General features: G+C 59.9%; 57 protein-coding genes and 3 tRNA genes (1 of these 60 running past the window's edge). 31 read left to right on the top strand and 29 right to left on the bottom strand.

Annotation, left to right across the window (positions count from 1 at the left end):
- Positions 1-88: 88 nt before the first annotated feature.
- The 7 genes from glmU to pcsA all read right to left on the bottom strand — a co-directional run bounded on the left by glmU (position 89) and on the right by pcsA (position 8,220).
- A complete protein-coding gene (gene glmU, locus JZX88_RS04570; RefSeq protein WP_206912706.1) occupies positions 89-1,450 on the bottom strand; it encodes a bifunctional UDP-N-acetylglucosamine diphosphorylase/glucosamine-1-phosphate N-acetyltransferase GlmU in 1,362 nt (453 codons plus the stop codon).
- A gap of 208 nt (positions 1,451-1,658) precedes the next feature.
- Entirely contained in the window at positions 1,659-2,396 is a 738-nt protein-coding gene (locus JZX88_RS04565) for a FadR/GntR family transcriptional regulator (protein WP_065115905.1), read from the bottom strand.
- A gap of 213 nt (positions 2,397-2,609) precedes the next feature.
- On the bottom strand, positions 2,610-3,683 hold the full coding sequence (locus tag JZX88_RS04560; protein ID WP_206912703.1) for a BMP family ABC transporter substrate-binding protein: 1,074 nt from the start codon (positions 3,681-3,683) through the stop codon (positions 2,610-2,612).
- Positions 3,684-3,721: 38 nt separating this feature from the next.
- Positions 3,722-4,642: an ABC transporter permease gene (locus JZX88_RS04555; RefSeq protein ID WP_052819852.1), complete on the bottom strand. Its 921-nt coding sequence runs from the start codon at positions 4,640-4,642 to the stop codon at positions 3,722-3,724.
- Positions 4,642-5,733, bottom strand: coding sequence for an ABC transporter permease (locus JZX88_RS04550; protein WP_142859232.1), 1,092 nt, complete (start codon positions 5,731-5,733; stop codon positions 4,642-4,644). The genes JZX88_RS04555 and JZX88_RS04550 overlap by 1 nt, the downstream gene beginning before the upstream one ends.
- Positions 5,723-7,282, bottom strand: coding sequence for an ABC transporter ATP-binding protein (locus tag JZX88_RS04545; RefSeq protein ID WP_065115909.1), 1,560 nt, complete (start codon positions 7,280-7,282; stop codon positions 5,723-5,725). The genes JZX88_RS04550 and JZX88_RS04545 overlap by 11 nt, the downstream gene beginning before the upstream one ends.
- Positions 7,283-7,494: 212 nt before the next feature.
- A complete protein-coding gene (pcsA, locus tag JZX88_RS04540; protein WP_065116232.1) occupies positions 7,495-8,220 on the bottom strand; it encodes a phosphatidylcholine synthase in 726 nt (241 codons plus the stop codon).
- Positions 8,221-8,429: 209 nt separating this feature from the next.
- Here pcsA and JZX88_RS04535 point away from each other — a divergent pair, with 209 nt between their 5' ends.
- Entirely contained in the window at positions 8,430-9,638 is a 1,209-nt protein-coding gene (locus JZX88_RS04535; RefSeq protein WP_206912702.1) for a UbiH/UbiF family hydroxylase, read from the top strand.
- Here the strand turns inward: JZX88_RS04535 and JZX88_RS04530 are convergent.
- Both JZX88_RS04530 and JZX88_RS04525 read right to left on the bottom strand, forming a co-directional pair.
- A complete protein-coding gene (locus tag JZX88_RS04530; protein ID WP_206912700.1) occupies positions 9,622-10,560 on the bottom strand; it encodes an AEC family transporter in 939 nt (312 codons plus the stop codon). The genes JZX88_RS04535 and JZX88_RS04530 overlap by 17 nt on opposite strands.
- A gap of 34 nt (positions 10,561-10,594) precedes the next feature.
- Positions 10,595-11,341: a cytochrome c biogenesis CcdA family protein gene (locus JZX88_RS04525; RefSeq protein WP_206912699.1), complete on the bottom strand. Its 747-nt coding sequence runs from the start codon at positions 11,339-11,341 to the stop codon at positions 10,595-10,597.
- A 281-nt stretch (positions 11,342-11,622) separates the two neighbouring features.
- On the opposite strand from JZX88_RS04525, the gene JZX88_RS04520 reads away from it, so the two are divergent.
- Positions 11,623-11,698: transfer RNA gene (locus JZX88_RS04520), tRNA-Lys, on the top strand.
- Between the two features lie 276 nt (positions 11,699-11,974).
- Here the strand turns inward: JZX88_RS04520 and JZX88_RS04515 are convergent.
- Positions 11,975-12,358 carry a helix-turn-helix domain-containing protein gene (locus JZX88_RS04515; protein ID WP_065115912.1) on the bottom strand — a complete coding sequence of 128 codons (384 nt, stop codon included), beginning with the start codon at positions 12,356-12,358 and terminating at the stop codon, positions 11,975-11,977.
- Between the two features lie 90 nt (positions 12,359-12,448).
- Here JZX88_RS04515 and JZX88_RS04510 point away from each other — a divergent pair, with 90 nt between their 5' ends.
- Positions 12,449-13,177, top strand: coding sequence for an SDR family oxidoreductase (locus tag JZX88_RS04510; RefSeq protein WP_206912696.1), 729 nt, complete (start codon positions 12,449-12,451; stop codon positions 13,175-13,177).
- A gap of 142 nt (positions 13,178-13,319) precedes the next feature.
- Here JZX88_RS04510 and JZX88_RS04505 read toward each other — a convergent pair whose 3' ends face one another.
- From JZX88_RS04505 to JZX88_RS04495, 3 genes are all read right to left on the bottom strand, one after another.
- Positions 13,320-14,063: a glycosyltransferase family 25 protein gene (locus JZX88_RS04505; RefSeq protein WP_206912694.1), complete on the bottom strand. Its 744-nt coding sequence runs from the start codon at positions 14,061-14,063 to the stop codon at positions 13,320-13,322.
- 177 nt (positions 14,064-14,240) lie between these two features.
- Positions 14,241-15,476, bottom strand: coding sequence for a YcbK family protein (locus tag JZX88_RS04500; RefSeq protein ID WP_206912693.1), 1,236 nt, complete (start codon positions 15,474-15,476; stop codon positions 14,241-14,243).
- A gap of 158 nt (positions 15,477-15,634) precedes the next feature.
- Positions 15,635-16,075: a VOC family protein gene (locus JZX88_RS04495; RefSeq protein WP_110756978.1), complete on the bottom strand. Its 441-nt coding sequence runs from the start codon at positions 16,073-16,075 to the stop codon at positions 15,635-15,637.
- 192 nt (positions 16,076-16,267) lie between these two features.
- Between JZX88_RS04495 and JZX88_RS04490 the strand changes: the two genes are divergently transcribed.
- Both JZX88_RS04490 and JZX88_RS04485 read left to right on the top strand, forming a co-directional pair.
- On the top strand, positions 16,268-16,846 hold the full coding sequence (locus tag JZX88_RS04490; RefSeq protein ID WP_065115918.1) for a cold-shock protein: 579 nt from the start codon (positions 16,268-16,270) through the stop codon (positions 16,844-16,846).
- Entirely contained in the window at positions 16,846-17,328 is a 483-nt protein-coding gene (locus JZX88_RS04485) for a DUF192 domain-containing protein (RefSeq protein ID WP_181423909.1), read from the top strand. Before JZX88_RS04490 ends, JZX88_RS04485 begins: the two co-directional genes overlap by 1 nt.
- Positions 17,329-17,387: 59 nt before the next feature.
- Here the strand turns inward: JZX88_RS04485 and JZX88_RS04480 are convergent, their stop codons facing one another.
- A complete protein-coding gene (locus JZX88_RS04480; protein ID WP_003522642.1) occupies positions 17,388-17,636 on the bottom strand; it encodes a BON domain-containing protein in 249 nt (82 codons plus the stop codon).
- A gap of 213 nt (positions 17,637-17,849) precedes the next feature.
- Here JZX88_RS04480 and JZX88_RS04475 point away from each other — a divergent pair, with 213 nt between their 5' ends.
- Both JZX88_RS04475 and JZX88_RS04470 read left to right on the top strand, forming a co-directional pair.
- The gene (locus tag JZX88_RS04475) at positions 17,850-18,119 is read left to right on the top strand and encodes a DUF982 domain-containing protein (RefSeq protein WP_035242407.1); all 270 of its coding nucleotides are present in this window, start codon (positions 17,850-17,852) and stop codon (positions 18,117-18,119) included.
- Between the two features lie 219 nt (positions 18,120-18,338).
- Complete coding sequence (locus JZX88_RS04470; RefSeq protein WP_206913140.1) at positions 18,339-19,481, top strand: ceramide glucosyltransferase; 1,143 nt, start codon at positions 18,339-18,341, stop codon at positions 19,479-19,481.
- Between the two features lie 53 nt (positions 19,482-19,534).
- On the opposite strand, the gene JZX88_RS04465 is transcribed toward JZX88_RS04470, so the two are convergent.
- A tRNA-Pro gene (locus tag JZX88_RS04465) sits at positions 19,535-19,611 on the bottom strand.
- A gap of 267 nt (positions 19,612-19,878) precedes the next feature.
- Between JZX88_RS04465 and JZX88_RS04460 the strand changes: the two genes are divergently transcribed.
- Positions 19,879-20,184, top strand: coding sequence for an ETC complex I subunit (locus JZX88_RS04460; protein ID WP_110756977.1), 306 nt, complete (start codon positions 19,879-19,881; stop codon positions 20,182-20,184).
- Positions 20,185-20,232: 48 nt separating this feature from the next.
- Positions 20,233-20,309 (top strand) — tRNA-Arg (locus tag JZX88_RS04455).
- Between the two features lie 54 nt (positions 20,310-20,363).
- Here JZX88_RS04455 and JZX88_RS04450 read toward each other — a convergent pair.
- Positions 20,364-20,582 (bottom strand): hypothetical protein, encoded by a 219-nt coding sequence (locus tag JZX88_RS04450; protein WP_142840093.1) that lies wholly within the window; start codon positions 20,580-20,582, stop codon positions 20,364-20,366.
- A 145-nt stretch (positions 20,583-20,727) separates the two neighbouring features.
- On the opposite strand from JZX88_RS04450, the gene JZX88_RS04445 reads away from it, so the two are divergent.
- Positions 20,728-21,390, top strand: a complete 663-nt coding sequence (locus JZX88_RS04445) for a class I SAM-dependent methyltransferase (RefSeq protein WP_371741082.1) — start codon at positions 20,728-20,730, stop codon at positions 21,388-21,390.
- Positions 21,391-21,766: 376 nt separating this feature from the next.
- Here the strand turns inward: JZX88_RS04445 and JZX88_RS04440 are convergent, their stop codons facing one another.
- A complete protein-coding gene (locus JZX88_RS04440) occupies positions 21,767-21,922 on the bottom strand; it encodes a hypothetical protein (protein ID WP_077767584.1) in 156 nt (51 codons plus the stop codon).
- A 237-nt stretch (positions 21,923-22,159) separates the two neighbouring features.
- On the opposite strand from JZX88_RS04440, the gene JZX88_RS04435 reads away from it, so the two are divergent.
- Genes JZX88_RS04435 through JZX88_RS04425 form a run of 3 tightly spaced genes read left to right on the top strand, consistent with a single transcriptional unit; the run spans position 22,160 to position 25,389 of the window.
- The gene (locus JZX88_RS04435; protein ID WP_065115922.1) at positions 22,160-23,458 is read left to right on the top strand and encodes an efflux RND transporter periplasmic adaptor subunit; all 1,299 of its coding nucleotides are present in this window, start codon (positions 22,160-22,162) and stop codon (positions 23,456-23,458) included.
- 13 nt (positions 23,459-23,471) lie between these two features.
- Complete coding sequence (locus tag JZX88_RS04430; RefSeq protein ID WP_065115923.1) at positions 23,472-24,191, top strand: ABC transporter ATP-binding protein; 720 nt, start codon at positions 23,472-23,474, stop codon at positions 24,189-24,191.
- A complete protein-coding gene (locus JZX88_RS04425; protein ID WP_065115924.1) occupies positions 24,181-25,389 on the top strand; it encodes an ABC transporter permease in 1,209 nt (402 codons plus the stop codon). The genes JZX88_RS04430 and JZX88_RS04425 overlap by 11 nt, the downstream gene beginning before the upstream one ends.
- A gap of 109 nt (positions 25,390-25,498) precedes the next feature.
- On the opposite strand, the gene JZX88_RS04420 is transcribed toward JZX88_RS04425, so the two are convergent.
- Both JZX88_RS04420 and JZX88_RS04415 read right to left on the bottom strand, forming a co-directional pair.
- Entirely contained in the window at positions 25,499-26,002 is a 504-nt protein-coding gene (locus JZX88_RS04420; RefSeq protein WP_206912692.1) for a DUF6714 family protein, read from the bottom strand.
- Positions 25,971-26,204 carry a hypothetical protein gene (locus JZX88_RS04415; protein ID WP_174032006.1) on the bottom strand — a complete coding sequence of 78 codons (234 nt, stop codon included), beginning with the start codon at positions 26,202-26,204 and terminating at the stop codon, positions 25,971-25,973. Before JZX88_RS04415 ends, JZX88_RS04420 begins: the two co-directional genes overlap by 32 nt.
- A gap of 171 nt (positions 26,205-26,375) precedes the next feature.
- On the opposite strand from JZX88_RS04415, the gene JZX88_RS04410 reads away from it, so the two are divergent.
- Positions 26,376-26,666: a hypothetical protein gene (locus JZX88_RS04410; protein WP_110756970.1), complete on the top strand. Its 291-nt coding sequence runs from the start codon at positions 26,376-26,378 to the stop codon at positions 26,664-26,666.
- A gap of 204 nt (positions 26,667-26,870) precedes the next feature.
- Here the strand turns inward: JZX88_RS04410 and sufA are convergent, their stop codons facing one another.
- From sufA to JZX88_RS04375, 7 genes are all read right to left on the bottom strand, one after another.
- Positions 26,871-27,260: a Fe-S cluster assembly scaffold SufA gene (gene sufA, locus JZX88_RS04405; protein ID WP_059760334.1), complete on the bottom strand. Its 390-nt coding sequence runs from the start codon at positions 27,258-27,260 to the stop codon at positions 26,871-26,873.
- A gap of 105 nt (positions 27,261-27,365) precedes the next feature.
- Positions 27,366-27,749: an SUF system Fe-S cluster assembly protein gene (locus JZX88_RS04400; protein WP_110756968.1), complete on the bottom strand. Its 384-nt coding sequence runs from the start codon at positions 27,747-27,749 to the stop codon at positions 27,366-27,368.
- A gap of 38 nt (positions 27,750-27,787) precedes the next feature.
- Positions 27,788-29,038, bottom strand: a complete 1,251-nt coding sequence (locus JZX88_RS04395; protein WP_206912690.1) for a cysteine desulfurase — start codon at positions 29,036-29,038, stop codon at positions 27,788-27,790.
- On the bottom strand, positions 29,031-30,302 hold the full coding sequence (gene sufD / locus JZX88_RS04390) for a Fe-S cluster assembly protein SufD (RefSeq protein WP_206912688.1): 1,272 nt from the start codon (positions 30,300-30,302) through the stop codon (positions 29,031-29,033). The genes JZX88_RS04395 and sufD overlap by 8 nt, the downstream gene beginning before the upstream one ends.
- Before the next feature lie 24 nt (positions 30,303-30,326).
- On the bottom strand, positions 30,327-31,082 hold the full coding sequence (sufC, locus tag JZX88_RS04385) for a Fe-S cluster assembly ATPase SufC (RefSeq protein ID WP_003522658.1): 756 nt from the start codon (positions 31,080-31,082) through the stop codon (positions 30,327-30,329).
- A gap of 182 nt (positions 31,083-31,264) precedes the next feature.
- Positions 31,265-32,734, bottom strand: a complete 1,470-nt coding sequence (gene sufB, locus JZX88_RS04380; RefSeq protein WP_020809911.1) for a Fe-S cluster assembly protein SufB — start codon at positions 32,732-32,734, stop codon at positions 31,265-31,267.
- A gap of 199 nt (positions 32,735-32,933) precedes the next feature.
- Positions 32,934-34,103, bottom strand: coding sequence for a cysteine desulfurase family protein (locus tag JZX88_RS04375; protein ID WP_206912686.1), 1,170 nt, complete (start codon positions 34,101-34,103; stop codon positions 32,934-32,936).
- Positions 34,104-34,315: 212 nt separating this feature from the next.
- Here JZX88_RS04375 and JZX88_RS04370 point away from each other — a divergent pair, with 212 nt between their 5' ends.
- Entirely contained in the window at positions 34,316-34,993 is a 678-nt protein-coding gene (locus JZX88_RS04370; protein WP_035263309.1) for an alpha/beta hydrolase, read from the top strand.
- Between the two features lie 241 nt (positions 34,994-35,234).
- Here the strand turns inward: JZX88_RS04370 and JZX88_RS04365 are convergent, their stop codons facing one another.
- On the bottom strand, positions 35,235-36,356 hold the full coding sequence (locus tag JZX88_RS04365) for an anhydro-N-acetylmuramic acid kinase (protein WP_206912684.1): 1,122 nt from the start codon (positions 36,354-36,356) through the stop codon (positions 35,235-35,237).
- Positions 36,357-36,504: 148 nt separating this feature from the next.
- Here JZX88_RS04365 and tyrS point away from each other — a divergent pair, with 148 nt between their 5' ends.
- Positions 36,505-37,758 carry a tyrosine--tRNA ligase gene (gene tyrS, locus JZX88_RS04360; RefSeq protein ID WP_206912682.1) on the top strand — a complete coding sequence of 418 codons (1,254 nt, stop codon included), beginning with the start codon at positions 36,505-36,507 and terminating at the stop codon, positions 37,756-37,758.
- Positions 37,759-37,996: 238 nt separating this feature from the next.
- Here the strand turns inward: tyrS and JZX88_RS04355 are convergent, their stop codons facing one another.
- Positions 37,997-41,380 (bottom strand): DUF3971 domain-containing protein, encoded by a 3,384-nt coding sequence (locus JZX88_RS04355; protein WP_206912681.1) that lies wholly within the window; start codon positions 41,378-41,380, stop codon positions 37,997-37,999.
- A gap of 235 nt (positions 41,381-41,615) precedes the next feature.
- On the opposite strand from JZX88_RS04355, the gene JZX88_RS04350 reads away from it, so the two are divergent.
- The 14 genes from JZX88_RS04350 (at position 41,616) to JZX88_RS04285 (ending at position 54,277) form a co-directional block, all read left to right on the top strand.
- Positions 41,616-42,083, top strand: coding sequence for a peroxiredoxin (locus JZX88_RS04350; protein WP_065115935.1), 468 nt, complete (start codon positions 41,616-41,618; stop codon positions 42,081-42,083).
- A gap of 14 nt (positions 42,084-42,097) precedes the next feature.
- Positions 42,098-42,925 (top strand): ferritin-like domain-containing protein, encoded by an 828-nt coding sequence (locus JZX88_RS04345; protein WP_110756957.1) that lies wholly within the window; start codon positions 42,098-42,100, stop codon positions 42,923-42,925.
- A gap of 110 nt (positions 42,926-43,035) precedes the next feature.
- Complete coding sequence (locus JZX88_RS04340; RefSeq protein ID WP_110756956.1) at positions 43,036-44,334, top strand: M23 family metallopeptidase; 1,299 nt, start codon at positions 43,036-43,038, stop codon at positions 44,332-44,334.
- A gap of 219 nt (positions 44,335-44,553) precedes the next feature.
- A complete protein-coding gene (locus JZX88_RS04335) occupies positions 44,554-46,050 on the top strand; it encodes a DEAD/DEAH box helicase (RefSeq protein WP_206912678.1) in 1,497 nt (498 codons plus the stop codon).
- A 13-nt stretch (positions 46,051-46,063) separates the two neighbouring features.
- Positions 46,064-46,489, top strand: a complete 426-nt coding sequence (locus JZX88_RS04330) for an NUDIX domain-containing protein (RefSeq protein ID WP_174029645.1) — start codon at positions 46,064-46,066, stop codon at positions 46,487-46,489.
- A gap of 877 nt (positions 46,490-47,366) precedes the next feature.
- A complete protein-coding gene (locus tag JZX88_RS04325; RefSeq protein WP_206912676.1) occupies positions 47,367-48,446 on the top strand; it encodes an ABC transporter substrate-binding protein in 1,080 nt (359 codons plus the stop codon).
- Positions 48,447-48,577: 131 nt separating this feature from the next.
- Complete coding sequence (gene rpe / locus JZX88_RS04320; RefSeq protein WP_206912674.1) at positions 48,578-49,255, top strand: ribulose-phosphate 3-epimerase; 678 nt, start codon at positions 48,578-48,580, stop codon at positions 49,253-49,255.
- A 55-nt stretch (positions 49,256-49,310) separates the two neighbouring features.
- On the top strand, positions 49,311-49,829 hold the full coding sequence (locus JZX88_RS04315; RefSeq protein WP_110756952.1) for a hypothetical protein: 519 nt from the start codon (positions 49,311-49,313) through the stop codon (positions 49,827-49,829).
- Positions 49,830-49,907: 78 nt separating this feature from the next.
- A complete protein-coding gene (gene purB / locus JZX88_RS04310; RefSeq protein WP_065115943.1) occupies positions 49,908-51,215 on the top strand; it encodes an adenylosuccinate lyase in 1,308 nt (435 codons plus the stop codon).
- A gap of 68 nt (positions 51,216-51,283) precedes the next feature.
- On the top strand, positions 51,284-51,847 hold the full coding sequence (locus JZX88_RS04305) for an alpha/beta hydrolase (RefSeq protein ID WP_065115944.1): 564 nt from the start codon (positions 51,284-51,286) through the stop codon (positions 51,845-51,847).
- Between the two features lie 193 nt (positions 51,848-52,040).
- On the top strand, positions 52,041-52,805 hold the full coding sequence (gene purC, locus JZX88_RS04300; RefSeq protein WP_003507919.1) for a phosphoribosylaminoimidazolesuccinocarboxamide synthase: 765 nt from the start codon (positions 52,041-52,043) through the stop codon (positions 52,803-52,805).
- 54 nt (positions 52,806-52,859) lie between these two features.
- Complete coding sequence (gene purS / locus JZX88_RS04295) at positions 52,860-53,102, top strand: phosphoribosylformylglycinamidine synthase subunit PurS (protein WP_003507918.1); 243 nt, start codon at positions 52,860-52,862, stop codon at positions 53,100-53,102.
- A gap of 20 nt (positions 53,103-53,122) precedes the next feature.
- Positions 53,123-53,794: a phosphoribosylformylglycinamidine synthase subunit PurQ gene (purQ, locus tag JZX88_RS04290; RefSeq protein WP_065115945.1), complete on the top strand. Its 672-nt coding sequence runs from the start codon at positions 53,123-53,125 to the stop codon at positions 53,792-53,794.
- 78 nt (positions 53,795-53,872) lie between these two features.
- On the top strand, positions 53,873-54,277 hold the full coding sequence (locus tag JZX88_RS04285) for a hypothetical protein (RefSeq protein WP_065115946.1): 405 nt from the start codon (positions 53,873-53,875) through the stop codon (positions 54,275-54,277).
- A gap of 240 nt (positions 54,278-54,517) precedes the next feature.
- Here JZX88_RS04285 and JZX88_RS04280 read toward each other — a convergent pair whose 3' ends face one another.
- Positions 54,518-54,823, bottom strand: coding sequence for a DUF1127 domain-containing protein (locus JZX88_RS04280; protein WP_206912672.1), 306 nt, complete (start codon positions 54,821-54,823; stop codon positions 54,518-54,520).
- 93 nt (positions 54,824-54,916) lie between these two features.
- Between JZX88_RS04280 and JZX88_RS04275 the strand changes: the two genes are divergently transcribed.
- Positions 54,917-56,187: the 5' portion of a PLP-dependent aminotransferase family protein gene (locus tag JZX88_RS04275; RefSeq protein WP_110756948.1), read on the top strand. It continues 148 nt past the right edge of the window; only the first 1,271 of its 1,419 coding nucleotides appear in the window; it begins with the start codon at positions 54,917-54,919; its stop codon lies beyond the right edge, outside the window.

The raw sequence follows: 56,187 nt of genomic DNA, 5'->3' as shown, positions 1-56,187 counted from the left end.
GCACAGCTTTACCGGAAATGCTTTATCCGTTTCCCGGAAATCGGCAATTGTGCCGCCGGTCACTTTCAGTATCGTTTGGTAACGTCTCTCAGGACGATTTTTTCTTGGCTTCCTTCAGCGCCTTCGCCCGCTCACGCACCACGGTCGCCCGGCCCGGTTTCACCTCCTGGCGCGCCCGCCCGAAAGCCAGCGCATCATCGGGCACGTCATCGGTGATCACGCTGCCGGAAGCGATATAGGCGCTTTCGCCAATCGTCACGGGCGCAACCAGCGACGAATTCGAGCCAATGAAGCTGTTCGCACCAATCCGCGTTTCAGCCTTGTTGTAACCGTCATAATTGCAGGTGATGGTGCCAGCACCGATATTGCTGCCGGCGCCGATGAAGGCATCACCGATATAGGTCAGATGGTTGACCTTGGCGCCCTCGCCGATCTCGGCCTTCTTGACCTCGCAGAAATTGCCGACCTTGGCATTGGCATGCAGGTTCGCGCCCGGACGCAGCCGCGCATAGGGGCCGACAGTGGCACCTCCGGCGACATGCGCCCCTTCCAGATGCGAAAAGGCATGGATGACGGCGCCGGACTCGATCGCCACACCGGGACCAAAAACGACATTGGGTTCGATCAGGGCGTCCTGCCCGATCTTTGTATCGTAGGAAAGGAACACCGTCTCGGGCGCGATCATCGATACGCCATCGACCATCAGTTCGTAACGGCGGCGCTCCTGCCACAACTTCTCGATAAAAGCCAGTTCGGCACGGTTGTTGCAGCCGACCAGCTCGGTTTCCGGCGCATCGATGGCAACGGCGCGACGGCCGAGCGAACGGGCGATCTCGACGATGTCGGTCAGATAATATTCGCCCTTTACATTGGCATTGCCGATCCGGTCGAGCAGGTCCAGCGCGCTGCGGCCGTTAATCGCCATCAGACCGCTGTTGCACCAGGTCACCTTGCGCTCTTCGTCGGTGGCGTCCTTTTCCTCGCGGATCGCCACCAGCTCACCATTCTCGACCAGCAACCGGCCATAACCGGTGGGGCGCTCGGTATGGAAACCGATCACGGCGACATCGGCGCCGGCGGCAATGGCTTCCCGCGCCCGGTCAAGCGTGGCGGAGCTGATGAGCGGCACATCGCCATAAGCGACGATGAGATCGTCAAAGCCGCGTTCGATGGCTGCGCGGGCGGCGAGAACGGCATGGCCGGTGCCCTTGCGTTCCTTCTGCAGAAAAGCCTCGACCTGAAGGCCCGGCAGGCTTGCGGCCGCAGCGACATTGTCGGCATCGCGCCCGACGACGAGTGCAACCGAGCCGACTCCCGATCCAGCCACCGCCTCCACCACATGCGCAATCATCGGACGCCCGGCGACCGCGTGCAGCACCTTGGACTTTGATGACTTCATGCGCGTGCTGTCGCCCGCAGCGAGAATAACGGCTAGAGAGCTGCGCTCCATAAGACCTCCAATACCCCGTTACCGGCCGCAGGGCAGCCGGGACAGCGGCATATGTTTGACTTTACGCCAGCCGGTTGAACAGACAGGCGCTTCGGTAATTGCGTTCCGGCATTGCTATAATGGCGGCCCGCTTAAGAAACCATGCAAATCCGAACCAAAATTCCGCACCGATTTTCATCAAACGTGATCGGCGGCCGGATGACGTGATCTATCGGCGAGGATTGCGGGCGGTGAATTGCAATATCTGCTGACGGCCATTTTCAATCAGCCGCTCCATTTCACGCCGGGCCGCAGCCTCGTCGCGCAGGCGAAACGCTTCGACGAGCCTCAGATGGGAGGCGGAAACATCGGAAATCTCGGCGGGATCGGCTTCAGGATTGCTCATCCGGAAAATGCCCGCCAGCGCCGCCTTTATCAGCGAACCAACGGTGCGCATGAACGGATTGCCGGACATTTCGGTGATGAGAACGTGGAAATTCATATCCGCGAGCGCCCGCTTTTCCTTGGAATAGGCCGTATTGCCCATCTCGTTGGCGTAGGCGGCAAGCCTTGCAATATCGGCATCCTTTGCCCTGATGGCGGCAAGCCCCGCGCCATAGGGCTCAAAAGCCTGACGGATATCATAGAGATGCAGCAGGAATTCGTCGCTGACACCCGCCTCGAAGTGCCACAGCAGCACCTCGCTGTCGAACATGTTCCAGCTTTCGCGCTCCGTCACCCTTGTGCCGATGCGCGCCTTGGGGGAAATCATGCCCTTGGCGGTCAGCGTCTTCATCGCCTCGCGCAGCACCGTGCGCGATACTTTCAGCCGCTCCATCAGCTCGGCATCACCAGGCAATATCTCACCCGTCTTGAAAGTGCCGGAGACGATATCGAGACCGAGCTTGTGAACGACCTGTGCATGATTTGTCCGCAGCTTTCGAAAACCAATCGCCGCATCGAGCATTCCGCGCTGCAAGTGCCATGTCCTTCCGTTCGGTTGGCGATCTTGAAAAAAATCGCGCCAGACGTGTGTATCTCAAGTCAGATTATAGTGAAAAACATCAAGTCGCGTGAAAAGCAAAGGCAAACTGCATCCACGCGGTAAAACGCATGAAAATAAGCAAGGCCGCACATGACACATGTGCGGCCTTGCTTCAGTAGCGATGGATAATCCGCATTATTGCGGCAGCTTGTCGTCCACGCCGGCAACGTAGAAGTTAAGGCCGAGCAGAACCTTGTCCTCAGCCTTTTCGCCAGCCTTCAGCCATTCCGAGCCGTCCTGCTTCTTCACCGGGCCGGTGAAGGGATGCAGCTCGCCCGACTTGATCTTGGCTTCGGTGTCCTCGGCCATCTTCTTCACGTCGTCAGGCATGTTGGTGTAGGGCGCCATGGTCAGGATGCCGTCCTTGAGGCCGTCCCAGACGGATTCGGACTTCCAGGTGCCCTCGAGAAGCGCCTGCGTGCGCTTGATGTAATAGGCGCCCCAGGTGTCCTTGATGGCGGTGAGCTGCGTCTGCGGACCGGCCGCGATCATGTCGGAAGCCTGACCGAAGGCCTTGATGCCACGCTCAGCTGCAACCTGCATCGGTGCCGTCGTGTCGGTGTGCTGCGTCAGGATATCGACGCCCTGGTCGATTAGCGCCTTGGCGGCATCGGCTTCCTTGCCGGGGTCGAACCAGGTATTGGCCCAGACGACCTTGAGCTTGAAGTCCGGGTTGACCGACTGTGCGCCGAGCACGAAGGCGTCGATGCCCATCACCACTTCCGGGATCGGGAAGGAGGCGATGTAACCGGCGAGACCCTTCTTGGACATCTTCGCGGCGATCTGGCCCTGAATGTAACGGCCTTCATAGAAGCGCGAATTGTAGGTCGCGACGTTTTCAGCGGTCTTGAAGCCCGTGGCGTGCTCGAACTTCACCTTGGGGAACTTCTGGGCAACCTTGATGGTGGCGTCCATGAAGCCGAAGGAGGTGGTGAACACCAGCTCACAGCCCGAGCGGGCCATGCGCTCGATGGCGCGTTCGGCATCCGGGCCTTCCGGAACGCTTTCGAGGAACGGCGTTTCGATCTTGTCGCCGAAGTGCTTCTGCAGCTCTTCGCGACCGATTTCATGCGCCTGTGTCCAGCCGCCATCGGTGCGGCTGCCGACATAGATGAAGCAGACCTTCTTGGCGTCGGCGGCTTCCGCCGAGGAAACGACGCCGCCGAGCGCCGCGACGGAAGCGGCAAGTGCGATGACCAGTTTTTTCATTTTTACCCCTGTTGGTTTGGAGACTTGAGGATTCTTCTTCACCTGTCCGGCACGAAGGATTTGCCCAAAGATGCCGGTGTGTTGATCAAGGTCGTGCGGCGATTATGCGAGATGATGACCAGCACGACAATAGTTGCGAGATAAGGCATCGCCGAAAGCAGCTGCGACGGCACGCCGATGCCGAAGGCCTGCGCATGCAACTGGCCGATGGTGACGGCGCCGAACAGATAACCGCCCGCCAGCAGGCGCCACGGACGCCAGGAGGCGAAGACAACGAGCGCCAGCGCAATCCAGCCACGCCCGGCCGACATGTTTTCCACCCATTGCGGCGTATAGACCAGCGACAGCTGTGCGCCCGCAAGGCCGGCGCAGGCGCCACCGAACATGACCGCCAGATACCGTGTGCGGATGACATTGATGCCAAGCGCATGGGCCGAAGCGTGATTGTCACCGATGGCGCGGATTTTCAGACCCGTGCGGCTTTTGAACAGGAACCAGCTGATGCCGAACACCAGCGCGATGGACATGTAGAAGATGAGGTCCTGCCGGAACAGCAGCGGACCAAAAAACGGAATCTCCGACAAGACAGGAAAGACGATCGGCTGCAGCTTGATACCAGGCAGGCCGACGAAACTCTCGCCCAGCATGCCGGAGACGCCGAGGCCGAGAATGGTGAGCGCAAGACCCGTCGCCACCTGGTTGGTGACAAGCGTCAGCGTCAGGAAGCCGAACAGCAGCGAAAACACCGCGCCCGAAGCAATGCCGGCCAGAATGCCAAGATAGGGCGAACCCGTCATATGCGTCGCGGCGAAGGCGCAGACCGCGCCCATGATCATCATGCCCTCAACGCCGAGATTGAGCACGCCTGAACGTTCCGCCACAAGCTCGCCCGAAGCGGCAATGACAAGTGGCGTGGCAGCGGTGATGACGGTGAGAAGAATGGCCTGAAGCATATCCATCATGCCGCTCCTTCTTTACGATGTGTCCTGCCGGCAAAGACCACCCGGATGCGATAGAAGATCAGCGTATCGCAGGACAATACGAAGAACAGCATCAGCCCCTGAAATACCCGTGTCACCTTGTCGGAGACGCCGATCGAAAGCTGCGCCGCCTCGCCACCGAGATAGGTCAGCGCCAGCACCAGCCCGGAAAGGATGATGCCAAGCGGATTGAGGCGGCCGAGAAAGGCGACGATGATGGCGGTGAAACCATAACCCGGCGAAATGCTGGGCTGCAGATGGCCGATGGAACCGGAAGCTTCCGAAATGCCCGCAAGCCCGGCCAGCGCGCCCGATAGCAGCAAAGAAAACCACACCATGCGGCTGGAGGAAAAACCGGCAAAGCGCCCTGCCCGCGCCGACTGGCCAAGTACGGTAACTTCAAAGCCCTTGAGCATGTAGCGCATCATGAACCACAGCGCGATGGCTGCGACAATGGCGAATACGAAACCCCAATGCGCCCGGCCCGAGGCCAGCATTTCCGGCAAAACCGCGCTGTCGTTGAAGGGCTTGGTCTGCGGGAAATTGTAGCCGCCGGGATCGCGCCAGATGCCGCGCGTCAGCCAGTCGAGGAAAAGCTGCGCGACGTAGACCAGCATCAGGCTGACGAGGATTTCATTGGTATTGAACTTCGTTTTCAACAGCGCCGGAATACCGGCATAAAGCGCACCGCCGACAGCGCCCATCACCATCATCAGCGGGAGGATGAGCGGCGAATGCCAGTCCGGATAAAGCACCGGCAGGATGGAACCGGTAATCGCGCCGATGGTGAATTGCCCTTCCGCGCCGATATTCCAGTTATTGGAGCGATAACAGATCGACAGGCCGACGCCGATCAGGATCAGCGGCGCAGCCTTGATCGCCAGCTCATGCAGCGACCAGACCTCCAGCAACGGCTCGACGAAAAAAGCGTAAAGCGCATGGGCCGGATTTTTGCCGAGCATGGCGAACATGACAGCGCCGACGAGCAGCGTCAGCACCAGCGCCAGAAGCGGCGAAAGCAGGGTGAAGAGCTTCGAGACCCCTGCGCGTTTTTCAAGCTCAATGCGCATGCTGGGCGGCTCCCGAATGTGACGTGTGAATGCCGCCCATCAAAAGGCCGATCTTTTCAAGCGTCATCTCCTCCACCGGATGGGCATCGGAGAGCTTGCCGTCGGAAATGACCGCGATATTGGTGGCGACCTCGAAGATTTCATCGAGATCCTGGCTGATGACGATGACGGCCGAGCCAGCCTTGGCAAGATCGACCAGCGCCTGGCGGATACGGCTGGCCGCCCCTGCATCCACGCCCCAGGTCGGCTGATTGACCACCAGCACCGCCGGCTGACGGTCAAGCTCGCGCCCGACGATGAACTTCTGCAAGTTGCCGCCGGAAAGCGAGCCCGCCAGCGGATCGGCACCGCTCTTGCGCACATCCATGGTTTCCGAAATGCGCCGCGCTGCCGCCCTGATGGCCGAGCCGCGGATGATACGCAGGAATCCGCCGGTCAGAAACGCCTTGCGGTCGGAACGTGCCCGCGCCAGCAGCAGATTGTCGGAAAGGCTCATGCCGGGAACCGCAGCGTGACCGTGGCGCTCCTCCGGCACGAAACCGGCACCCATCAGCCGCCGGCCATTGATGCCGATGCGGCCGACCGGCTTGCCCCGCAGATGGATGGCGTCATTATTATAGACGGGATATTCGCCCGAAAGTGCATCGAACAGTTCGCCCTGCCCGTTGCCGGCCACACCGGCAATCGCCAGCACTTCACCGGCACGCACATTCATTGAAATCGATTTCAACGCCACGGCAAAAGGCGTGCGCGGCGCAACCGAAAGCGCCATGACCTCGATCTGCGGCGCGCCGAGCGCTTCCCCCGTTGCCCGCGAAACGCTTGCGACATCGCTGCCGACCATCATGCGCGCCAGGGACGCCGGCGTTTCCTTGCGCGGATCGCACGCACCCGTCACCTTGCCGTGACGTAGGACGGTGGCGCGATCACAGATGCGCTGCACCTCTTCCAGACGATGGCTGATATAAAGCACCGAACGCCCTTCGGCCTTCAGCTTCTCCAGCGTCTCGAACAGTTTGTCAGCCTCCTGCGGTGTCAGCACCGAGGTCGGCTCGTCGAGAATGATGAGGCGTGGGTTCTGCAACAAAGCGCGGACGATTTCGATGCGCTGGCGCTCGCCGACCGAAAGATCGGCCACATGCGCGTTGGGGTCGAGCGGCAGGCCATAGGCACGGGAGAGCGTCTCCGCTTGCCCGGCGATTTCCTTCAATGAAATTTTCGGATCGAGCGACAGGGCGATGTTTTCAGCAACCGTCAGCGCCTCGAACAGGGAAAAATGCTGGAACACCATGCCGATACCGAGCCTGCGGGCCTCGCTTGGCGAGCCCACCGAAACCGGCTGGCCCTGCCAGACAATATCGCCCTCGGTCGGTGCGAGAACGCCGAACAGCATCTTGACGAGCGTGGATTTGCCAGCGCCGTTTTCCCCCAGAAGCGCATGGATTTCGCCAGGGGCAATATCGAGATCGATGCCGTTGCAGGCGGCGAAATTACCGAACAGCTTGGTCAGCTTGCGAACGGACAGGAGAGGCACGGCCTCCGGCGCCAAAGTTCCAGTCACGAGTTCCCTCTTTCACCAACCGCCCATGCCTTCTTCGAGGCGTTTCAAACGGTCGCGGTCATTGTTCCCAATCCCGCATCAAAAAGTATGCAATGACACGCGATCAGAACTTATTGATAACGGTTTTGCTGCTGCGCACAACTGAAAAAGAAGCTGCTTAAATGCAATTTGCACAAGCAATAAACGGCTTTACCTTTTTCCTATTTCGCACCGAGCGAGGGGAAAAACTGCAATATTCCACCGATGCAATAAAGATAGATGCCGCTCGCCACGAATGCGACCACCGCCCATGTCGGCGTTTCGAAATGCATCAGCAGCGAATAACCGCCAAGCGCGCACCAGATGAACACGACAGCGAGATTGAGCGGTCGCAATCGCTTCACCCGCACCGGATGCAGGAAGTTGATCGGCAGGAATGTCAGGAACACCGAGATGGTGACGACGGTCATGGCCGTGGTCGCGCTCGCATCCATGACGAACAGGGTAAACACCACCATGTTCCACACCACCGGAAAGCCGGAGAAGAAATATTCATCCGTCTTCATCCCCATGTCGGCATAATAGATGGCGCTCGACACCACGATCATGCCGGCCGCCACGAAGGATAACGGCTCGCCGATCATGCCCTTTTGATAAAGCGCAAAGGCGGGCAGCAGCACATAGGTGACATAGTCGATGATATTGTCGAGCGTATCGCCGGACCAGTTGGGCAGCACTTCCTTCACCCGCACCTTGCGGGCGATGGGTCCATCGATGCCATCCACCAGAAGCGCAAGCCCGAGCCACCAGAACATGTCGACGAAGCGGTGTTCGGAAGCGGCAACGACGCCGAGAAAAGCCAGGAACGATCCCGACGCAGTCAAAATATGAACGGAAAAGGCGCGAATTTCCGCGTAGGGAACACGCTTGTAGTTGAAGATTTTCATGGTCAGCGTCTGCGCCCCGCTTTTCATCCGCCCTGTTCATTCCGGTATGCGGCCATTCACCACGCTTTGCAACCGGCTCAATCCGCTTATCCTAAGACTAATATAGTGGCGCAACCAACGAATGTATGTGGCCGGATGTTCCGGCGTCCAAGTGGATTTACCTGCGCAAAGCCTTTATGATGCTCTGGAAATAACAACGGATCAGGACCATGAGACACTTCGATATCGCCATCACCGGTGCGGGACTTGCGGGCCAGATTGCCGCCATCGCGCTGGCGCGGGCCGGCCGCCATGTGGCGCTCGTCGCACCGTCCAGCGAAAAGAAGGACCAGCGCACCACCGCACTCATGGACCAGTCGATCCGCTTCATGGACCGTCTCGGCCTGTGGTCACGCATCGCACCGTCGGCCGCCCGTCTTTCCACCATGCAGATCATCGACGGCACCGACCGGCTGTTGCGCGCGCCGACGGTGCAGTTCCGCTCCTCCGAAATCGGGCTTGATGCTTTCGGCTGGAATATTCCCAATGAGGCACTGCTCGGTGTTCTCTCAGAAGCAGTCGAGCAGGAACACAATATTACCCGTCTCGACACTTTCGCCGAAACGATCGACATCGGTAATGATCGCATAACGGTGACGCTGGCGAATGGCGAAACGCTATCGGCCGATTTTCTGATCGGCGCGGATGGCAGGAAATCGATGGTGCGGGACGCGGCCGGTATCGGCGTCAAATCCTGGTCATACCCGCAGACCGCCATTGTCCTGAACTTTGGCCACGGCAGGCCGCATGGCAATGTCTCGACGGAATTCCACACCCCCACCGGGCCCTTCACCCAGGTTCCCCTGCCCGGCAACCGCTCCAGCCTCGTCTGGGTCGTCACGCCGGAGCAGGCCAAGGAGCTGACGGCCTTGCCGCTGGAAGCGCTGAGCCTGAAGGTCGAGGAACGCATGCAATCCATGCTCGGCGCGGTTACCGTCGAAGACAGCGTACAGGCATGGCCGCTGTCTTCCATGACGGCGCACCGCTTCGGCAAGGGCCGCGTGGCCCTGATCGGCGAAGCCGCGCATGGTTTCCCGCCCATCGGCGCGCAGGGACTGAACCTCAGCCTGCGCGACATCATCGTGCTGACGGAACTGCTGGGCGCCGTCTCCGACCGGCCGATCGCGGCGGACGCCGGCAGCAGCTTCGACCGCAGGCGGCGGGCGGATGTCTATAGCCGCACACTCAGCGTCGATCTCCTGAACCGCTCGCTGCTTTCCGATTTTTTACCGGTGCAGATGGCGCGTGCCGCCGGCCTGCATGTGCTCTCCGGCATCGGCACGCTCAGAAGCATGGTCATGCGCGAAGGCATCGAGCCGGGCCGCGGGCTGAAGGCCCTGCCCTCGCTGCTGTTCGGCAGCTTCAAAAAGGCTGGATGAAATACACCACGCCCGTCAGCGTGAAGACCGACAGCACCGTCGAGATCAGGATCGTTGCCGAAGCCCGCTCCTGCCAGACATGATATTGCTGGCCGATGACGAAGACATTCGTCGCGGTCGGCAGCGCGGCGAGCAGCACGGCGGAATAGATCCACACCGGCTCGAACCGCCCGAGCGCCGAGAGCACAAGATAAGCGGCGAGCGGATGCAGGATCAGCTTTGCCGGCACGATATAGCTGATTTCCACCGGCACCCGTTTCATGGGCCTGAGCGCCAACGTCACGCCCATGGCAAACAGCGCGCAGGGTGCCGCCGATTGCGCCAGATAATCCACCAGCCGCTGCACCGCCTCCGGCGGTTGCCAGGATAATGAGGCGGCCAGAAATCCGGCGATGACGGACACGATGAAGGGATGGGTGATGACCTTGCGCGCCACATCCAGCGCAAGCCTTGGCGGGGAGCGTTTGTCGCCGCCCGCCACCGCCATCATCGCCGGCGCGACGATGAAGTGCGCGGCGTTTTCAAGGCAGACGATCAGCGCCACCGGCACCGCCGCCTTTTCGCCAAGCGCCAGAAGCGCAAGCCCCGGCCCCATGTAACCGATATTGCCGTAACTTGCCGCGAAACTCTGGATCGTGGTTTCGGCGAGGCTGTTCTTGCGGATAAACCGGCCGATCAGGAACACCAGCAGAAAAATGCCATAGGTGCAGGCAAGGCTGGCGGCGACGAAATCCATGCGCGCCAGCTCTTCCACCGGCGTCTTTGAAACAAGCTTGAAAAACAGGGCCGGCAGCGCGGCATAGATGATGAAGGTATTCAACCAGCCCATCGCCTCGACCGGCTGCTTCGTTATGCGCGCTGCGCCATAACCGATGAAGATCAGGCCGAAAAACGGCAACAGCAGTCCGACGATACCCGTCACTATGTTTCCCCCGCAAGCAACTCCAGCGGGAGGCTTAGCCGATTTTCATCAGGATCGGAAAGGTCTCCTGGAACCAGATCGCCACATTGGTGATAAAACCGGACATGAAAGCGAGACCGGTGAGCACCAGCAATATGCCAAGCAGCTTCTCCACGAGACCGAGATGGCGGCGGAAACGGACGAGGAAACGCATGAAGGAACCGGAAAACGCCGCCGCGATCCAGAACGGCACGGCAAGGCCCAGCGAATAGACCGCAAGCAGCACCGCACCGTCACCAACCGTATCCCGCGAAGCGGCAACACCGAGGATCGCCCCCAGAACCGGGCCGATGCAGGGCGTCCAGCCGAAAGCGAAGGCGAGACCCATGACATAGGCCCCGGAAAGCGTGGCCGGCTTGCCCGCCCCCTGGAACCGCGCCTCGCGCGAAAACAGGCCAATACGGAAGACGCCGAGGAAATTCAGACCCATGAGGATAATGATGAAACCGCCGATCTTGGCGAGAATATCGAGATTCTGGCGCAAAAGCGTGCCGATCGTCGAGGCCCCGGCCCCAAGCGCCACGAAAACGGTGGCGAAACCGAGCGTGAAGAAGAAAGCCGAAAACATCACGGCCCTGCGGATCTCCGGCCGCGGCGCGGTCTCCTCCGTCTTGAACTGCTCGACCGAGACACCCGCCATATAACAGAGATAAGGCGGCACCAGCGGCAGCACACAGGGCGACAGAAACGAAAGAGCGCCGGCCAGAAGCGCGCTGAACAGGGAAATATCGGCAATCGACAAGAGGAACTCCGCATCCCGCAAAGCGACCACGATTTTGAAGATTCGCCGGCACTTCACGCTTCATTTTCATGCATGTCATTGCTGCAAAAGGATTTCACCCGTCTGGCCGACATGTCTGAAGCCGGTTTTATCCCCAGCTGCCCCCTCTCTCCAATCACCTTTTCGGGGGTGCGACAAAAAAAACCGGATTGATTGTAGAAAGCGCTTTTTTTGGGTTGACCGAACGGATCGCTCTACATATGTTCCGCGCACTTCCGAAGGGCAAATCAGCCCCGACACGGGAGAGCGTAGCTCAGCCGGTAGAGCAACTGACTTTTAATCAGTAGGTCCAGGGTTCGAATCCCTGCGCTCTCACCAATAAAATCAAGCACTTACCGTTGCCCGCTGAAGTAAGCAGGAATCATCCTCCGCAGCCTGAGAGATGAAATGATTTCGCCTAGCGACAACCGGGGCGGCAAATTCCGGCGGTTATCTGACCGCCACGCTCAGCGCAATTGTCAACGGCCATAAGCAGAGGCAGATCGGCAAGCTCTTGTCGTGGAATTGTCCCGTCGCGTAGCGCCTGCCCAGCAATCGTATTCAGCCCAAAGCAGCCTGCACGCAGCATTCCTGTACGCAACCGTCCAAAGCGCGCTAATCCACCGAGCTGTCGGCCGCCTTCGAACGGTTGCGCTCAACCTCGGCGATATTCTGCAGAACCCACGCGGTAAGCTGCGTGAGAGGTTCGGCGAGAGACTTACCAAGGGTGGTCAAGCTGTATTCCACCTGCGGGGGGATCGTGGGGTAGACCCTTCTCGAAACGAGGCCGTCATTCTCCAGGGCGCGGAGCGTTCTCGTCAGCATTTGCTGGCTGATGCCCCCGATAGCCCTGCGCAGCTCATTGAACCGTTTTGGGCCGTCGAGCAGCATTGTAATCGTCATGATGGTCCACTTGTCACCGATGCGGCCAAGCATCTGGCTGATGGGGCGGCAATCCGCGCTCGTTCCCGGTTGTTGCGGTGGGGTGGGTAAATCCATGTGACCAGGCCCTAAAATTATGCGTTCTTGTGCTTTTGCCAGTCTAACAGACATATCTAGTCACGAAAACATACCATCATAGGAGATGTCATGACTGACAGGAAAACAATTGCAATCTTCGGAGCAGGGACCGGGCTTGGCGCGTCCGTCGCAAGACGTTACGGCAAGGCTGGATTCCGCGTCGCCCTTGTCGCCCGCAATGCCCAATCACTCGGCCAAAGGATAGCCGAGCTATCGGCGCAGGGTGTGGATGCCACGGCCTTCCCAGCCGACCTCAATGAGATTGATGCAATCCCGGCCCTGACCCGCGAGATTGAACAGAAGTCAGGTCCTATCCACACCGCAATCTTTGCGCCTCTCGGCAACTTCCGCATGCTTCCAGCGGTCGACCTGACAGCAGCTTCACTCAAGGAACTCGTCAACATTCTGACCCTGGCTCCGGTTGAGGTTGTTCGGGCCGTGCTGCCGGGGATGCTCGCTCGCGGCGATGGAGCGATCATCGTCGCGGATGGTCTTTCGGCCGTGACGCCAATGCCGGGGATGAGCGGCCCAGGTCCCGCATTTGCCGCCACGCGCAACTACATTCTGGGTCTTCACGAGGAGATCAAGGGGCACGGCGTATTCGCCGGAATGCTCCACATTGGTGCGATGATCGACAACTCCACGGGCCTTCGTGTAGCAGCGGCCAATGGCCTGCCAGTCGATGACCCGCGCTTCGCTACCATCAATCCCGACGTGCTTGCCGAGGAAATCTGGTCGCTTGCAACCGGGCGCTCCCGTGCCGAGTCGATCCTGCCTGCCGAACATGCCGCGCATTGAGCAATATCATCATTGAAAGGGGCAGCGGTATCACCGCTACCCCTTTTTCAAAAGGGCTCTGCTATTCACCATCATGCTGGTCGGGCAATACTGCGATCAGGAGCCACAACAAAACCGGGGAAGGCGCAGGAACACCCCGCCCCTAGCGATAGGCATAAACATACCGCGCGATATTGTCGTAAAAGCTCGAAAGATAGGCCGGAATCCGTTTGAAACGGGCGAACTTGCTGCCGCGATATTCGGCCCGCGTGCCGATCAGCGTGTCCGGGTCGCCGAACGGCAGGAAATCCCTGTCGGTGACATAGACTTCCGTGCCGTAACCCCAGCCGCAATCCAGAGCGCGGTCGAAAGGCAGCGTCATCACCCTTGCCGCTTTGAGAAACTGCTCCGCTCCGCCACGCGAAATGATGTAGCAGGCCGATGATCCCTGCGGACCGTAGATGCAGCGGCCGAGCGTATCGCCAAGCGCGCTGGTTTTCCGGCCCTTGAAACCGCTGCGGCGGTGGTTGGTCAATTTCACGATCGCATTTTCCGGCATCACCGCAACCATGGCCCTGACCCGCTCGGAAAATTCCGGCGTGAAGGCAACGTCGTCTTCAACGATCACCGCCACCGGCGCATCGGTGGCAAGGAATATCTCCAGCGCCTTTATATGGCTGGCATAGCATCCATATTCACCGGCAAGCGCATGGCGGCCATTGCGCAACTCGAAACCGCGCCGGTCGAAATCCGTCCAGTCGGCGGGCGCAACAGCCTTGCCGTCGACGCCCTCCACCGGGCGCAGATCCAGCCCGAGACCGGCGGCGCCATCCAGCATCTTTTCAAGCCTTGCCCGCGCCCGGGCAATGGAAATGATGTAGATGGGGAAAGTCGGGATCGGCAGCATTCGCAAAACACCATGCACGTGAAGACGGGAAACCGTCTCCTACAGCAAGGTGCAAGCGCCGTCCATTCGGACACCCGAAAGACGCGGCTCCATCAGCTCTGCGTGAATGGATTTCCGGGCGGGCGGCCCAAGCTTTGGAACGCCCCGGTTTGATCGCTCACAGCACGCGGCGGGAGATTATTTGCGGGCTGCGGTGCGGCGGCAGCGCCAGTTCCAGTCTCTCGGTTCACCCGTGTCCATGTGGACCGATTCGGTGTGGCAATAGGTGCCGACGCCACCACGGTCAGGCAGGGAGCGCAGATAGGTGGCAAGCTCCCATTTGGAGACACCCTTGATCTGGATGTCGGCGGCATCGCAGGTATAGTGCTTGGAACCCTGCCTTACGCGCTTGGGCGGGCGATAGCCCGAGGTGACGATCGCGGGGCTGTTATAGTGACGCTCGACATCCTTGATCATCCGGATCAGGTCGGGCTTGAAACAACCCACTTCGACACGGTCCGTCTGCAGGAGAAGCCCGTTCGGGGCAACGCGGGTCAGACCGGAAAGCGAGGCCAGCTTCATAAGGCCGGTCGGCTCGTTATCCTCGTCATCGAGATGGGCGTCATCAAATTCGTCCGACATCATCGAGCGGCCGGAAAGCGCAATGCCCATCGTCCTGTCCGCCGCGCCGGGCAGCGCCGCCACCTCGGTATTCACGGCAGCGCCGTTTTCGATCATTTTCGGAAGCCGCTTCTTGGCGGCTCCGGCGAAAAATGCCGCAAGCGTTACGCCAGTGCCCTCGCCTTCCTGTTTTTCGCCCCCGGACACCGTGTTTGCGGCAGGTTGAGCAGCAGCGGCCGCAAGCTGCTGCGGCGCGGGGACCGGAACGGGCTCGCGGTTCTCACTGTGCTGTTCCGCCACCGCCGCCGCAACCGGTGCGGATGCTGGCTGGAGCTGCGCCGGCGCCGAATAAACGCTGCTGACGGCGGGAACGATTTTCTGCGACGGCGTGGCGCCGGCAGCGGCGGCATCTGCCGCTGCGGAAGGCACTGCCGCACGGGCGGTGGAATAGATGCTGGAGGTACCGGCGGAAATTGCCGTCGGTTGCGTCGTCAGGCCGCCAATATCGGCCGCAGCGCCATATACCTGCGCCGGGCCGCCCGGTGTCTGCTGCTGGGCCGGCATGGCCCCACCGGAGGCGGACGCCACGGCAGGGTCGACATAATGCCCCGGCTGAGCGCCGGCCGCAGGTGCGGCGACGGCCGCCGCGGCCGTCTGCGGCTTCTGCTGTGCCGTAATTTCCGGCTTCTTGGCATTGGTCGCCATCTCGTCATCCGTCACCGCCGAAACGCAGCCGGCAAGTCCGAGCAGCGAAACCGCAACGACAAGACGCTGACAGGAAACGCGTCCTTTCGCGCCCTCGACAGTTTTCATGGATGGCCTCCGTATCTTGCATTTCCAACAGCAGCACGGGAACGGAATCGTGTGCTTTCCCCAAACGGGACGGACCGTTTCGATTCGCGGACTATGCCTCATCCCGTCGGGACAAGGCAAGAGCGCCCGAAAACGCCGCTGCTGGCCGGGAAAATCCCTTACCAAGAACCGCTATTCTGCATAGATATCCACGGTTCGGCTGGTGCGAGGCTTTCGCCCTTCTGCAGAATCTCGAAGGAAATACCGTCCGGTGAACGGACGAAGGCCATGTGCCCGTCGCGCGGCGGCCGGTTGATCACGATGCCATTCTGCTGAAGCCTGGCGCAGAAGTCGTAGATATTGTCGACTTCGTAAGCCAGATGGCCGAAATTGCGGCCGCCGGTGTAATCCTCGGTATCCCAGTTATAGGTGAGTTCGAGGCTCGGCGCCTTTTTTTCCTTCGCCGCAGCAATGTCGTCGCGCGCGGCAAGAAAAACCAGAGTGAATCGGCCTTTTTCGTTTTCGATTCGGCGTATTTCCGTAAGACCCAGCAGGTCGCAATAGAATTTCAGTGATTCGCCAAGGTCTTTGACGCGAACCATCGTGTGCAGATACCGCATTTTCTTCCTCTCCAATACACGGGTCCGGGGGCACTAAACGCCAGATGGCAAGCCCCGGACAAGGACCGCGACATAAAAGCAGCTGCGCAAATCAAAAACTAGGGCTTGCGTCGAACCGTTACCAAGATGTTAATCTGGCGCACAGGAATCAGTTGACCGATGTATGGCGCGTAATCGAGGGGTTGGCAGGATATGGCTGATAGGATGTCATCGAAGACGATAGTCGATCTCGAGGACCTTTCGGGCGATGCCGTGGACCTGACCGAAATCACCGGCGTCGTGAAGTGGTTCGACGTCGCCAAGGGTTTCGGCTTCATCGTGCCTGACAACGGCACGCAGGATGTGCTGCTGCACGTCTCCTGCCTGCGCCGTGACGGATACCAGACTATCCTCGAAGGTACGCGCATCGTCGCCCTCATCCAGCGGCGCGACCGCGGCTTCCAGGCTTTCCGCATCCTGTCCATGGACCAGTCGACCGCCGTTCACCCTTCGCAGCTGCCGCCGGTGCGCACCCATGTGCAGGTGACGCCGTCCAGCGGGCTGGAGCGCGCCATCGTCAAGTGGTTCAACCGTACCAAGGGTTTCGGCTTCCTGACGCGCGGCGAAGGAACGGAAGATATTTTCGTGCATATGGAAACGCTGCGCCGTTTCGGCCTGACGGAGCTTCGTCCCGGCCAGGTGGTGCTGGTGCGTTATGGTGATGGCGACAAGGGCCTGATGGCCGCGGAAATCCATCCCGACAACCCCGCTTCCATCGGGATGTCGCATTGATGGCCGCCCTGCGTGCCATGGTGAAAAGCGCCGTCATGGCGCTTCTTTTTTTCACCCTCGCCGGCACCGCCCAGTCTCAGGAACGGCAGACATTCTCGTCCGAACCGCTGACGGTCGAAACCGCTTCCGGTAAAACCCACGACTTCGTTGCCGAACTGGCGCTCGACAATGCCCAGCGCGAACAGGGCCTGATGTTCCGCAAGTCCATGCCGCCGGAAAATGGGATGCTGTTCGATTTCGGTGAGGCGCGGGATGTGGCCATGTGGATGCGCAACACCCTCATCCCGCTCGACATGCTGTTCATCGCACGCGACGGACGCATCACCCATATCCATGAGAATGCGGTTCCGCATTCGGAAGCGATCATCAGCTCCCGCGGTCCGGTAAAATTCGTGCTTGAACTGAATGGCGGCGCTGCAAAACGTTATGGCATCAAGCCGGGCGATATGGTCCGCAGTGCGCAGATCGGCAACCGGAAGTGACATTGCCGCGTTGTTGTATCTGAACGAGCCGGACGAAGCCCGTCCGGCTGTCGCAATGTTCAGTAGACCGGCTCGATGTGGCTCAAAATCCGGCAGTTGGAAATGGAAGCGGCAAGATTGATGGCAATGTCGATCGCCTCGACCGAATCGGCCGTACCTTCCAGATAGATCACATCATTTTCAACGGTTGCGGAAATACGCGACTTTTCGAGACCCGATTCAAAGGCCAGGGCCGAGGTGATCGCCTGGCAAACGCCGGCCATGCGGTCTCCGAAGAAGCTTTCCTGAATGCCTGACAAATTGAACATATGCGTTCTCCTTCTTATGGACACAACAACGCCTGACAGGCGGTTTTGTTCATCTCCGGTTCATCTGTTTGTTCATCTTCCATTCATCTTGCAAAATTGGAACCCCCCGATCGATCACATTTTAGGTGATCGGGAACCATTTCGTGAGGCGGGCATTTCGCGCATGAGAGTAAAAACCGCCATGAAGGCGCGTGAAACAGGGAGGAGAATGACATGCTGATCAACAGAACGGAGCCGTGTCACCACGCCTCGTGGATGAAGCCGGTGGCGATCCACCTGCCGCTGTGCGTGGCCGTGGAGATCTACAGCCCGCTGGTCGCACTCGACATGCTGATGTACCGCTGGCCGGAAGAACACGGGCCGGAATATGAAGAAGCGCGCAGAAACTGCCTCGATGCCATCGCCGGCAAATGCGATATCGAAAAAGCCCGGGAATCGTTTCTCGTCGCAAGCAGTCACGCGCATATTCTGAACATCCACTAAAGTTCATTGCCCGTGGTGACGGATTGGGCCCTTCCCTGAGAAGGGCTTTTCTTTTGCCGGCAGCCAGATGCCGAAGCGCCATTTGCCACAGCACGCTCGCTGCCCATCCGTGGATGATGACATGTAACTGTCACCTAAACGTTATAATCGGCAGGAACGAATTCCATGGAATCGGTAGGCGGACAGACCGCCGGAAGCTAGGGAGTGGAACTGGCCAGCATGGAAACTGTCTTTGCCCTTTGCGCGATCCTGCTCCTTGCCTTCAATCTTCTCGGCGTCCTGCTGGCCGCATGGCGGCTAACACGGCGCGACGCGGACAACATGCTTGCGCGGCTAAAACCGCCGGTCTCCATCGTCGTGCCCCTGCGTGGGGTGGAAAGCTTCACCCCGCTGACGCTGTCGCGTGCCTTCGAGCTCGACTGGCCGGATTACGAATTGCTGTTCTGCGTCGCCGATGAATTCGATCCGGTGATTGACGAGGTGCGCCGGGCGAGCGCCGCCTTCCCGGCAATCGCGGCGCAGATTCTTATCGGCGACGACCGCATCAGCGCCAATCCCAAGCTGAACAATTGCGTCAAGGGCTGGCGCGCGGCCCGGCACGAATGGGTCATCCTCGCCGATTCGAACGTGCTGATGCCGAAATCCTATATAGCGACCATGATGTCGGCCTGGCGGCCAGATAGCGGGCTGGTCTGCTCACCGCCGCTCGGTTCGCGGCCGGCAGGCTTCTGGGCGCATGTGGAATGCGCCTTCCTCAACGGCTCGCAGGGCCGCTGGCAATATGCGGCGGAAGCGATCGGCATGGGTTTCGCTCAGGGCAAGTCGATGTTGTGGAACAAGCCGTTTCTGGAAGATCACGGCGGCATCCGTGCACTCGCCGCTGAAATTGCCGAGGACGCCGCCTCGACGAAACTGATCAGAAATGCCGGCCGCAAGGTGCATCTGGTTTCCGCCCCTTTCGAGCAGCCCCTCGGCCATCGCCACGCCGGCGAAATCTGGTCGCGCCAGACCCGCTGGGCACGGCTGAGACGCGTGACCTTCCCGCAATATTTCGCACCGGAAATCCTCACCGGCGCGCTTCCCCCGCTTCTCTTCGCACTCGCCGCCGCTGCCATGATGGACGTGGACCTTGCCCCAACCGCCTTTGCCGTCCTCGCCATCATGTATGTCCCGGAGCTGGCGCTCGTCGCCCTCAACCGCTGGCCGCTGTCCCTTTATACGCTGCCCGCCATGATCGCCCGGGATATGATCATGCCCGTCGTCTGGGCCCGCAGCTGGATCGGCAGCGCGGTGGCCTGGCGTGGCAATGTCATGACGATCGGCACGGCAGAGAGCACATTGGCTGGACCTTCTGCAGACTGAACGGAAAATTCTTTGAAGGGGTTACGCCGGAAAGCTGATTCTTTGCTTTAAAATGGTCGGAGTGGAGAGATTCGAACTCCCGACCCTCTGGTCCCAAACCAGATGCGCTACCAGACTGCGCTACACTCCGCCGAGGCGATGGCTGGGGAATACACGGTTCACCTGAAGTCCGCAACAGGGAAATTCATCTTTGTTCAGCCTCGGCCCTCATCGACGAAATCTGCCGCCGGCGGCGGCTGCGGCTGCAAAGGACAGCGCGGGATAATCGTCTTGACTCTCACATGAAGTCGGTCCATTTCAAATTCAGCGTTCCTGACACGATTTGGTTATTCTATTCAGGTACGTGAAGAATAATCCGGGGCGTCATGCCCCGCCGCCCAACCGGAGCAGTTTCGACATGTCTGCGAAGATTTACCGCCCTGCAAAAACCGCCATGCAATCCGGCAAGGCGAAGACCAATGTCTGGGTTCTGGAATTCGACGCCGAGGTTCCGCGCAAGATCGATCCGATCATGGGCTACACCTCCAGCTCCGACATGAAGCAGCAGGTCAAGCTGACATTCGAGACGCAGGAACAGGCCGAAGCCTATGCGCAGCGCAAGGGCATTGAATACCGCGTCATCCAGCCGAAAGAAACGACCCGCAAGGTGGTTTCCTACACGGATAATTTCCGTTTCAACCGCACACAGCCCTGGACGCACTGAAACACGACGATCAAAGTTTTTGCCGGAGTATCGATTGCCCGGCATGACGGCCCCTTAGCTCAACTGGATAGAGCAACTGCCTTCTAAGCAGTAGGTCGCAGGTTCGAGTCCTGCAGGGGTCGCCACCGCTTCTCACATTATCCATGAATGACTGGTTTGGGTCAGATCGCAGCGCGCGATCAGTCTGCGTTAGTATCGCGGCTATTCTTCATGTTTCTCCATTTCACGAGATAGCCGAAACCCGGTCCGATCAGCATGCCGCCGATAACCCACTCGGCAAGCGTCAAGGGTCGCTCATCCGGGTCGTGGCCTGTCACGTAGAGGAAGAGAAAAAACACGACCACGCCGCTGATCAGGAGGGTGATCGGAAAAAGCACACTGTCGCGAAAACCTTTCATACATTCCATCTCCCTTGGCCGTTTTGATTGAGCGGTATTGTACCATAGCTGTCGCCGCGGTGCTCGCTGTCCTGATATGAGGTATTGCACCGGCGTATTACGTAACTTATGTTGTTACGATAGACGCAAAAAAGGAGTTGTCGCTGTGGGTACATTTGATGGAAGGCAGGCTGATTATATCGAAGGAGCTAGACGCAACGTTCCAGGGCTCGATGGACTTCATCGCATGGCAGGACTGCTTTTGGCCGAACGGGTGCCCCAGGACGGGCGAGTGCTCGTGGTCGGTGCGGGTGGTGGCCTTGAACTAAAAGCACTGTCTGAACAGCAGTCAGGTTGGAAATTTGATGGTGTCGATCCGTCATCGGACATGCTTACATTGGCACAAAAAACGATTGGAAACCTTAGTGAGCGCATAGCTCTTCACAATGGCAACATCTCTGTTGCACCCGCTGGGCCTTTCGATGGTGCAGTATGTCTGCTCGTTTTCCACCATATCTCGCCCGAGGATAGGAAGGTCACGCTTGATGGCATTCGCCAGCGTCTACGACCGGGCTCGCCGTTCGTTCTAGCTCACGTCAGTTTCCCATTGAGCGAACCAGCTTACTCAACCTGGATCGAACGGCATGTCAAATTTGGCGCTTCTTCACAGATGGACGCCGATAGACGTAACGCAGCGAAGATAGGGATGAGAAAAGCCTTCATAAGGTCACCGGAAGAAGAACGAGAATATCTGCAGGAAGCAGGTTTCACGAGCATCACACAATTTTATCAAGCAATCAGTTTCCGCGGCTGGGTAGCCTACGCATGAGCGAACATAATTTCTTGCAAATGATATCCGTTCAGGGCCACACAGCGACTAGCGTGCTATAGTCCGACTGCCTGACGGAGGCGACGGGAGGAGTGGCGGAGGCTTTGGTATGGACACCGCCGTACTGCGTAATCGATGCCTGCCTTAATCGTTATGCAAAAGGAAGCCGGCTACCCCTCCTGAGATGAGCTAACCCCTCCTGCAATGGCCGCTTCGTGTATGAAGGTCATGACCGCTATGGGCCAATAGCCGTCATCAAAATCAGCGACGCCACCCCTAGGTCCAAATCGTCTCCAGAGACACCCGTCTTGGCCGTCTTGAATACTTACGCCGTCCATTCCGCCCCAAGCAGGAGCGCCAACGCCGGCCGTCTCGCCTACCCCTGCCCCATCAGCGTGAAGTAGCCCCACACTGCCACGAAAAACACGATGACAGCCGCAATCGCCAGCGCCTTCTTCGCTTTCGGCCCCAGCGGTTCGCGCGGCTTTTTCGGTGGCACCGGTTTGCGGAACTTCACCACGTTGTCGTTCATTTCATCATCGTCCTGAATGTCGCTGCTGAAACCTCTGCCCTAAAGGTGGCATCGGCCTTTCCGGTGTTTATCTCTAACAGACCAGAACTATCATAAATATTACCAAGTTTTCACTTCACCCTTGAGGCAAGCTATGTCACTTCCCACAATCAGAGGAATACAGAACGACAGATGGATGGACAAATCCGAGAGCGGTGACAACCCTCTGTGGTATTTTGAATTTTGCGGGTGACGAGAATGAATGACGCCAATACGAGTGGCAGCGACTCAAAAAACAGCCAGCCCGATCTGCGCGAGATTCTGGGAACGAACAGAAACGGCCGCAAGAAAAAGTCGCGTCGGTATCTCTATGCCGCAGCAGCCATCGTGCTGATTGGCGGCGGCCTTGGCTATTATTACCAGTCGCGCGCGGCAGGTGTCGCCTACAGCTACACGACCGAAGCCGCGCGTCAGGGCGATCTCTCGGTCATCGTCACCTCCACCGGCTCGGTTCAGCCGACGGATCAGGTCGATATATCGAGCGAACTGTCGGGCACCGTGCGCAAGGTCAACGTCACTTATAATAGCCCGGTCAAGGCCGGGGACGTATTGGCGGAGCTGGATACAAACAAGCTCGAAGCCGACGTGCAGAGTGCGCGCGCCAAGCTCGCCTCCGCCAAGGCCAGCGTGCTGAAGGCGCGCGCCGATCTCGGTTCGGCGAAAACCTCCATGGAGCGCCTGAGATCGCTGGTGCAGAACCGGGTCTCCAGCCAGCAGGATCTGGATGCGGCACAGTTCAGCCACGATGCCGCCGCCGCCACGCTTGACGTCAACGAGGCGACCGTGCTTTCGGCGGAAGCGGATCTGAGGCTCGCCGAGGTCAATCTCGGCAAGGCCAAGATCGTCTCGCCCATCGATGGCGTCATCCTCACTCGCAGCGTCGATCCCGGCGCCACCGTCGCCTCCTCGCTGAATGCCCCTGTCCTCTTCACCATCGCCGGCGATCTGCGCCACATGGAATTGCAGGTCTCGGTGGATGAGGCCGATGTCGGCAAGGTCGAAACCGGCCAGAAGGCCAATTTCAACGTCGATGCCTATCCCGACCGCAGTTTCCCGGCCGAGATCGAGACCGTGCGTTTCGCCTCCGAAACCGTATCCAACGTAGTGACTTACAAGGGCATATTGACGGTGGATAATGAAGAACTGCTGCTGCGCCCCGGCATGACGGCCACCGCCAATATCATCGTCGAGGAAATCAAGGATACGCTGCTGGTGCCGAATTCGGCGCTTCGTTATACGCCGCCGCGCGAATCCGCCTCCCGTGGCGGCGGGTTGATGAGCCTGTTCCGCCCGCCCCGCATGGGCCGCTCGCAGAACCGCGACGCCGGCCAGGCGGCCGCGGGCAAAAGAACGGTCTGGGTGCTGCGCAACAACAATCCAGTCTCCGTCGCCATCGAAACCGGCTCCACCGACGGCCAGCATACCGTGGTAAAATCGGGCGAGTTGAAAGCCGATGACCAGGTGATTACCGACGCAACGGCCCGCAACGCCGGCTGACGGAGGAAAACCCATGCAACAGCCGCCGCTCATCGAATTCCGCGATGTCGTCAAGCAATATGGCCGCGGCGAAGCGACGATCCGCGCGCTCGATGGCGTCAGCCTCTCCATTCATGAGAAGGAATTCGTCGCCATCATGGGACCGTCCGGTTCCGGCAAATCCACCTCGATGAACATCATCGGCTGTCTGGATGTGCCCACAGCTGGCGAATATCTGTTTCAGGGCGTGCCGACCAGCGGCTTCGACAATGAGCATCTGACGCTGCTGCGCCGGCATATGCTGGGTTTCGTGTTTCAGGGCTTCAACCTTCTGTCACGCACCTCGGCGGTGGAAAATGTCGAGCTACCGCTGATCTATCGCGGCATGAAGGCCTCGGAGCGGCGCGAGCGCGCCATGGAGGCGCTGGCGCAGGTAGGCCTGAAAGGCCGCGAGGACCACACCACGCAGGAGCTTTCAGGCGGCCAGCAGCAGCGTGTGGCCATTGCCCGCGCCATCGTCACCCGCCCCGCTTTGCTTCTGGCCGACGAGCCGACCGGCAATCTCGATACCAAGACCAGCATCGAGATCATGGAACTGATCACCGCACTGAACCGCGATAGGGGCATCACGGTGGTCATGGTCACCCATGAAGAGGATATCGCCGCCCACGCGGGACGCCTGCTGCGCTTTGTCGACGGCCATCTCGCCTCCGACAGCGCCGCGGACGAAAAGGAGACATCGGATGTTCTTTGAAACGTCGCGTCTTGCGCTGCGCGCCATCAGCCGCAACCTCCTGCGCTCCTTCCTCACCGTGCTCGGCGTCGTCATCGGTGTGGCCGCCGTCATTGCCATGGTCACCATCGGCAACGGCACGACCGAACAGGTGAAATCGGAACTGTCGCGGCTCGGCACCAACATGCTGTTCGTTCGCCCCGGCCAGTTCGGCCCCGGAAGGGCCAGCACCGAGGCGAAACGTTTCGATGACCGCGATGTCGAGGCCATCCGTAACCAGATATCCGGCATCCGCGCCGTCGCGCCACAGAACCGCAGTTCCGCCGCCACAGTCATTTTCGGCGGCAAGAACCACCAGACAAGCGTCATCGGCACCACCAACGACTATCTGATCGCGCAGGACTGGACCATTGCGCTCGGCCGCGAATTCCAGCCCGCCGAAGATCGCGGTGGCCAGATCGGCTGCATCATCGGCGAAACGGTGCGCCAGGAACTCTTCGGCGCGGAAAACCCGGTGGGACAGACGGTTCGTGTCAGCAATATCTCCTGTCCCGTCATCGGTGTGCTGGCCAGGAAAGGCCAGTCCGGCCTCGGCGACGATCAGGACGACACGATCATCATGCCGCTGAAAATCCACCAGCGGCGTATCGGCGGCACCACCACCATTTCATCTATCATGGTCTCGGCACAGGATGGCGTTTCCACCGCCAAGGTGCAGAGCGACCTGCAGAACCTGCTGCGCGAGCGCCGCCGCATCAACATTGGCCGCGAGGATGATTTTACCGTCAACGATATGACACAGATCGCCTCGGCCATGACCGGCACGACGACGCTGCTGACCGGGCTTTTAGGCGCGGTCGCCGCCGTCAGCCTGCTGGTCGGCGGCATCGGTATCATGAACATCATGCTGGTTTCGGTGACTGAACGCACCCGCGAGATCGGCATTCGTCTCGCCATCGGCGCACTGGAAAAACAGGTGCTGACGCAGTTTCTGGTGGAAGCCGTCATGCTGTCGGCCTTCGGCGGTCTTGTCGGCATCTTGACGGGCCTCGGCCTTGCTTATGCCGTCGTCGGTTACCTCAACGTGCCCTTCGTCACCAGCCCGTCGATCATCTTCCTTGCCTTTGCATTTTCGGCGGCCATCGGCGTGATTTTCGGCTATTTCCCGGCACGGCGGGCGGCGAGTTTAAGCCCGATCGAAGCATTGCGGCATGAATGAAAGCCGGCGTTCAAACCGCAACCGGCTTTTTGTGAGAAGAAATCGCAACCTCCACGTCTTCCTGGGGGATTGACCCGATCCGCTCTAATCGCTCGCCGGGGAATGTGCACTATCCCACCCATTCTTCGAGCGCGCGCTCCACATCGTCCTGATAGGACGGCAGGTTTTCCTTTTCACTGATGGCGCGGAGATACATTTCCACGGCATTTCGCTGCAAAGGGGTCAATAAGGAAAACGTCTCCTGGCATCCGCACAAATAGGGTGCGAATTCGTGCCTGTAGTCGCCATCGAGATCGGCGATCATATAGGCGGGCAAATGAAATCGCATTCCTTCAGCATCAAGGAAGGCGGGGCTGCCGGAATGTCTGTTGAGGTCCTTTAGCGGGATCGCGGCCCAATCATTCTTCTCATCGCCAGCACGACATGCGGCGCGAACCTCATTGCTTGCATAGTCGTCAAGCGCCTGCGCCTCGGAGAGACCAACGCCGCCACCCAGGGTAACATCCGCGAATGCCTTTCGCACCGCGGCTTTCGCATTTGCGATATTATCGGGTTGCGGCCTCATCAAATCGTCTGACTGTTCAATGATGTGCTCCCCCACTCCCGTCACCATGCACTGTCGGCCAGTCTCCACCCTCGGTCCGCTCGAGCGGGGGACTGTTCAACGCGTCACCCTTGGACGCCGCAGATCCCTTTATCTCCTCCCAGTAGAACGCAAGGCAAACAATACCGGCAATCAGCGCCAGGCCGGCCACGACGCTGGCGACGATCAGCCCTATCGTCCAGATATCAATCGAGGCGCTGCTGATATCCATCCCGTTCACCCCACGATCAATCCTGCCGGCGGTCCGAAACGCCTTCCAGCATGGGCGGCAGGAGGTTCCGCCCCTCCGCCAAACCTCGCAGAATATCCGACAACCTTGCTGGTCTTGCGTCAGGGCGTCAATCGGATAGGCTCGCCCTCAAGTTTACCGGATGGAGTTTGGATGTTCAAATCGGTATCGGACAGCGCCGCTGCCGCAGACGGCGGTTCGCTCGCCCTCTTCGTCGAACGGATTGACGGACAGACGGAGCTGTTTGTGATCAATCGCTCCCTCGCGTCACGCGGGACGCCCGACTACAACAAAGTCAGCTCAAGCCTTCGGTCACTTGCCGGGGAGGATTGCGGGAAGATCGCTGCGGCTCTCGAGTCGCTGTTGATGACGACGCCATCGATTCATCCGCTGGCGGATTTTATCGATACGCTGAAACAGCAGTCATCGTCCTCCGAGAACTGATTTCCGGTGACAATCAGTTCCGGGAAACGGAAGCTCAGACCTGTCCTCCGTCATCCTCGGGCTTGACCCGAGGATCTACGCACATTTCATGCGATGTGAGGGGAATGGATCCTCGGGTCAAGCCCGAGGATGACGTCGCGTTTGCAGGAATGCTGCGTGCACAATGAAAGGCCCCCCGCGCCATCGAAGAGCCCACGCAAGCGATCAAACGCTCGCTTCAGCCTCACGCTGCTTCGCCAGCGCCGCCAGATCGGCAGGTTTCAGCTCAACCGATTCACCGCAGCCGCAGGCGGATGTCTGGTTCGGATTGTTGAAGGTGAAACCGGAGCGCATCTTGGTCACTTCGAAATCCATCTGGGTGCCGAGCAGATAAAGCACGGCGGAAGGCTGAACCCAGACCTTCGCCCCTTCGAATTCGACCAGATCGTCCTTCGCATCCGGCTCGGTCACGAGATCGATGGTATATTCCATGCCCGCGCAGCCACCCTTCTTGATGCCGACGCGCACGCCCCTGGCATCCGGTCCGGAATTTTCGACGATTGCTTTAACACGCGAGGCGGCAGCCCCGGTCATGGTCATGATCGCAAAGCCCATGGGCCCATTCTCCTTCGACAATCGAGTTCAAGGCTCGATGCTTATGGAATTCAATTTAAGTGCGCCGGACGATGTCATCAAGGGATGACATCCGTCAAAATCACGTCAGTACCAGCCGACGGCGACCTGTGCTTCTTCCGACATACGGTCCGGTGTCCACGGCGGATCGAAGGTCATCGATACCTCGACGCCGGAAACACCCTCGACAGCACCAACCGCGTTTTCCACCCAGCCCGGCATTTCACCGGCCACCGGGCAGCCGGGCGCCGTCAGCGTCATGACGATCTTCACCATCCGGTCATCCTCGATGTCGATCTTGTAGACGAGACCGAGTTCGAAGATATCGGCCGGAATTTCCGGGTCGTAGACGGTCTTCAGCGCCGCGATCACATCGTCGCTGAGGCGTGCCAACTCATCCGGCGGAATGGTCGAAACCTTTTCCTGAGCTTCGGTCGCATCCTGGGTCTTTGCAGTGGCTTCGGCAGTCATGGTCTTAAACCTCAATCCTGATCTCTCAAATCCCGATATCAGGCGAAAAATTTGCGCGCATAGTCCAGCGCCTCAACAAGAGAGTCTACTTCGGCGCGGGTATTGTAAAGGCCGAACGATGCCCGGCATGTGGAGGTGACGCCGAACCGTTTCAAGAGCGGCATGGCGCAATGGGTGCCGGCCCGCACGGCAACGCCGCGCCGGTCGATCACCATCGAAACATCATGGGCGTGAATGCCCTCAAGCTCGAAGGAGAAGATACCGCCCTTATCAGGCGCATTGCCGATGATGCGCAGCGAATTGATCTCGCGCAGGCGCTCCGCGGCGTAAGCGGCAAGATCGGCCTCGTGAGCAGCAATCGCGGCACGACCGAGATTGTCCATGTAATCAAGCGCGTAACCGAGGCCAATGGCCTGCACGATAGGCGGCGTGCCCGCTTCGAAACGGTGCGGCGGCTCGTTGTAGGTCACATTGTCTTCGGAAACGTCGAGGATCATCTCGCCGCCGCCCTGGAACGGCCGCATCTCGCGCAGGCGATCCGCCTTGCCATAGAGCACGCCAATGCCCGAGGGGCCGTAAAGCTTGTGGCCGGTCATCACATACCAGTCGCAATCGATATCGCGCACATCGACCGGCATGTGAACAGCGCCCTGGCTGCCATCGATCAAAACCGGAATGCCGCGCTCATGGGCGATGCGGCATATTTCCTTGACCGGCACGATGGTGCCGAGCGCATTCGACATATGGGTGATGGCAACGAGCCTGGTGCGCTCCGTCAGGCTCTTTTCGAAAGCCTCGATGTGGAACGCACCGTCATCGTCCACAGGCACCCAGACGAGCTTGGCGCCCTGCCGCTCGCGGATGAAATGCCACGGCACGATGTTGGAGTGATGCTCCATGATCGAAATGACGATCTCGTCGCCCTCGCCGATCTTGGGCATGCCATAACCATAGGCAACCGTATTGATCGCCTCGGTGGAGGATTTGGTGAAGACGATCTCGTCCACCGAACCGGCGTTCAGGAACCGGCGCACCTTTTCGCGCGCCGCCTCATAGGCGTCGGTTGCGGCATTGGAGAGGAAATGCAGGCCGCGATGCACATTGGCATATTCGTTCGCATAGGCATGCGAAACGGCGTCGATCACCACCTGCGGTTTTTGAGCGGACGCGCCGTTGTCGAGATAGACCAGCGGCTTGCCATAGACCTCGCGCGACAGGATCGGGAAATCCCGGCGCACGGCTTCGATGTCATAAGGGGCCGCCACTGCGGCGCGTTCGCTCTCAGGCATGATGTTCCAGCCAGCCGGAGATGATCGTCTCCAGCGCCTCTACCAGATTTTCTTCTTCCAGTTCCTCGACGATCTCGGCGACGAAGGCGTTGACGAGCATCGCCCGTGCCTTTGCCCGCGGTACGCCGCGCGCCATCAGGTAGTAGAGATGGTTGTCGCTGATATCGGCAACCGTCGCACCATGGCCGCACTGAACGTCGTCGGCGAAGATTTCCAGTTCCGGCTTTGCCGAAAACTCGCCATCGTCGGACATCAGCAGCGTATTGCAAGCCATCTTCGCGTCGGTCTTCTGGGCATCGGGCGCCACCCGGATCATGCCCTGGAAAATGCCCTTGGCACGGTCGAACACCACGTTGCGGAATACTTCCGTGGAGGTCGTGTTCGGCACGTTGTGGCCAAGAACCATCGTCACGTCGGTATGGGTTTCGCCACCCAAAAGGTTGACGCCACGAACGATGAGGTCCGTGCCCTCGCCTTCCACATCGATGCGCAGTTCCTGTCGCACCAGCTTGCCGCCGGCATTGACAATGAACAGGCGAATCTTGGCGTCCGCCCCGATTTTCATGCGCAGCTGGCCAAGGTGGATATCGGCGGCACCCTGCTGCTGCAGGATGATCCAGGTCACTTCCGCGCCGTCTTCAACGACGATGTCGGTAACGGAGGAAACAAAGGCTGCATCCGAAGTCACCGAAAGGTGACGCTCGATGACGGTTGCCTTGGAACCCTTGCCGAAACGGACCGGGAAGCGGCTGTGAACCTGGCCTGCGCCATGGACCGCCTGCAATTCGATCGGCTTTTCTATCTCGGCATCATCAGGAATCTCGAGCACCAGACCATCGCGCACGAAGCTGCCGTTGATGCGGCCGATCGCGTCATCCTTGCTGGCTTCCGCAAGACCTGCGGCAGCGGAACCATCAGCCAGGCTCTCGGCAAAGCGCGACACGCGGATGTCTTCAATCTTGCCGATATCGGCCGTGCCGTGCTGCATATAGGCAACCAGCGAACCGGCAATCGTCGGCGCCTGCTTCTCGATAACCGGCGCGGGCCGGTCTTCCGGAACGGCACGCAGCAGGCTTTTCAGATCGGTATAGTGCCATGCTTCGATGCGGCGGGTCGGAAGACCGCCGGTCTTCAGATCATCAAACAGCACGTCACGGGCGGCAACAACAGCGCCGTCGCCCGGCAGTTCGCTGAACTTGGCGGTATAGGCATCGACCAGCGCGGTTTCCGCTGGCGTCAGCCGATTGGTAGCTTGAATGTTCATGGACATCACCTCCTGGCCTCTGGCTTAGGCCGCTTCACCGATGATGTCGGCGTAACCGTTGTTTTCCAGCTCCAGCGCCAGAGCCTTGTCACCCGAGCGGATGATCTTGCCCTTGTAGAGAACGTGAACGCTGTCAGGCACGATGTAATCGAGCAGGCGCTGATAGTGGGTGATGACGACGGTGGCGCGATCCGGCGACTTCAGCGCGTTGACGCCGTCAGCCACGATCTTCAGGGCGTCGATGTCGAGACCGCTATCGGTTTCATCGAGAACGCAGAGCTTCGGCTCCAAGAGCGCCATCTGCAGGATTTCGGCGCGCTTCTTCTCACCACCGGAAAAGCCGACGTTGAGCGGACGCTTCAGCATCTCCATGTCGATCTTCAGATCGCCGGCGGCTTCCTTGACGCGGCGGATGAAGTCCGGCGTCGTCAACTCAGACTCGCCGCGCGCCTTGCGCTGCTCGTTCATCGCAACCTTGAGGAACTGCATGGTGGCGACGCCGGGAATTTCGACCGGATACTGGAAGGCAAGGAAAATGCCTTTGGCAGCGCGTTCCGCCGCATCCAGTTCCAGAATGCTTTCGCCGTTATAAAGAATGTCACCGGAGGTGACTTCATAGTCCTCACGGCCCGACAGGATGTAGGACAGCGTCGACTTGCCGGAACCGTTCGGCCCCATGATGGCGGCGACCTCACCGGCGGCAACCTTCAGGTTGAGACCCTTGATGATCTCGGTTTCGGTATCGGCGATCTTTGCGTGCAGGTCGATGATTTCAAGCATGGTTTTGTTCCTGTTCATGGTGCGGTTTCAAGGACCGCCTCGTGCGCCCCGTCAGGGCTTGTCTCAAATCTCTCATCCGTCATCCTCGGGCTTGACCCGAGGATCCAGGAAGTGGGTTGTCTCTGCTCAGGCCAAGGGCCGTAGATCCTCGGGTCAAGCCCGAGGATGACGTTGAGCAAGAGTTAACCCACGCTTCCTTCCAGCGAAATGCCGATCAGCTTCTGCGCTTCCACGGCAAATTCCATCGGCAGCTCCTGAATGACTTCCTTGACGAAGCCGTTGACGATCAGTGCGATCGCCGCTTCCTCGGGAATGCCGCGCTGCAGGCAATAGAACAGCTGGTCTTCGGAAATCTTCGACGTCGTCGCCTCATGCTCGAAATGAGCGGAGGAATTCTTCGCCTCGATATAGGGCACAGTATGCGCGCCGCACTTGTCGCCAATCAGCAAGCTGTCGCACTGCGTGAAATTGCGCGTGTTGGTCGCCTTGCGGTGGGCAGACACCTGGCCGCGATAGACGTTTTCCGAAAAACCGGCGGCAATGCCCTTGGCGATGATGCGGCTCGACGTGTTCTTGCCGAGATGGATCATCTTGGTGCCACTATCGATCTGCTGGTGGCCGTTGGAGACCGCGATCGAATAAAATTCGCCACGGCTGTCATCGCCGCGCAGAATGCAGGACGGGTATTTCCAAGTGATGGCCGAGCCGGTTTCCACCTGCGTCCACGAAATCTTCGAACGGTCACCACGGCAATCACCGCGCTTGGTCACGAAGTTGTAGATGCCGCCCTTGCCTTCCTTGTCGCCCGGATACCAGTTCTGGACGGTGGAATATTTGATTTCGGCGTCATCAAGCGCCACCAGTTCGACAACGGCGGCGTGAAGCTGGTTCTCGTCGCGCTGAGGCGCCGTGCAGCCTTCCAGATAGGAGACGTAAGCCCCCTCTTCGGCGATGATCAACGTGCGCTCGAACTGGCCGGTGTTCTTCTCGTTGATGCGGAAATAGGTGGAAAGCTCCATCGGGCACCGCACGCCCTTCGGCACGAAGACGAAGGAACCGTCGGTGAAGACGGCCGAGTTCAGCGTCGCGTAGAAATTGTCCGTCGTCGGAACGACCGAACCGAGATATTTCTTCACCAGTTCCGGATGCTCGCGCACGGCTTCCGAAATCGACATGAAGATGACACCGGCTTTCGCCAGTTCCGCCTTGAAGGTGGTGACGACCGAGACGCTGTCGAACACGGCATCCACGGCCACCGGGCGCTTTTCGACGCCGGCGAGGATTTCCTGTTCCTTCAGCGGAATGCCGAGCTTCTCATAGACCTTCAAAAGCTCCGGGTCGACTTCATCGAGCGACTTCGGGCCGGGCGCGGTCTTCGGCGCGGCGTAATAATAAAGGTCGTTGAAATCGATCTTGGGGTAGCTGACGCGCGCCCAGGTCGGCTCTTCCATCGTCAGCCAGCGCTTGTAAGCCTCAAGACGCCATTCCAGCATCCATTCCGGCTCCTGCTTCTTGGCCGAGATGAAACGGATCACCTCTTCCGAAAGGCCCTTCGGGGCCTTGTCGACTTCGATATTGGTTTCGAAGCCGTATTTATACTGGTCCACATCGATCTGGCGGACCTGATCGATCGTTTCCTGAACCGCTGCCATGTCGTTCTCCAATCTCGCCGGAGCCAAGGTCCGGTGGCTTGTCAACGTATCAAGGCGGAAAGCCGCCTTATTCATCTTCGGGCAAATCGTTCCGAGCCGTCAGCCGGGGCGGAGCTTATACCCATGTAGGTGCGGGATGGCGCTTTTCACACATCCCGGCAAGCGGAAATTTGCGATTCCGCAATTCTTTGCCGCTTTTTCAAGCGGCCTGACCGGAAAGCTTGCGCCGCCCGGCAATCTTCGTGAACGCCGCAAGCGTCCTGTCTATGTCCGCCTCGTCAGTCGCATGGCCAAGCGAAATCCTGAGCGCACCGAGCTTGGGATCATGCCCCATCGCGCTCAGCACATGGCTTTCCCCCACCTTGCCGGATGAGCAGGCCGAACCGGCAGACAGCGCAATACCTTCTATATCGAAGGCGATCTGCCCCGTTTCCGCCTTCAGGCCAGGCAGGGTGAAAAACGTGGTATTGCCGACACGGGCGACATCCTCGCCGTGAATGATCACGTCGGGCGCACTCACCCGCATGCCGTCCTCCAGTCGCGCCCGCAAAGCGGCAAGACGCGCCGCTTCAACGCCCACATTCAGGGTCGCAACAGCCGCCGCAGCACCGAAACCGATGACGGACAGGGTATTTTCCGTACCCGAGCGATGCCCCTTTTCCTGCCCGCCGCCATGGATCAGCGGCTTCGGCATCATCACCTCACCGCGCGAAATGAGAGCGCCGGCACCCTTGGGGCCGCCAAGCTTGTGGGACGAGACGACGAGGAAATCGGCGTCGAGAACATTGATATCGAGTGGAATGCGGCCTGCCGCCTGCACGGCGTCGACAACCATCAATCCGCCCGCCGCATGTACCAGCCGCGCCGCTTCCGCCACCGGCTGAACTATGCCGGTTTCATTGTTCACCAGCATGCAGGCAACCATCGGCAGACCGGCAGCGGCATCGTGTGATGCCAGCAGCGCCTCGAGCGCCGCAAGGTCGAGAACGCCCGCTGACGTAACAGGAATTTCCGTTACGTCATCCTTGCCGAACCGCCCGCCTTCGCGGAAAGCCGGATGTTCAATGGCCGAAACGTAAAGGCGACTGACCCGCACCGGGCTGCGCCCCATTTTGAACTCGGGTGTCAGCACCAGATTGGCGGCTTCCGTCGCTCCGCTGGTAAAGGTGACATGGGCAGCCTGCGCACCGGCAAGTGCCGCAACCTCGCGCCGGGCGGCCTCGACGGCCGCACGGGCCGCGCGCCCTTCCCGGTGAACCGAAGACGGGTTACCGGCAAGATCGAGCGCGGAGACAAGAACATCACGCACGGCGGGCAGAAGCGGCGCCGTGGCGTTCCAGTCCATATATGTGCGCGTCAAACCCGTCATGGCGGTGAGGCTTTATCCAATCTTCAATGCGCAAAAACGCATTTTTCTTGAAATTACAGTTGCGCTTGCCTTATGACACCACCCGAGTGCTTAAGCACACGCAAAGTTTCGAATTGTTCTAAACTGCGTTCTAGAAAAGCTGACACAGTTCGTCAAGTCTTCTCATTGGCAGAATGCGGTTCGGGAACGAAAAAACACGGACCGGAGTACCAATGCCCGAAGTCATCTTTAACGGCCCTGCGGGTCGCCTCGAAGGCCGTTATCAACCCTCCAAGGAAAAGAGCGCGCCGATCGCGATCATCCTTCATCCGCATCCGCAATTCGGCGGCACGATGAACAACCAGATCGTCTATCAGCTGTTTTATCTTTTCCAGAAGCGCGGTTTCACGACGCTCCGGTTCAACTTCCGTTCCATCGGCCGCAGCCAGGGTGAGTTCGATCACGGCGCCGGCGAACTTTCCGATGCCGCCTCCGCGCTCGACTGGGTGCAGAGCCTGCATCCCGATTCGAAAAGCTGCTGGGTCGCGGGTTATTCCTTCGGTGCCTGGATCGGCATGCAGCTTCTGATGCGCCGCCCGGAAATCGAAGGCTTCATGTCGATTGCGCCGCAGCCCAATACCTACGATTTCTCCTTCCTCGCTCCCTGCCCTTCCTCCGGCCTCATCATCAATGGTGACAGCGACAAGGTCGCGCCTGAGAAGGACGTCAATGGCCTCGTTGAAAAGCTGAAGACCCAGAAGGGCATCCTCATCACCCACCGCACCGTTCCCGGCGCCAACCACTTCTTCAACGGCAAGGTGGATGATCTGATGGGCGAATGCGAGGATTACCTCGACCGTCGCCTGAACGGTGAGCTTGTGCCGGAACCGGCGGCCAAGCGTATTCGGTGATTGGCCGCACCTTTCTAACGCAGGTCTCGATTTATCTACAATGATCGACGGTGGGTGTGGCTTACCCCCCTCTGCCCTGCCGGGCATCTCCCCCTCAAGGGGGGAGATTGGCAGGAGGCTTACTCTTCGCCTCAGCTGCGACGTTCAAGATGGTCGAAAGGCTGCCGCGATTCGATCTCCCCCCTTGAGGGGGAGATGCCCGGCAGGGCAGAGGGGGGTAAGCCACACCCGCCGCCGTCTATTAAACCCTCACCAAAACCCCACCCGTCACCGGCTCCCTCACCCCCGTCGTACCGGGATAGGTCAGCGGCAACCCCTTCAGCGAACGCACGGCCAGATAGGCCCAGGCCTCCGCCTCCATCGCCCCGCCATCAAAACCCGCCTCTTCCGCAGCGATCACCCGCGCGCCCACCTTTGCGGCAAGCTCGGCAAATTCCGCCATGATGACCGGATTGAGCCGCCCGCCGCCACAGACCACATAGGTCTTCGCCGCCTCCGGCAGGTAACTTGCGGACTTGAGGATCGCGGCACCAGTCAGATGCGCCAGCGTCCGTGCCCCGTCCGCCAGCGAGACTTCCCCTTTTTTCGGCGGCAGAAAATCGCCACGGTCCAGCGAACGGCGGATGTTGGCCGAGAAGAACGGGCTTTCCATATAACGCGCCACCAGCGGCGCCACGACGCTGCCGCCCGCCGCCGTTCTACCGCCCTTGTCGAAAGCCTTACCCGTATGCGCTTCGATCCACTGGTCGATCAGCATGTTGCCGGGGCCGCTATCGAAAGCGGCAAGCCGCCCCGCCTCACCGATATAAGTCAGATTGGAGATACCGCCGATATTGACGAAAACGGCGGGCGTTTCGAACCCGTCAGGCAAGTTGGCGGAAAGCGCCATGTGATAAGCGGGGATCAGCGGCGCGCCCTGCCCGCCATGGACCATGTCGTTGGCCCGCATGTCGTACACCACGTCGATGCCGGTTTCGGAGGCTAGCAGCGCGCCGTCGCCGATCTGTACGGTCAGTGCCTCATCCGGCCGGTGCAGCACGGTCTGTCCATGAAACCCGATGACATCGATATCACCGGGCAGAAGCCGGTGACGGTGGAGGAAGGATTTCACCGCCGCCGCATGGGCAAGCGTCAGCTTGCGCTCGGCCTCCGCCAGATCGCCGGGACGTTCGCGCCGCTCACGAATGGTTTTGGCCGTAACCAATGCCTTCTGCCAGATGGCGCGCAAGCCCGGATCATAGGGGAAATATCCGCTTGGCCCATGCCGCACCACGCTTTCGCCATCCGTGCGCAACAGGGCGATATCGATGCCGTCCATCGATGTGCCGCTCATCAGCCCGATCGCCGTTTTGACCTCGCCCACCTGCCGCTCCCCTGCAATCTCGAATCATCATGGAGTGAATCCCGATATTCATGGCCGAAACGGGTGCACATTTCAAAAAACAATGATAAAGCCGCGACGTTCATTGGTTCTCGATGACGGCAAAGATCAAACCAGAAAGTAAAAGGTTATGTCCAGGTTCAAGTCCGATTTCCTCCGCACGCTCGATGAGCGCGGCTTCATTCACCAGATCTCCGATGAGGCAGGTCTCGACGAACTGTTCGCCAAGGAAACCGTGACCGCCTATATCGGCTATGACCCGACGGCTTCGAGTTTGCATGTCGGCCACCTCACCCAGATCATGATGCTGCACTGGATGCAGAAGACCGGCCACCAGCCGATCTCGCTGATGGGCGGCGGCACCGGCATGGTGGGTGACCCTTCCTTCAAGGAAGAGGCCCGCAAGCTGATGACGATCGACATGATCGAGGACAACATCACCTCGCTCAAGCATGTCTTCGCCAATTACCTCGATTACGACCGCGCCACCAATCCGGCGCTGATGATCAACAATGCCGACTGGCTGCGCGGCCTCAACTACCTCGAATTCCTGCGCGATGTCGGCCGCCATTTCTCGGTCAACCGCATGCTGTCCTTCGACAGCGTGAAGACGCGCCTCGACCGCGAGCAGTCGCTGTCCTTCCTCGAATTCAACTACATGATCCTGCAGGCCTACGATTTCGTGGAGCTGAACCAGCGCACCGGTTGCCGCCTGCAGATGGGCGGTTCGGATCAGTGGGGCAACATCATCAACGGCATCGATCTCGGTCACCGCATGGGGACGCCGCAGCTTTACGCGTTGACCTCGCCGCTTCTGACCACCTCTTCGGGTGCGAAGATGGGCAAGTCGGCATCGGGCGCCGTGTGGCTGAACAAGGACCTGCTGCCGGTCTATGATTTCTGGCAATACTGGCGCAATACGGAAGATGCCGACGTCGTTCGCTTCGCCAAGCTCTTCACCACCCTGCCCATGGATGAAATCGCCCGTATCGCCGCCCTTGGCGGATCGGAGATCAACGAGGCGAAGAAGATCCTCGCAACCGAAGTGACGGCGATCCTGCATGGCCGTGCCGCAGCGGAAGAAGCGGCCGAGACGGCGCGCAAGACCTTCGAGGAAGGTGCGCTCGCTGAAAACCTGCCCTCCATCGAGGTTCCGACATCCGAACTCGAAGCCGGCGTCGGCGTCCTCTCCCTCATCGTCCGCGCCGGCCTTGCCGGTTCGAACGGCGAAGCCCGCCGTCACGTTCAGGGCGGCGCGGTGAAGATCAACGATCAGGGTGTTTCCGACGAGCGCCAGATGATCGGCACCGGTGAAGTGACCGGCGACGGCGTCATCAAGCTGTCGGTCGGCAAGAAGAAACACGTTCTGGTTCGCCCGGCGTAAGACTTACAAAAACATCGCATCGAGGACTGCGGAAGCGGTCCTCGATGCACCGATACCCCCAATTCCGTCATGCCGGACTAGATCGGGCATCCAGCCATGGCGCGTCTGCGCCGTGAAAGGGCTCTCGCGCGATCAAGGACTTGATCGCACTGGACCCCGGATCAGGTCCGGGGTGACGGAGTGCGAGTGACCAGTTCTCGCCAAACAGCCGCTTGCGCCAAGCTTTGCGACGCTCCATTCACTGAAATTCGAAAATCTGCCGGAAGACGCCAGGCGCGATCAGCGACAGCGGGTTGATCGTCAGCTTCGGCTGGTCCGTCTGGCCGGACAGTTTGAAGGTGATGCCGAGCAGACCCCGGTCGCGGCCATTGCCGAGAAAGATGCCGATAAAGGGCAGCTCGCCGAACAGCCGGTTCAGGCCATAGGCGGGCATGAAGGTACCGGTCATGTCCATACGGCCGTTCTGGTCTTTCAGCAGACCCTGGAAGGTCGCGCCGATCTGCTCGCCGCGCACCACGCCGTTTTCCACGGCAACCGAACCGTTGACGTAGACGACCCGGGCAAAACCGCGCTGGAATTTCTCCGAACTGACATCGATATTGCGGCGAACGGCATTGTTGAGGCTCCTGCCGTCCTCACCGGTTGGCGTGGCGACAATGTCCTGCAGCTTGGCTTCATTGACGACGGCAAAATTGCGCAGGTCGAGCGAGCCGCTCCAGTCGCTGCCATTGGAAGTCGTCAGCGCAAGGTTGAGAAGGCCGCCGCGAATGCGGCTGTAGATATTGGCAAAACGGGCGAGCGACCCGGCATCGCTGCTGGTGAGCGCCACTGTTCCCGTGGCTCCGCGATTGGTGGTCTGCGCCACAACCGCCTGGCCGTTTCCGGTGACACCGCGAAAATCGATCGAACGGACCTTGCCGTCGCGCACGCTGACATCGGAAGTGACATTGGCCAGGACTTCATCGTTGAAACCATAGACCTTGTCGAACTGCGTCTTGATGGCAAGCGACGGCTGCGAACGTGACGCACCATCACCGCCCCCGGAAGAGCTGCGCAGCTTCGAGAGGAAAGGCCGGACATCGGCGGATTTCCCGGAAGCATTGATGGTGTAGCCGTTCCTGGATGCCGCGACGGAAACGGCATAATTATCGGAAGGCGACAGCTGCACGCGGCTGAGATCGGCCGAAATCAACCCGTTCTTGGTGAAGGCAATATCGCCGGCGGCGCCAAAGCCGTCACCGTCGAGGGAAAAACCGCTGATCGTCGTGCGGCCATCCGCCGCTTCCATGGTGAAGGCGGCTTTTGCCGGAATGCCGATGCCCTTGCTCCAGCCGAGCCCCGGCAGGATGATCGACGCCCTCGTCAGATCGAGCCGGATGTCCTGCCGTTTCGGGTCCGCACCGTTGACTTCCATCACCGTCGTACCACCCAGAACGGAGGACAGCTCCGGCGCAAGCTTGGCGACCTGTGTCTCGTTCAGCGTCGCCTTGAGAGAAAGCGTCGGGGGAACATCGCTGTTCTTGCGCACCGGCTCCGTCATCTCGATATCCATCGGCACGTCATCCACCCGGCCCTTGCCCTGGAGCAGAAGTTGCCGGTCGTTCAATGCCATGAAACCGTCAAGCGCCGTCACCTTATGGCCGGCAAAGGGCTTCGTCAGCGACAGGTTCTTCAAGTCGAGATCGGCCGTCCACACCGGCGGCGGCGGGTTCTGGCTGGAAAGCAGGCCGACGGTCAGTTTCGCATTGGCCTTCACGTCGCCGGTGAAATCCTCGGGCTTGAACCGGGTGTCTTTCAGCGCATTGATCGGCTTCAGCGTCGCAAGCTCGGCGACGGCATCGGCGGCACCGGCAACGTTCAGCTCGACATTTCCGAGCAGCGGCTTGTCATAGACGGAAGAGATGAGGAAACGGCTGTTTTCCAGCTCCAACGACCGGTTGGACGGGAAATAGGACGTCGCCCGCTTGATATCGACGATCATGCCGCCACCGACCAGATTGAAATGCGCGTCGACATCCCGAAGCGGCGGAATATCTCCCGTGGTGTTGAGCCGCGTATCGTCAATATCGAAGCGGATCTGCATTTCACTCTCGCCGAGCACCAGCGGGCAGCCGGGACCGCACATCCGTCCCTGCGGAATGAAAATCGCGATCGAGCCATTGGTAACGGTGCCGCCATAAAGGTTGGACACCACCCAGTCGCGCGGCTTGTGCGCCATCCAGAACGGCCACAACTGCTTGACCGCCGTGGCCTCCATCTTGGGAATCTGCCCGCCGAAGCTGATTTCCGGCGAGCCCTCCCCGAAGCGTATTTTCAGCGATCCCGCCATGTCTCCGAGCGGGCCGCTGACGTAAAGCGAGGGAACCTCCAGCTGCTTCGTCGCCGCCGTGTAGTGGCCGTCCGCCTTCAGGCTGAAGGGAACCGGTTCCTCGCCCGAGGCTTCCGCCGAAGCAATTCCGTTGTCGATCCGGAGCGAAAGGCCGAAACCTTCCTCCGTATCCCTGATTTCGCCGGCAACCGGTATAATCGTTCGCCCGAGTTCCAGCCGCGAATTGGCGATCACCAGGGTGCTTTTCTGAAAATCATAATGCGCGTTGACATTGCCGGCCGTGAAGGGCTGGGCCTCGCCGCCGATCAGAAGCGTTCCGTTGCCCATGCCGACCGATACTTCCAGCTGCGGTTCGCGCCCTTCCGCAGCCCGCCGGGCAAAAATGCTGACGCCGGTCTTGACGTTCAGTCCCTCATGAAGATTGCCCTGCGGATCATATTTCTCCAGAAACGGACCGATGTCGAAACCATCGATCCGCGCCTGAAAGCCGTCGATCACGCCGCCCGAACCGGATGTGGTCAGCGCGACGCTGGCGACCTCGCCATTAAACAGCGTCTCGCCATCAAGCGAATATCCGCCCTGCTGGTCAGGTGTCAGCGACAGTTCGCGTATCTCTATGGTGCGCGGTTTCCCAAGCTCGCCGGGCGGCAGATGCACCGAAACGCTGGAAATGTCGATTTCCTCGGTCCCGCTGCTCAAGAATGCCTGGGCAAGCCTGTCGAGCTGCTCGAACGCCCCCTGCAATTGCTGCGGCACGGCATCGAGCTTGATACTGGACAGGTCGAAGCCGTTGCCCTTGGGCAAAAGCGCCGTATCGAGCTCCATGCCATCGGCTTCGAGGCTTTGCACGGAGATACGGCCGGTCAGCAGCGCGAGCGGATCGAGCGCCATGCCGATGGCCCGTGCCCGGCTCAAATGCTGGCCGGATTCCTTCTCGACGATATCCACATCCTCGGCCACGAGCGCAAGCTGAAGCCCGGTCGAAAACCTGATGGCAGAAGAGCCGATCCGCGCGCTGTAATGGGGGCCAAGCGCCCGTTCCAGCGCCTGCTGCGCCTGGCTGGAAAGCGTCGTGTCGATCGATCCCGTCTCGACGGAAAGAATGATTCCGCCGATGGACAGGAAGGCGAGCACAAAAAGCGCCGTAAAAATCTTGACGAAGGCGCGCACCATGGAGCGCGGCGGCGGGCAATGCACGATGATGGGATCTTCGGCCTGTGCCGAAGGAAGATCGTGCAGCGCAACGATATCGCGTCTGCCGAACTTGACCTTTTCACCCCTGACTTCAGCCATACGCCCGTGCTTGCCCCTGAATAGCTTTCGTTTCGCCGCAACACCGGAGCGGGATGGCGAAAAGTGTAAGCGGTTTTCGTCTGGAATCCCGCTTTAATTCCTTAATCCAGATCACGATTGAGATTTCAGACCGATTAGACCTGAAATCTCAATCGTGATCTGGACGATGCGCGGTTTCGCTATATATCGAATGTGGCGACTTTCACTCAACATCCCGGCGAAAGAAAGGTAGATTATGACAGACTTGACGATTGGCAGCCCGGCTCCGGATTTTACTTTGCCCCGCAACGGTGAAGGAACGGTGACATTGTCCAAACTGCAAGGCAAGGCGGTCATTCTTTATTTCTACCCCAAGGACGATACGTCAGGCTGCACGGCCGAAGCGATCGACTTCAGCGCGCTGGGCGGTGAATTCGAGGCGGCCAATGCCGTCGTCATCGGCATTTCCCCCGACAGCGTCAAAAGCCACGACAAATTCGCCGCGAAACATGCATTGTCCGTCATGCTTGCCTCGGACGAAGACCGGACGGCTCTTGAAGCCTATGGCGTCTGGAAGGAAAAAAGCATGTATGGCAAGAAATACATGGGGGTCGAACGCACCACCTTCCTTGTCGCGCCGGACGGCAAGATCGCGGAGATATGGAACAAGGTCAAGGTTGCGGGCCACGCGCAGGCCGTTCTGGAAGCGGCAGGGAAACTCTGAGAGACGGACCCGTTGTGACGCCTCCGTTCAAGATCACCTCCCTGCGCGGCGGGGCGACCGACGCCATAGCCAGCGCCGATCTCGACCGCAAGACCGCGCTTGCGCAGGAAACGGCGACACGGTGGTTTGAACGCCGCCTGTCACTGCGCTCCCCGCTCGACCCGCCCCTGCCGGAGCGGCCGGGCAGGCCGGAAAAGCCCGATCTCGTTCCGCCAACCGCCGTGGAGCGCCGCTCGCTTCACAGCGTCAAGGGCCGCATCGCGCTGCTGCACGCCATCGCCCATATCGAACTCAACGCCGTCGATCTCGCGCTCGATATCGTCGCGCGTTATGCCAGCGAACCGGTTCCGCATTCCTTCTTCGATGGCTGGATGCAGGTTGCCTTCGAGGAGGCGAAACATTTTCGGCTGGTGCGAGACCGGCTCAGAAGCCTCGGGGCTGATTATGGCGACCTGCCCGCCCATGACGGGCTCTGGCAGGCGGCGCATTCCACCCGCAACGACCTGACCGCGCGACTGGCCGTCGTGCCGCTCATTCTGGAGGCGCGCGGACTGGACGTCACGCCTTCCCTGCAGGCCAGGATGCGGGAAACCGGCGATCTCGAAAGCGCGGCCGTCCTCGACATCATCTATAATGATGAAAAGGGCCATGTCGCCATCGGCGCCAAATGGTTCCGGTTCCTCTGCGCCCGCGAAAGGAAGGACCCGGCCGCGACCTTCAAGCAGCTGGTACGCGCCAATTTCCGCGGGCCGCTGAAACCGCCCTTCAACGACCTCGCCCGTGCCGAGGCCGGCCTGACACCGTCCTTCTACCGCTCGCTGACCTCCGTCAGCCAGAGCTGACACTGTCCTTACCAGCGGGATACAAGCCAGACGGATACCTCCGGCAAAACTTCGTTAACCTTAACGAATTATGATTTCCGTTGAGAAATCGGCCAGTCCGGAGAGAGATTTTGACTGATACAGCGGAAAACCGGGTATTCGGCAAAAAGCGGTCGCAGCACGTCCTTATTCTGGCGAGCGGCGAGAAGGTTCGGCATATGACGATCCGCCCGTGGATGACCGCGCTTGCCGGTTGCACGATCGGCCTGTTTTCGCTCGGCTATCTCGGCGCCACCGGCTATCTCATCCTGCGTGACGACCTGATCGGCGCGACCATGGCGCGCCAGACCCGCATGCAGAACGATTATGAAGACCGTATCGCAGCACTCAGGGCGCAGGTGGACCGCGTCACGTCGCGGCAATTGCTTGACCAGCAGGTTGTTGAAAAGAAAGTGGAAAAGCTGCTGGAACAGCAGGCGGCGCTGACCTCGCGGCATGGGCGCATGAGCGAATTGCTCGAGCGCGCCGAAAGTTCCGGCATCGCCGCCTCCCCGGCCGCGCCCTCTTCCCTTTCGAACGCCATGGCGCCCGAAAAACGCGCCGATCTCTCCGGCGGCCTTTCCGCCATCGAAAAGCTGATGACGCCACGCAAACAGCCGCCCGAAAAGCCCGCGGCAACCGACAGACGTGCCGCTTACGTGCCTGAAGCCGGCGAAACACCCTCGGACCGGGCCGACCGGGTATTTTCGCGGGTGACGCTTTCGCTGAAGGATATCGAGCGCCAGCAGATATCGCGCATAGCCAGACTGACCAGCGATGCCGAGGACAAGGCGAGCGCGATGCAGGACATCATCCGACAGGCGGGTCTGAAGATAGAGGAAAACGGCACGGAGGATATCGGCGGCCCCTATGCGGATCCCGAGCGCGGTGAGACCGATCCCTTCAGCCTGTCGCTCACCAATCTCGACAATGCGCTGAACCGGCTCGATACCGTCAAGGAAACCGCAACCACCCTGCCCTTCGGCAACCCCGCCCCCGGCCGGGCGATCACCAGCCGGTTCGGCAATCGGATGGATCCGTTTCTGGGTCGGCCGGCCCTGCATACCGGCATCGATTTCCGTGCCGAAACCGGGGCCGACGTCAAATCCACCGGGGCCGGCAGGGTAACTGTCGCGGAAAATTCCGGCGGCTACGGCAATATGGTCGAGATCGATCACGGCCAGGGCGTCTCGACGCGATTCGGTCACCTCTCCGCCATTCTGGTCAAGGCCGGAGACCGCGTCGAAGCCGGCGACATAATCGGCCGCGCCGGTAGCACCGGCCGCTCCACCGGTCCACATGTGCATTACGAGGTGCGCCGCAACGATACGCCGGTCGATCCGATGCGGTTTCTGGTCGCCGGGGCGGAGCTGAAAACCTACCTGAAATGACAGGCCGATTTTAACGCTTTTTTTGCGCTTTTTACGATAAATCGCCCGAAACCGCGCCACAGGCCAAAAAGCCTCGCCCGAACGGCGAGGTTTCGCGCGCTTTTCCCGTTGTTTCCTTGACTTTCCGGCAATTTGGGCATATCCCCGCGCCAAGTCTTTGCAAGTGTCGTCGCGGCACGCAGGTGTTCTTACCGAACCAGAACGGAAAAAGTTCTTCCTTTGACAACATTCTCTGATCTTGGCCTGAGCCAAAAAGTTCTTTCCGCTATTGCAGATGCCGGCTACACGACGCCGACACCCATTCAGGCTGGCGCCATTCCGCCGGCTCTGGAAAAGCGTGATATCTGCGGTATCGCACAGACCGGCACGGGCAAAACCGCGTCCTTCGTTCTGCCGATGCTCACCCTGCTCGAAAAGGGCCGCGCACGCGCCAGAATGCCGCGCACGCTGATCCTCGAGCCGACCCGTGAGCTTGCAGCGCAGGTGGCGGAGAACTTCGAGAAATATGGCAAGAATCACAAGCTGAACGTTGCCCTTCTCATCGGCGGTGTTTCCTTCGAAGATCAGGACCGCAAACTTGAGCGTGGCGCCGATGTGCTCATCTGCACGCCCGGCCGCCTTCTTGACCATTGCGAACGCGGCAAGCTTTTGATGACCGGTGTGGAAATCCTCGTCATCGACGAAGCCGACCGCATGCTGGACATGGGCTTCATCCCCGATATCGAGCGTATCGCCAAGATGATCCCCTTTACCCGCCAGACGCTGTTCTTCTCGGCCACCATGCCGCCGGAAATTCAGAAGCTGGCCGATCGCTTCCTGCAGAACCCCGTTCGTGTCGAGGTCGCCAAGCCCTCCTCCACGGCAAAGACCGTCGCCCAGCGCATCGTCGCGGCCCACAACAAGGATTATGAAAAGCGCGCGGTGCTGCGCGATCTCATCCGGGCCGAAGAAGCGGAACTGAAGAACGCCATCATCTTCTGCAACCGCAAGAAGGATGTGGCCGATCTCTTCCGGTCGCTCGACCGGCACGGCTTCTCCGTCGGCGCGCTGCATGGCGACATGGACCAGCGGTCGCGCACCACGATGCTGCAGAACTTCAAGGACGGCAATCTGAAGCTGCTCGTCGCCTCCGATGTCGCGGCGCGCGGACTGGACATTCCCGATGTCAGCCACGTCTTCAATTTCGATATCCCCATTCATTCGGAAGACTATGTCCACCGTATCGGCCGTACCGGCCGTGCCGGCCGCTCGGGCAAGGCCTTCACCATCGTCACCAGGAGCGACACCAAATATCTCGACGCGATCGAAAAGCTGATCGGCGAAAAGATCGAGTGGCAGAACGGTGATCTCTCCACCCTGCCCGCACCGATGGAAAGCTTTGAAAGCAATTCCGGCCGCCGCGGCAAGGAACGGGGCGGCAGGGGTCGCGACCGGAACCGTCGCGACGCATCGCCGGCCGAAAACATCAATCAGGGTGCACAATCCGCTGCGGACACGGACATCGCGGCTCACGGAGACGACAAGGTGAAAGCAGAACGCAGACCGGAAAAGACCCCGCGCAATTCCGAGCGCAACATTCGTAACCCGCTGCACGCCAATGACGACAACCGTGACCGTCGCCGCCATTATCGCGACCATGACGATGGCCCGACCCCCGTCGGCTTCGGCGACGACATTCCCGCATTCATGCTGATCGTGGCCAACGCCAAGGGCTGAGGCCGGCACGAACATGACGCCGACCATCAAACCAGGCCTCGATTTCCCGGGTGTCGGCGTCGGTCTTGCGATATTGCGCGACGACCGGCTGCTCCTCTGCCGGCGCCTGAAAGCGCCGGAGGCGGGGTACTGGAGTATTCCGGGAGGCAAGGTCGATCACCTCGAAACCTCCCTCGCCGCGGCACGGCGGGAGGCCGAGGAAGAGACCGGCCTGACAATCGGCAAGATCGAATTTCTCCGTCACAGCGAATATATCGATACTGCGGAACGGCATCACTGGGTGTCGTTGATCTTCGTTACCCGGGACACGCAGGGCGAACCGGCATTAACCGAACCGGACAAGCTTTCCGAAATCGGCTGGTTCCATCCCGACAGCCTTCCCGAACCCACTTCCCTTTTTGCAAAAGACGCGCTGGCGGCCCTGAAACAGGCCGAATAACCGGCAGGCAGGCAAACCGATTCCGTCGGGTATGAAGCCGTGACACGACCGTCCTGAAATCACGAGCGGGTGCGGTGAAACGGTCCGGAACGGACCCTACCCGCACTCGCCCCAGGCCGGCTGCGCGATTTATTTTCAGCAAATATAATAATAAGAGAATGGCTTTGCGTGAATATTTTCAAATTCAATTTTAAATTGCTTAAATTAGAACCATGTAAAAAACCGCCCCAGTTTCCCGGAGCGGTTTATACGTAATGAAAATAATAGAATATAGAATGTAATATAGTCTGGCAGTGCTTATAACCGGAACACTTTCCGAGGCTTGTTACAGCCAATTTCAGTCGTCCCCTGAAACAGGTATATCTAAGCTAAACATTTACTTTCCGTCAAGCAAATCTTCTCGCAAATGCGAAAAAAGGCCCGGAGAAAAAGTGACACCACGGAGAAAAGCTAAATATTAGTATTAAATATCAACAAGTTAAATATGTGAAAACAAAATGGGCAGTTTTTGCGACTGCACTTTAAGAGGCAAAACAATAATCCGTCCTTGCTAAACTGTGCTTATACGCACCACATGTTACAGTTTTATAAAGTAAAAATCCTCGCAACTGATAATGAAGATACTTCTCCATTCACAGAATGCGGGAGCGGCTTACAAATCCGCAAAAATTAAGCTGGAACAGAGACAATAATATCGAATGGCAACAACTACAACGTGCTATCACCTCCCGCGCCCTTGATTCGGATAGCGGGCGGTCAAAACCGCCGCCGTGCAGACGGCGATATGCGATTATGCCGGGGTTGCGGCGATTTTTCCTTTGGAAAACCGTTTGTTGCCGATAAACATCAAGCGGAACAACAGGATTTCGATCACGTCATGCTTTCACTTCGCCTGCTAACGATCATCGCCGGTTTTGCCTTTGCGGGCTCAGCAAGCGCGGCGTCGATCGGCATTGTTGCTCCGCAGAACGGGCCATATGAGCTTCTGGGGCAGCAGGTTCGGCAGGGCGCGAAGGCGGCTGCCGCCAAACTCGGGCTCGATGTCGTCGAAATCCACGAGAGCTGCGAGGATGGCAGCGGCGGCGCAATTGCCGACGGCCTCGTGGCCGCGAAAGTCAGCGCGGCGATCGGCTTCCTGTGCACCGAAACGCTCCAGGACGTTCTGCCGCCGCTGAAAGCGGCCGCCATTCCGGCCATCACGCTCTCCAGCCGCACCCCGATCCTGATGGAAGACGCCCTGAAATACGGCTGGCCACTGTTCCGTTTCGCGCCCTCGGACAAGGCCGAATCGGAAAGGGCGGCCGAGATCATGCTGCGCGACTGGAAAGGCCATTCCATAGGCCTTGTGGATGACGGCACCATCTACAGCCGCGAATTGATCGACCGTATCCGCTCGACGCTGGAGGAAAACGGGCTGAAGCCCACCTTTGCCGATACGATGCGGCCGAACCAGGAGCAGCAGGTAGCGCTGGTGCGCCGGCTGGCGCGAACCGGCGTCACCCACGTTTTCATCGGCGCGGAACGCAACGACATCGCTATCGTCGCCCGCGACGCCGCCTCGGAAAATTCCTCCCTCACCATCATGGGCGGCGATGCGCTGGATGCCGCCAACAACCCGGTTCCGCTTACGGCAAATGTGCTGGCCATCACCCGCCCGGCCTATGACACATTGCCATCGGCGCAGGCCGTCACCGGCGAATTGCGCGCCGCCGGCATCGAACCGGAGGGCTACGTCCTGCCCGCTTATGCGGCAGCGGAACTGACGGCAGCGCTCGCGGAAGCGGCACAGGCGCAGTCGAAACCCGCGCCGGAAATACTGGCGACCGGAACCGTCTTCAAAACCGTGATCGGCGATCTCGGCTTCAACCCGTCGCACGAACTTTCGGACAACCCCTACCGCCTGCAGCGCTGGAACGGCCAGCGCTTTGAGCCCGCGGACAAGGCCGAAAGACAATAGCTGACGTGAGCACGGCGGGAAATTCGGCAAGGCGCGGCTGAAAACCATCGGCAACCGCACGGCAGACCGTTTCAAACCCGGATACTTGATGCTAAAGGCAGCTTACGCAACGCGTCGAGAGGAGTTTGCCCATGTCCCTGCCCGTCCGGATAGCACCGTCAATCCTTGCTTCCAACTTCGCCAAGCTCGGACAGGAGGTCGCCGATGTCACGGAAGCCGGCGCGGACTGGATCCATCTCGACGTCATGGATGGCCATTTCGTGCCGAATATTTCATTCGGGCCTGATGTCATCAAGGCGCTTCGTCCACACAGCAATGCCTTTTTCGACTGCCATCTGATGATCGCCCCCGTCGACCCCTATCTCGAGGCTTTCGCCAAGGCGGGCTGCGATGGCATTACCGTGCACGCGGAAGCCGGACCGCATCTGCATCGCTCGCTGCAGACCATCCGCACGCTCGGCAGGAAGGCCGGTGTTACGCTCAACCCCGCCACGCCGCTTTCCGTCATTGAAAACGTGCTCGATGATGTCGATCTCGTCCTGATCATGAGCGTCAATCCCGGCTTCGGCGGTCAGAAGTTCATTCCGGCCATGCTGGACAAGATCCGTGCCGCCAAGGCGATGATCGGCAATCGGCCGATCGAACTGGAAGTGGATGGCGGCGTGACGGCGGAAACCGCCGGCGCAATCATTGCCGCCGGCGCCAATGCACTGGTGGCGGGTTCGGCCGTCTTCAAGGGCGATGGCGTCGAAGATTACCGCAAGACGGTGACGCTGTTGCGCACGGCGGCGGAAGCGGCAAGATCCTGATTTAAAATGGAGATGCGCTGCAGGCAAGGCGAGAGGGCGTCCGGATGAGGGCTTGATGGACAGCGATACGCAGGACTTCCGCAAGGTAATCTCGAAAGCGCTGTTCCCGCTCCTCGCTTCGTTTGTCTGGGCTCTCTGTTCGGCGGCCGTCGCCACGCTCGGCCTTTATCTCAGGAACCGGCTGGAAACCGACCATGCCGACGAGATCGCAGCGCTGTTTTTTCTCGGTGGTCTGATCGGATGGCCGCTGGCGACCGGCGCCTTGCGCTTCCTTCCCGCCTCCATCGCCCTGCCGCTTCGCTTTGCGGCAAGCTGTCTTGCCGTCACCTTCTTCACACTGGCGGCGGCTGCGGCATTTTTCGCTTTGCAGTATCGCATGTTTTATGCGCAATGGCATGCGCCGGCGCTCTCCCGCATCTGGTTTTTCCAGCAGCTCTTCACCTCGCTCGGCGCGGTCTACCAGTTCGCCATTCTCGGCCTCGGCCTCTATTTTCCGTTCGCCGCCATTCCGCTCGCACTGGCAGGCGCAGTCCTTTGCCGGCGGCGGCACCGCGCTTCTGAGTTCATAGATTGAGATTACCGGAACACTTTGCTAAACGGGCAGCAAAATCCCTCCACCAAGCCAAGCCTCTCTACGAAGAAAGTCATTGCCATGATCCCTCGTTACTCCCGGCCGGAAATGGTCGCCATCTGGTCGCCGGAAACAAAGTTCCGCATCTGGTTCGAGATCGAGGCGCATGCCTGTGACGCACTGGCGGACCTCGGCGTCATTCCGAAATCCGCAGCGCAGACCATCTGGGAAAAGGGCGGCAGCGCCACCTTCGACGTTGCCCGCATCGACGAGATCGAGGCTGTGACCAAGCACGACGTCATCGCCTTCCTGACTCACCTTGCCGAATTTGTCGGCCCCGACAGCCGTTTCGTGCATCAGGGCATGACCTCGTCCGACGTGCTGGACACCACGCTCAACATCCAGCTCGTGCGCGCAGCCGATCTGCTGCTGGCCGATATGGACCGCGTGCTCGCCGCGCTGAAGACCCGCGCCTTCGAGCACAGGAACACGGTGCGTATCGGCCGCAGCCACGGCATCCATGCCGAGCCGACCACCATGGGCCTGACCTTTGCCCGCTTCTATGCCGAAATGCACCGCAACCGCGAGCGCCTCGTCAACGCCCGCGCCGAAATCGCTACCGGCGCGATCTCCGGCGCCGTCGGCACCTTCGCCAATATCGACCCGCGCGTTGAGGAACATGTCTGCGCCAAGCTCGGCCTCATCCCCGAGCCGGTTTCCACGCAGGTCATCCCGCGTGACCGCCACGCCATGTTCTTCGCGACGCTTGGCGTCATCGCCTCGTCGATCGAAAACGTCGCCATCGAAATCCGCCACATGCAGCGCACCGAGGTTCTGGAAGCGGAAGAGTTCTTCTCGCCCGGCCAGAAGGGTTCCTCGGCCATGCCGCACAAGCGCAACCCGGTTCTGACCGAGAACCTGACCGGTCTTGCCCGTCTGGTGCGCATGTCGGTCGTTCCGGCCATGGAAAACGTGGCGCTGTGGCACGAGCGCGATATCAGCCATTCCTCCGTGGAGCGCGCCATCGGCCCCGACACGACCGTCACGCTGGATTTCGCCCTGAACCGTCTGGCCGGCGTCATCGAAAAGCTGGTGATCTACCCGGACAACATGCTGAAGAACATGAACAAGTTCCGTGGCCTCGTGCATTCGCAGCGCGTTCTCCTGGCGCTGACGCAGGCCGGCGTTTCCCGCGAAGACGCCTACCGTCTGGTCCAGCGCAACGCCATGAAGGTCTGGGAACAGGGTGCGGACTTCCTTGAGGAGCTGCTGGGCGACGAGGAAGTGCGCGCCGCACTTTCCGAAGAGGTGATCCGCGAGAAGTTCGACCTCGGTTACCACACCAAGCATGTCGACACGATTTTCGCCCGCGTCTTCGGCAACGCCTGAGAAAACTCCCTGAAGTTAATGCCGCCGCGGCCTTGATCGCGGCGGCATCACAACACAGATATGGGCGCATGAAAGTTTCAGAAGCAGATATCCTCATCGTCCCGGGCTATACCAATTCGGGCCCCGACCACTGGCAGACCCGCTGGGAGCGCAAGCTTTCCACCGCCCGCCGTGTCGAGCAGGCGGAATGGTCCAAACCCGTGAAGGAAGACTGGGTCGCCCGGCTGGTGGAAGAGGTCAATGCCTCCACCAGGCCCATAGTCATCGTCGCCCATTCGCTCGGCGTGCCGACGGTGATCCATGCGTTGCCGGAAATCGGCAGGAAGGTCTCGGGCGCGCTGTTCGTCGCGCCGCCCGATGTCGCCAATCCCGATATCCGGCCGAAACATCTGATGACCTTCGGACCTTATCCGCGCGATCCGCTGCCGTTTCCGGCCATCACCATCGCCAGCCGCAACGATCCCTTCGGCTCCTATGAACACGCCGACGACATTGCCGCGGCCTGGGGTTCGCTGCTGATCGATGCCGGCATGTCGGGCCACATCAATGCCGAGTCCGGCCATGGTCCGTGGCCGGAAGGCGGCATGGTATTCGCCCAGTTCCTGAGCCGCCTGAAGGCAGTCGACCCCTGACGGTCGCAGTCTGTGCGGCTCACCCTGCTCCCGGCCCTGTTTGCCGGCGGGCGTGGCCCTATCCGCCCGACACAAGAATTGAAGGGAAGATAGGCCAGCTGCATTGTAGTATGCGCTCTTTTCCTTTATGGGACCGCTTCAAAGACCAAACGCAACGCCACCAGAATCGGCGTCAACCAAGAGACCTGCTATTATGAACCGTCGCCGCCGTATTTACGAAGGCAAGGCCAAGATCCTCTACGAGGGTCCGGAGCCAGGCACGCTTATCCAGTTCTTCAAGGACGATGCGACCGCCTTCAACAAGAAGAAGCACGAAGTCATCGACGGCAAGGGCGTGCTGAACAACCGTATCTGCGAATATGTCTTCACGCATCTGAACAAGATCGGCATTCCCACCCATTTCATCCGCCGCCTGAACATGCGCGAGCAGCTGATCAAGGAAGTGGAGATGATCCCGCTCGAGATCGTCGTGCGCAATGTCGCCGCCGGCTCGCTCTCCAAGCGCCTCGGCATCGAGGAAGGCGTGGTGCTGCCGCGCTCCATCATCGAGTTTTATTACAAGTCGGATGAGCTGGAAGACCCGATGGTCTCCGAAGAGCACATCACGGCTTTCGGCTGGGCCAACCCCGCCGAGCTTGACGACATCATGGCGCTTGCCATTCGTGTCAACGACTTCCTCTCCGGCCTGTTCCTCGGCGTCGGCATCCAGCTCGTCGATTTCAAGATCGAATGCGGCCGCCTGTTCGAAGGCGACATGATGCGCATCATCCTGGCCGACGAGATTTCGCCCGACAGCTGCCGCCTCTGGGACATCGAGACTCAGAAAAAGATGGACAAGGACCTGTTCCGCCGTGACATGGGCGGGCTGGTGGAAGCCTATTCCGAAGTCGCACGCCGTCTCGGCATCATCAATGAAAACGAACCGATCCGCGGCACCGGCCCAGTCCTGGTAAAGTAATATCGGCTCGTGAAGTAATATTGGCCTCTTAAGGTAAAATCAGGAGAAGATCAGGTGATCAAGGCACGGGTGACTGTTACGCTGAAGAACGGCGTTCTCGATCCGCAGGGCAAGGCAATCGAAGGCGCGCTCGGCAGCCTCGGTTTTGGCGGCGTCGGCCATGTCCGTCAGGGCAAGGTCTTCGATCTGGAACTGGAAGGTGCCGACAAGGCCAAGGCCGAGACCGACCTGAAGGCAATGTGCGAAAAGCTGCTGGCCAATACGGTCATCGAAAACTACGCTATCGCCATCCTCTGAAGCTGCAGGAGCCGCCGTCCATGAAATCCGCTGTCGTCCAACTTCCCGGCCTCAACCGCGACCGCGACATGATCGCGGCCCTGACGAAAATCTCCGGAAGCGCGCCCGTCACCATCTGGCAGACGGAAACGGATATTCCCGATGTCGACCTGATCGTCATTCCGGGCGGCTTTTCCTATGGTGATTATCTGCGTTGCGGTGCCATCGCCGCCCGCATGCCGGTCATGCAGGCCATTCGCGAAAAGGCCGAAAAGGGCGTGAAGGTTCTTGGCGTCTGCAACGGTTTCCAGATTCTCGTCGAAGCGGGCATGCTGCCAGGCGCCCTGATGCGCAACGCCTCGCTGAAATTCGTCTGCCGGGAAGTGAAGCTCGAAGTCGCCAATAACGACACCGATTTCACCCGCGCCTATGACAAGGGCCAGATCCTGCGTTGCCCCGTCGCCCATCACGACGGCAACTATTTCGTCGAAGCCGAAGAGCTGAAGACGATGGAAGACAACGGCCAGGTGGTGTTCCGTTATGCCGACGGCACCAACCCCAACGGCTCGCTGAACGACATCGCCGGCGTCATCAACGCCAGGGGCAATGTCCTCGGCATGATGCCGCATCCGGAAAACCTGATCGAAGCCGCCCATGGCGGCAATGACGGCCGCGGCCTCTTTGCTTCGGCGCTCGGCGTCATCGCGGCCTGACAGACCGGGCGGGCTTCAAGCCCGCCTTTTTAATGCCCGCTCGCGGCTGCCGTTTCGGCCTCTCTTCTGGATGACCTGATGTCTCTTGCTTTTCGACTGAATGCCTACAAAGCGACCGGACTGATCCTCGCTGCCGCCGCACTCGCCGCCTGCCAGCCGAAACCGCAGCCAGCTGCCTCCGTATCCCGTGCCGCCCTGCCGACGATGGAGCGGATCGCGCTTGGTGCCAATGCCTGCTGGTTCAAGTCGGGTGATGCGGCCTTCAAGGCCTATCGTCTGGCCCCGGAACTCAATTCCTTCTCCGGCCGTCCGCGCATCCTGCTCGTGCCCCGCAACAGCCCGGAATCGCGCCCCATGCTGGTGGTGCAGGCCGAAGGCAATCCGGCAAAGCTCGATGCTTTCGGACCCGTCATGAACGAGGCCATTTCCGGCCGCATCGCAACCGATGTGAAGCGCTGGGCGAATGGCGGCAAAGGCTGCTGATCTAGAAACGTCTACGTCAAAGACGTCAGTCTCGCCCCTGTGCCGAGGATCTGATCACCTCGAATAAAATCAATCCGTCGCAGATCCTCGGGACAAGCCCGAGGATGACGGGGGCCATTTTCCTGCATCCCCGCGCAAATCCCATAAAAAAACCCGCCGACGCCGGTTGGGATTGGCGTGGCGGGCTGCCGAATGGCTTGATGGCGCCGGGGAAAGAAGGCACCGCTCTCCGACAAAAAATCAAAGCGACCGGGACGGCCAGGAGAGAAGCCGCGATTTTGCGGCCTCCTTGAGAGCCTCATCCCGTGTAACGCCGATATCTTCCAGAAGATCGTCGGACAATTCCCGTAAGGCGAGCCGTCCCCGTCGTTTCTGCTGCCAACGGGCCATGCCCGCAATCAGGCGACCAATAAGCGTGTGGGCGATCCTGGCCGGAAAGGGCGCCGGTGCGACCATGTCGCCGGCATCGCGGAACACGCGTTCCCGTTCGTAACCGTCAGGATAGAGTGTATCCGCTGTCGAAAGGTATTGATCCATCTTGCGCATATTGCACCTATTGTCTCCGTGCGTTTAGCCTCATTCAATGCAGACAATAAATACAATTGACTTATGGATAGATACAATGCATAAATTGTCACCATGACAAATTGGCTTCCCGACATTACCGAGGGCGACGGCCCGATTTATCTTCGCCTTGCGGACAGCATCGAAGGCGCGATTTCCGATGGCACCTTGCAGGCCGGCTCGAAATTGCCGCCACAGCGCAATCTCGCCTATGATCTGGGTGTGACAATCGGCACAATCAGCCGGGCCTATGCGCTCATTCACGAGCGTGGCCTCGTCAGCGGCGAAGTCGGCCGCGGCACCTATGTCAATGAGCGCAAGACCCCTGCCCCGTCCCTGCCTCTGGAACCGGCAGCGGCGGCCTTCGGCAGCACGCGCCATGCCGTCGACAGCAGCGCCGAGTTCCGACTGAACACGACGGCCGCGCCCGATGTCGGCCAGAGCCTGCTGATCGCCAGGCACATCGAGGCCGTCACCCGGGAGCACACCTACGACATCACCAATTATGCCCGCTCTTTTCCCGACAGCTGGTGTATGGCGGGTGTCCGCTGGCTTTCCCAGAACGGCTGGTCGCCGAAGCCGGAAAACATTGTCTCAACGCTCGGCGCCCATGCGGCGGTGATGAGCGTGATCACGGCCATGACCGCGCCGGGCGACCGCATCGTCTTCGAACCGCTGACCTATTCCCATATCAGCCGCAGCGCCACGCTTGCAGGCCGGCGGGTGACGCTGGTGGAGGCCGATGAGAACGGTATTGTGCCTGATGATTTCGAACGCGTCTGCGCCCAGCAGCATCCGAAAATGATCTTCCTGATGTCCGCCGGCCAGAACCCGACCTGCGCCACCCTGCCGGAAGAACGCCGCCGCGCCATTGCCGATATCGCCCGCCGATACGGCGTCTGGATCGTCGAGGACAATCTCTATGGGGCGATGACCCGCGAGGCGATCCCGCTGATCGCCGAATTCGCACCCGACATCACCTTCGTGGTCGGCGGCCTGTCGAAATCCGTCGCCGCCGGTGTCCGGGGCGGCTGGGTCGCCTGCCCGGCGCAATATTCCTCGCGTATCCGGATTTCGCATTCGATGATAACGGGTGGCCTGCCCTTCATGCTGGCGGAACTGAATGCGCGCCTCGTCAACAGCGGCGACGCGCATGATATCCGCAAAGACTGCATTGCCGAACTGAACGGGCGCGAGGCGATCGCCCGGCGCGTCTTTGCCGGGCTGGACTTCAACTCCCTGCCCGATATCGCCTTCATGTGGCTGCGGCTGCCCGAACCCTGGCTTTCCGGCACCTTCCGCAATGCGGCGATGAAGGAAGGCGTGCTGATCGACGACGAGGACGA

Source organism: Agrobacterium sp. OT33, from assembly GCF_017313365.1.
Classification (GTDB): Bacteria; Pseudomonadota; Alphaproteobacteria; order Rhizobiales; family Rhizobiaceae; genus Agrobacterium; species Agrobacterium rhizogenes_A.
Note: the sequence above shows the minus strand (reverse complement) of the source record. Positions and strands in the feature narration are given on the sequence as shown.

Excerpts from the sequence above, each read along its gene's own strand:
- glmU (WP_206912706.1), bottom strand. The coding sequence starts at position 1,450 with ATGGAGCGCAGCTCTCTAGCCGTTATTCTCGCTGCGGGCGACAGCACG.
- JZX88_RS04565 (WP_065115905.1), bottom strand. The coding sequence starts at position 2,396 with ATGCTCGATGCGGCGATTGGTTTTCGAAAGCTGCGGACAAATCATGCA.
- JZX88_RS04560 (WP_206912703.1), bottom strand. The coding sequence starts at position 3,683 with ATGAAAAAACTGGTCATCGCACTTGCCGCTTCCGTCGCGGCGCTCGGC.
- JZX88_RS04555 (WP_052819852.1), bottom strand. The coding sequence starts at position 4,642 with ATGGATATGCTTCAGGCCATTCTTCTCACCGTCATCACCGCTGCCACG.
- JZX88_RS04550 (WP_142859232.1), bottom strand. The coding sequence starts at position 5,733 with ATGCGCATTGAGCTTGAAAAACGCGCAGGGGTCTCGAAGCTCTTCACC.
- pcsA (WP_065116232.1), bottom strand. The coding sequence starts at position 8,220 with ATGAAAATCTTCAACTACAAGCGTGTTCCCTACGCGGAAATTCGCGCC.
- JZX88_RS04535 (WP_206912702.1), top strand. The coding sequence starts at position 8,430 with ATGAGACACTTCGATATCGCCATCACCGGTGCGGGACTTGCGGGCCAG.
- JZX88_RS04515 (WP_065115912.1), bottom strand. The coding sequence starts at position 12,358 with ATGGATTTACCCACCCCACCGCAACAACCGGGAACGAGCGCGGATTGC.
- JZX88_RS04510 (WP_206912696.1), top strand. The coding sequence starts at position 12,449 with ATGACTGACAGGAAAACAATTGCAATCTTCGGAGCAGGGACCGGGCTT.
- JZX88_RS04505 (WP_206912694.1), bottom strand. The coding sequence starts at position 14,063 with ATGCTGCCGATCCCGACTTTCCCCATCTACATCATTTCCATTGCCCGG.
- JZX88_RS04500 (WP_206912693.1), bottom strand. The coding sequence starts at position 15,476 with ATGAAAACTGTCGAGGGCGCGAAAGGACGCGTTTCCTGTCAGCGTCTT.
- JZX88_RS04495 (WP_110756978.1), bottom strand. The coding sequence starts at position 16,075 with ATGCGGTATCTGCACACGATGGTTCGCGTCAAAGACCTTGGCGAATCA.
- JZX88_RS04490 (WP_065115918.1), top strand. The coding sequence starts at position 16,268 with ATGGCTGATAGGATGTCATCGAAGACGATAGTCGATCTCGAGGACCTT.
- JZX88_RS04485 (WP_181423909.1), top strand. The coding sequence starts at position 16,846 with ATGGCCGCCCTGCGTGCCATGGTGAAAAGCGCCGTCATGGCGCTTCTT.
- JZX88_RS04480 (WP_003522642.1), bottom strand. The coding sequence starts at position 17,636 with ATGTTCAATTTGTCAGGCATTCAGGAAAGCTTCTTCGGAGACCGCATG.
- JZX88_RS04475 (WP_035242407.1), top strand. The coding sequence starts at position 17,850 with ATGCTGATCAACAGAACGGAGCCGTGTCACCACGCCTCGTGGATGAAG.
- JZX88_RS04470 (WP_206913140.1), top strand. The coding sequence starts at position 18,339 with ATGGAAACTGTCTTTGCCCTTTGCGCGATCCTGCTCCTTGCCTTCAAT.
- JZX88_RS04460 (WP_110756977.1), top strand. The coding sequence starts at position 19,879 with ATGTCTGCGAAGATTTACCGCCCTGCAAAAACCGCCATGCAATCCGGC.
- JZX88_RS04450 (WP_142840093.1), bottom strand. The coding sequence starts at position 20,582 with ATGAAAGGTTTTCGCGACAGTGTGCTTTTTCCGATCACCCTCCTGATC.
- JZX88_RS04440 (WP_077767584.1), bottom strand. The coding sequence starts at position 21,922 with ATGAACGACAACGTGGTGAAGTTCCGCAAACCGGTGCCACCGAAAAAG.
- JZX88_RS04435 (WP_065115922.1), top strand. The coding sequence starts at position 22,160 with ATGAATGACGCCAATACGAGTGGCAGCGACTCAAAAAACAGCCAGCCC.
- JZX88_RS04430 (WP_065115923.1), top strand. The coding sequence starts at position 23,472 with ATGCAACAGCCGCCGCTCATCGAATTCCGCGATGTCGTCAAGCAATAT.
- JZX88_RS04425 (WP_065115924.1), top strand. The coding sequence starts at position 24,181 with ATGTTCTTTGAAACGTCGCGTCTTGCGCTGCGCGCCATCAGCCGCAAC.
- JZX88_RS04420 (WP_206912692.1), bottom strand. The coding sequence starts at position 26,002 with ATGGTGACGGGAGTGGGGGAGCACATCATTGAACAGTCAGACGATTTG.
- JZX88_RS04415 (WP_174032006.1), bottom strand. The coding sequence starts at position 26,204 with ATGGATATCAGCAGCGCCTCGATTGATATCTGGACGATAGGGCTGATC.
- JZX88_RS04410 (WP_110756970.1), top strand. The coding sequence starts at position 26,376 with ATGTTCAAATCGGTATCGGACAGCGCCGCTGCCGCAGACGGCGGTTCG.
- sufA (WP_059760334.1), bottom strand. The coding sequence starts at position 27,260 with ATGGGCTTTGCGATCATGACCATGACCGGGGCTGCCGCCTCGCGTGTT.
- JZX88_RS04400 (WP_110756968.1), bottom strand. The coding sequence starts at position 27,749 with ATGACTGCCGAAGCCACTGCAAAGACCCAGGATGCGACCGAAGCTCAG.
- JZX88_RS04395 (WP_206912690.1), bottom strand. The coding sequence starts at position 29,038 with ATGCCTGAGAGCGAACGCGCCGCAGTGGCGGCCCCTTATGACATCGAA.
- sufD (WP_206912688.1), bottom strand. The coding sequence starts at position 30,302 with ATGAACATTCAAGCTACCAATCGGCTGACGCCAGCGGAAACCGCGCTG.
- sufC (WP_003522658.1), bottom strand. The coding sequence starts at position 31,082 with ATGCTTGAAATCATCGACCTGCACGCAAAGATCGCCGATACCGAAACC.
- sufB (WP_020809911.1), bottom strand. The coding sequence starts at position 32,734 with ATGGCAGCGGTTCAGGAAACGATCGATCAGGTCCGCCAGATCGATGTG.
- JZX88_RS04375 (WP_206912686.1), bottom strand. The coding sequence starts at position 34,103 with ATGACGGGTTTGACGCGCACATATATGGACTGGAACGCCACGGCGCCG.
- JZX88_RS04370 (WP_035263309.1), top strand. The coding sequence starts at position 34,316 with ATGCCCGAAGTCATCTTTAACGGCCCTGCGGGTCGCCTCGAAGGCCGT.
- tyrS (WP_206912682.1), top strand. The coding sequence starts at position 36,505 with ATGTCCAGGTTCAAGTCCGATTTCCTCCGCACGCTCGATGAGCGCGGC.
- JZX88_RS04355 (WP_206912681.1), bottom strand. The coding sequence starts at position 41,380 with ATGGCTGAAGTCAGGGGTGAAAAGGTCAAGTTCGGCAGACGCGATATC.
- JZX88_RS04350 (WP_065115935.1), top strand. The coding sequence starts at position 41,616 with ATGACAGACTTGACGATTGGCAGCCCGGCTCCGGATTTTACTTTGCCC.
- JZX88_RS04330 (WP_174029645.1), top strand. The coding sequence starts at position 46,064 with ATGACGCCGACCATCAAACCAGGCCTCGATTTCCCGGGTGTCGGCGTC.
- JZX88_RS04325 (WP_206912676.1), top strand. The coding sequence starts at position 47,367 with ATGCTTTCACTTCGCCTGCTAACGATCATCGCCGGTTTTGCCTTTGCG.
- rpe (WP_206912674.1), top strand. The coding sequence starts at position 48,578 with ATGTCCCTGCCCGTCCGGATAGCACCGTCAATCCTTGCTTCCAACTTC.
- JZX88_RS04315 (WP_110756952.1), top strand. The coding sequence starts at position 49,311 with ATGGACAGCGATACGCAGGACTTCCGCAAGGTAATCTCGAAAGCGCTG.
- purB (WP_065115943.1), top strand. The coding sequence starts at position 49,908 with ATGATCCCTCGTTACTCCCGGCCGGAAATGGTCGCCATCTGGTCGCCG.
- JZX88_RS04305 (WP_065115944.1), top strand. The coding sequence starts at position 51,284 with ATGAAAGTTTCAGAAGCAGATATCCTCATCGTCCCGGGCTATACCAAT.
- purC (WP_003507919.1), top strand. The coding sequence starts at position 52,041 with ATGAACCGTCGCCGCCGTATTTACGAAGGCAAGGCCAAGATCCTCTAC.
- purQ (WP_065115945.1), top strand. The coding sequence starts at position 53,123 with ATGAAATCCGCTGTCGTCCAACTTCCCGGCCTCAACCGCGACCGCGAC.
- JZX88_RS04285 (WP_065115946.1), top strand. The coding sequence starts at position 53,873 with ATGTCTCTTGCTTTTCGACTGAATGCCTACAAAGCGACCGGACTGATC.
- JZX88_RS04280 (WP_206912672.1), bottom strand. The coding sequence starts at position 54,823 with ATGCGCAAGATGGATCAATACCTTTCGACAGCGGATACACTCTATCCT.